The 56,416-nt window shown below is 68.4% G+C and carries 56 protein-coding genes and 3 pseudogenes (1 of these 59 cut by a window edge); 23 read left to right on the top strand and 36 right to left on the bottom strand.

Features of this window, described 5'->3' with window-relative positions; genetic code table 11:
* From ABD951_RS17415 to ABD951_RS17400, 4 genes are all read left to right on the top strand, one after another.
* Positions 1-312, top strand: partial view of a phosphatase PAP2 family protein gene (locus ABD951_RS17415; protein WP_345347556.1) — the 3' end only. The gene continues 600 nt to the left of window position 1, outside the view; only the last 312 of its 912 coding nucleotides appear in the window; its start codon lies beyond the left edge, outside the window; its stop codon occupies positions 310-312.
* Between the two features lie 4 nt (positions 313-316).
* Positions 317-589 carry a hypothetical protein gene (locus tag ABD951_RS17410; protein WP_345347554.1) on the top strand — a complete coding sequence of 91 codons (273 nt, stop codon included), beginning with the start codon at positions 317-319 and terminating at the stop codon, positions 587-589.
* A gap of 342 nt (positions 590-931) precedes the next feature.
* Positions 932-2,380 (top strand): sensor histidine kinase, encoded by a 1,449-nt coding sequence (locus ABD951_RS17405; RefSeq protein ID WP_345347551.1) that lies wholly within the window; start codon positions 932-934, stop codon positions 2,378-2,380.
* A gap of 228 nt (positions 2,381-2,608) precedes the next feature.
* Positions 2,609-3,484 carry a COG4705 family protein gene (locus ABD951_RS17400; RefSeq protein ID WP_345347548.1) on the top strand — a complete coding sequence of 292 codons (876 nt, stop codon included), beginning with the start codon at positions 2,609-2,611 and terminating at the stop codon, positions 3,482-3,484.
* A 664-nt stretch (positions 3,485-4,148) separates the two neighbouring features.
* Here ABD951_RS17400 and ABD951_RS17395 read toward each other — a convergent pair.
* Positions 4,149-4,352 carry a cold-shock protein gene (locus ABD951_RS17395; RefSeq protein ID WP_345347545.1) on the bottom strand — a complete coding sequence of 68 codons (204 nt, stop codon included), beginning with the start codon at positions 4,350-4,352 and terminating at the stop codon, positions 4,149-4,151.
* Positions 4,353-4,759: 407 nt separating this feature from the next.
* Between ABD951_RS17395 and ABD951_RS17390 the strand changes: the two genes are divergently transcribed.
* The gene (locus tag ABD951_RS17390) at positions 4,760-5,575 is read left to right on the top strand and encodes a YwaF family protein (protein ID WP_345347542.1); all 816 of its coding nucleotides are present in this window, start codon (positions 4,760-4,762) and stop codon (positions 5,573-5,575) included.
* Between the two features lie 1,371 nt (positions 5,576-6,946).
* Here ABD951_RS17390 and ABD951_RS17385 read toward each other — a convergent pair.
* Positions 6,947-7,513, bottom strand: coding sequence for a dihydrofolate reductase family protein (locus tag ABD951_RS17385; RefSeq protein WP_345347640.1), 567 nt, complete (start codon positions 7,511-7,513; stop codon positions 6,947-6,949).
* 331 nt (positions 7,514-7,844) lie between these two features.
* Between ABD951_RS17385 and ABD951_RS17380 the strand changes: the two are divergent.
* Positions 7,845-8,791 (top strand): annotated as a pseudogene (locus ABD951_RS17380) (aconitase family protein); the annotation flags it as partial.
* Between the two features lie 447 nt (positions 8,792-9,238).
* Here ABD951_RS17380 and ABD951_RS17375 read toward each other — a convergent pair.
* Positions 9,239-9,505 carry a hypothetical protein gene (locus tag ABD951_RS17375; RefSeq protein WP_345347643.1) on the bottom strand — a complete coding sequence of 89 codons (267 nt, stop codon included), beginning with the start codon at positions 9,503-9,505 and terminating at the stop codon, positions 9,239-9,241.
* A gap of 433 nt (positions 9,506-9,938) precedes the next feature.
* On the opposite strand from ABD951_RS17375, the gene ABD951_RS17370 reads away from it, so the two are divergent.
* Both ABD951_RS17370 and ABD951_RS17365 read left to right on the top strand, forming a co-directional pair.
* A complete protein-coding gene (locus ABD951_RS17370; protein WP_345347539.1) occupies positions 9,939-10,301 on the top strand; it encodes a hypothetical protein in 363 nt (120 codons plus the stop codon).
* 204 nt (positions 10,302-10,505) lie between these two features.
* Entirely contained in the window at positions 10,506-10,958 is a 453-nt protein-coding gene (locus ABD951_RS17365) for an SPW repeat protein (protein WP_345347536.1), read from the top strand.
* A gap of 120 nt (positions 10,959-11,078) precedes the next feature.
* Here ABD951_RS17365 and ABD951_RS17360 read toward each other — a convergent pair whose 3' ends face one another.
* The 4 genes from ABD951_RS17360 to ABD951_RS17345 form a co-directional block, all read right to left on the bottom strand.
* Complete coding sequence (locus ABD951_RS17360) at positions 11,079-11,990, bottom strand: glycosyltransferase family 2 protein (protein WP_345347637.1); 912 nt, start codon at positions 11,988-11,990, stop codon at positions 11,079-11,081.
* A gap of 398 nt (positions 11,991-12,388) precedes the next feature.
* Entirely contained in the window at positions 12,389-12,520 is a 132-nt protein-coding gene (locus ABD951_RS28720) for a uracil-DNA glycosylase family protein (RefSeq protein WP_425569876.1), read from the bottom strand.
* 156 nt (positions 12,521-12,676) lie between these two features.
* The gene (locus ABD951_RS17350) at positions 12,677-13,123 is read right to left on the bottom strand and encodes a hypothetical protein (RefSeq protein ID WP_345347533.1); all 447 of its coding nucleotides are present in this window, start codon (positions 13,121-13,123) and stop codon (positions 12,677-12,679) included.
* An 89-nt stretch (positions 13,124-13,212) separates the two neighbouring features.
* A complete protein-coding gene (locus ABD951_RS17345) occupies positions 13,213-13,650 on the bottom strand; it encodes an STAS domain-containing protein (protein WP_345347530.1) in 438 nt (145 codons plus the stop codon).
* 608 nt (positions 13,651-14,258) lie between these two features.
* On the opposite strand from ABD951_RS17345, the gene ABD951_RS17340 reads away from it, so the two are divergent.
* Positions 14,259-14,651 carry an STAS domain-containing protein gene (locus ABD951_RS17340; protein ID WP_345347527.1) on the top strand — a complete coding sequence of 131 codons (393 nt, stop codon included), beginning with the start codon at positions 14,259-14,261 and terminating at the stop codon, positions 14,649-14,651.
* A gap of 204 nt (positions 14,652-14,855) precedes the next feature.
* On the top strand, positions 14,856-15,911 hold the full coding sequence (locus ABD951_RS17335) for an alpha/beta hydrolase (RefSeq protein ID WP_345347524.1): 1,056 nt from the start codon (positions 14,856-14,858) through the stop codon (positions 15,909-15,911).
* Here ABD951_RS17335 and ABD951_RS17330 read toward each other — a convergent pair.
* Genes ABD951_RS17330 through ABD951_RS17310 form a run of 5 tightly spaced genes read right to left on the bottom strand, consistent with a single transcriptional unit; the run spans position 15,847 to position 20,483 of the window.
* Positions 15,847-18,177, bottom strand: coding sequence for a SpoIIE family protein phosphatase (locus ABD951_RS17330; RefSeq protein WP_345347521.1), 2,331 nt, complete (start codon positions 18,175-18,177; stop codon positions 15,847-15,849). The genes ABD951_RS17335 and ABD951_RS17330 overlap by 65 nt on opposite strands.
* A complete protein-coding gene (locus ABD951_RS17325; RefSeq protein WP_345347518.1) occupies positions 18,174-18,794 on the bottom strand; it encodes a SpoIIE family protein phosphatase in 621 nt (206 codons plus the stop codon). The genes ABD951_RS17330 and ABD951_RS17325 overlap by 4 nt, the downstream gene beginning before the upstream one ends.
* A complete protein-coding gene (locus tag ABD951_RS17320; protein WP_345347515.1) occupies positions 18,787-19,185 on the bottom strand; it encodes an ATP-binding protein in 399 nt (132 codons plus the stop codon). Before ABD951_RS17320 ends, ABD951_RS17325 begins: the two co-directional genes overlap by 8 nt.
* Before the next feature lies 1 nt (position 19,186).
* Positions 19,187-19,576 (bottom strand): STAS domain-containing protein, encoded by a 390-nt coding sequence (locus ABD951_RS17315; RefSeq protein WP_345347509.1) that lies wholly within the window; start codon positions 19,574-19,576, stop codon positions 19,187-19,189.
* Positions 19,577-19,586: 10 nt separating this feature from the next.
* Positions 19,587-20,483, bottom strand: coding sequence for an STAS domain-containing protein (locus ABD951_RS17310; protein WP_345347506.1), 897 nt, complete (start codon positions 20,481-20,483; stop codon positions 19,587-19,589).
* Positions 20,484-20,770: 287 nt separating this feature from the next.
* Here ABD951_RS17310 and ABD951_RS17305 point away from each other — a divergent pair, with 287 nt between their 5' ends.
* Positions 20,771-20,971: a hypothetical protein gene (locus tag ABD951_RS17305; RefSeq protein WP_345347503.1), complete on the top strand. Its 201-nt coding sequence runs from the start codon at positions 20,771-20,773 to the stop codon at positions 20,969-20,971.
* 47 nt (positions 20,972-21,018) lie between these two features.
* Here the strand turns inward: ABD951_RS17305 and ABD951_RS17300 are convergent, their stop codons facing one another.
* The 3 genes from ABD951_RS17300 to ABD951_RS17290 all read right to left on the bottom strand — a co-directional run bounded on the left by ABD951_RS17300 (position 21,019) and on the right by ABD951_RS17290 (position 24,505).
* On the bottom strand, positions 21,019-21,684 hold the full coding sequence (locus ABD951_RS17300) for a PAS and ANTAR domain-containing protein (protein ID WP_425569875.1): 666 nt from the start codon (positions 21,682-21,684) through the stop codon (positions 21,019-21,021).
* A gap of 404 nt (positions 21,685-22,088) precedes the next feature.
* A complete protein-coding gene (locus ABD951_RS17295) occupies positions 22,089-23,201 on the bottom strand; it encodes an MFS transporter (protein WP_345347628.1) in 1,113 nt (370 codons plus the stop codon).
* A gap of 71 nt (positions 23,202-23,272) precedes the next feature.
* Positions 23,273-24,505: a cytochrome P450 gene (locus tag ABD951_RS17290; RefSeq protein ID WP_345347501.1), complete on the bottom strand. Its 1,233-nt coding sequence runs from the start codon at positions 24,503-24,505 to the stop codon at positions 23,273-23,275.
* Positions 24,506-24,925: 420 nt separating this feature from the next.
* On the opposite strand from ABD951_RS17290, the gene ABD951_RS17285 reads away from it, so the two are divergent.
* From ABD951_RS17285 to ABD951_RS17275, 3 genes are all read left to right on the top strand, one after another.
* A complete protein-coding gene (locus tag ABD951_RS17285) occupies positions 24,926-25,468 on the top strand; it encodes a DUF2231 domain-containing protein (RefSeq protein ID WP_345347498.1) in 543 nt (180 codons plus the stop codon).
* A 123-nt stretch (positions 25,469-25,591) separates the two neighbouring features.
* Entirely contained in the window at positions 25,592-26,137 is a 546-nt protein-coding gene (locus tag ABD951_RS17280; RefSeq protein WP_345347496.1) for a DUF6328 family protein, read from the top strand.
* A gap of 109 nt (positions 26,138-26,246) precedes the next feature.
* Entirely contained in the window at positions 26,247-27,461 is a 1,215-nt protein-coding gene (locus tag ABD951_RS17275) for a carboxylate-amine ligase (protein WP_345347494.1), read from the top strand.
* A 128-nt stretch (positions 27,462-27,589) separates the two neighbouring features.
* Here ABD951_RS17275 and ABD951_RS17270 read toward each other — a convergent pair whose 3' ends face one another.
* The 10 genes from ABD951_RS17270 to ABD951_RS17225 form a co-directional block, all read right to left on the bottom strand.
* Positions 27,590-28,312: a SigB/SigF/SigG family RNA polymerase sigma factor gene (locus ABD951_RS17270; RefSeq protein ID WP_345347625.1), complete on the bottom strand. Its 723-nt coding sequence runs from the start codon at positions 28,310-28,312 to the stop codon at positions 27,590-27,592.
* 71 nt (positions 28,313-28,383) lie between these two features.
* A complete protein-coding gene (locus tag ABD951_RS17265; RefSeq protein WP_345347492.1) occupies positions 28,384-28,815 on the bottom strand; it encodes an ATP-binding protein in 432 nt (143 codons plus the stop codon).
* A 121-nt stretch (positions 28,816-28,936) separates the two neighbouring features.
* Positions 28,937-29,479 carry a hypothetical protein gene (locus ABD951_RS17260; RefSeq protein ID WP_345347490.1) on the bottom strand — a complete coding sequence of 181 codons (543 nt, stop codon included), beginning with the start codon at positions 29,477-29,479 and terminating at the stop codon, positions 28,937-28,939.
* Entirely contained in the window at positions 29,476-29,757 is a 282-nt protein-coding gene (locus ABD951_RS17255) for a DUF211 domain-containing protein (protein ID WP_345347488.1), read from the bottom strand. The genes ABD951_RS17260 and ABD951_RS17255 overlap by 4 nt, the downstream gene beginning before the upstream one ends.
* 10 nt (positions 29,758-29,767) lie before the next feature.
* Positions 29,768-29,986: a DUF6131 family protein gene (locus tag ABD951_RS17250; protein ID WP_425569872.1), complete on the bottom strand. Its 219-nt coding sequence runs from the start codon at positions 29,984-29,986 to the stop codon at positions 29,768-29,770.
* 1,044 nt (positions 29,987-31,030) lie between these two features.
* Positions 31,031-31,486: a hypothetical protein gene (locus ABD951_RS17245; protein ID WP_345347486.1), complete on the bottom strand. Its 456-nt coding sequence runs from the start codon at positions 31,484-31,486 to the stop codon at positions 31,031-31,033.
* Complete coding sequence (locus tag ABD951_RS17240; protein ID WP_345347483.1) at positions 31,483-32,421, bottom strand: metallophosphoesterase family protein; 939 nt, start codon at positions 32,419-32,421, stop codon at positions 31,483-31,485. The genes ABD951_RS17245 and ABD951_RS17240 overlap by 4 nt, the downstream gene beginning before the upstream one ends.
* On the bottom strand, positions 32,418-32,897 hold the full coding sequence (locus ABD951_RS28715) for a cupredoxin domain-containing protein (RefSeq protein WP_425569871.1): 480 nt from the start codon (positions 32,895-32,897) through the stop codon (positions 32,418-32,420). Before ABD951_RS28715 ends, ABD951_RS17240 begins: the two co-directional genes overlap by 4 nt.
* Before the next feature lie 85 nt (positions 32,898-32,982).
* Positions 32,983-33,675, bottom strand: a complete 693-nt coding sequence (locus ABD951_RS17230; protein WP_345347480.1) for a QcrA and Rieske domain-containing protein — start codon at positions 33,673-33,675, stop codon at positions 32,983-32,985.
* Positions 33,672-34,178 (bottom strand): RNA polymerase sigma factor, encoded by a 507-nt coding sequence (locus tag ABD951_RS17225; protein WP_345347616.1) that lies wholly within the window; start codon positions 34,176-34,178, stop codon positions 33,672-33,674. The genes ABD951_RS17230 and ABD951_RS17225 overlap by 4 nt, the downstream gene beginning before the upstream one ends.
* A 180-nt stretch (positions 34,179-34,358) precedes the next feature.
* On the opposite strand from ABD951_RS17225, the pseudogene tatA reads away from it, so the two are divergent.
* Both tatA and ABD951_RS17215 read left to right on the top strand, forming a co-directional pair.
* Positions 34,359-34,517 (top strand): annotated as a pseudogene (gene tatA, locus ABD951_RS17220) (Sec-independent protein translocase subunit TatA); the annotation flags it as partial.
* 340 nt (positions 34,518-34,857) lie between these two features.
* Complete coding sequence (locus tag ABD951_RS17215; protein ID WP_345347477.1) at positions 34,858-35,235, top strand: hypothetical protein; 378 nt, start codon at positions 34,858-34,860, stop codon at positions 35,233-35,235.
* 140 nt (positions 35,236-35,375) lie between these two features.
* On the opposite strand, the gene ABD951_RS17210 is transcribed toward ABD951_RS17215, so the two are convergent.
* The 4 genes from ABD951_RS17210 to ABD951_RS17195 all read right to left on the bottom strand — a co-directional run bounded on the left by ABD951_RS17210 (position 35,376) and on the right by ABD951_RS17195 (position 40,943).
* Entirely contained in the window at positions 35,376-36,002 is a 627-nt protein-coding gene (locus ABD951_RS17210; protein WP_425569870.1) for a hypothetical protein, read from the bottom strand.
* A 447-nt stretch (positions 36,003-36,449) separates the two neighbouring features.
* Positions 36,450-38,195, bottom strand: a complete 1,746-nt coding sequence (locus ABD951_RS17205; RefSeq protein WP_345347610.1) for a glycoside hydrolase family 15 protein — start codon at positions 38,193-38,195, stop codon at positions 36,450-36,452.
* Positions 38,196-38,765: 570 nt separating this feature from the next.
* Positions 38,766-39,218 carry a MaoC family dehydratase gene (locus ABD951_RS17200; RefSeq protein ID WP_345347474.1) on the bottom strand — a complete coding sequence of 151 codons (453 nt, stop codon included), beginning with the start codon at positions 39,216-39,218 and terminating at the stop codon, positions 38,766-38,768.
* 33 nt (positions 39,219-39,251) lie between these two features.
* Complete coding sequence (locus tag ABD951_RS17195) at positions 39,252-40,943, bottom strand: PHA/PHB synthase family protein (RefSeq protein WP_345347471.1); 1,692 nt, start codon at positions 40,941-40,943, stop codon at positions 39,252-39,254.
* A 424-nt stretch (positions 40,944-41,367) separates the two neighbouring features.
* On the opposite strand from ABD951_RS17195, the gene ABD951_RS17190 reads away from it, so the two are divergent.
* On the top strand, positions 41,368-42,657 hold the full coding sequence (locus ABD951_RS17190) for an RsbRD N-terminal domain-containing protein (RefSeq protein WP_345347468.1): 1,290 nt from the start codon (positions 41,368-41,370) through the stop codon (positions 42,655-42,657).
* A gap of 204 nt (positions 42,658-42,861) precedes the next feature.
* On the opposite strand, the gene ABD951_RS17185 is transcribed toward ABD951_RS17190, so the two are convergent.
* Entirely contained in the window at positions 42,862-43,332 is a 471-nt protein-coding gene (locus ABD951_RS17185) for a winged helix-turn-helix transcriptional regulator (protein WP_345347465.1), read from the bottom strand.
* 97 nt (positions 43,333-43,429) lie between these two features.
* Between ABD951_RS17185 and ABD951_RS17180 the strand changes: the two genes are divergently transcribed.
* The 3 genes from ABD951_RS17180 to ABD951_RS17170 all read left to right on the top strand — a co-directional run bounded on the left by ABD951_RS17180 (position 43,430) and on the right by ABD951_RS17170 (position 47,400).
* Positions 43,430-44,122, top strand: coding sequence for an SDR family oxidoreductase (locus ABD951_RS17180; RefSeq protein ID WP_345347462.1), 693 nt, complete (start codon positions 43,430-43,432; stop codon positions 44,120-44,122).
* A 14-nt stretch (positions 44,123-44,136) separates the two neighbouring features.
* Positions 44,137-45,303 carry a thiolase family protein gene (locus tag ABD951_RS17175; protein ID WP_345347459.1) on the top strand — a complete coding sequence of 389 codons (1,167 nt, stop codon included), beginning with the start codon at positions 44,137-44,139 and terminating at the stop codon, positions 45,301-45,303.
* 447 nt (positions 45,304-45,750) lie between these two features.
* On the top strand, positions 45,751-47,400 hold the full coding sequence (locus tag ABD951_RS17170; RefSeq protein ID WP_345347456.1) for an alpha-keto acid decarboxylase family protein: 1,650 nt from the start codon (positions 45,751-45,753) through the stop codon (positions 47,398-47,400).
* A 238-nt stretch (positions 47,401-47,638) separates the two neighbouring features.
* Here ABD951_RS17170 and ABD951_RS17165 read toward each other — a convergent pair whose 3' ends face one another.
* From ABD951_RS17165 to ABD951_RS17155, 3 genes are all read right to left on the bottom strand, one after another.
* Positions 47,639-48,274, bottom strand: coding sequence for a cysteine hydrolase family protein (locus ABD951_RS17165; RefSeq protein ID WP_345347453.1), 636 nt, complete (start codon positions 48,272-48,274; stop codon positions 47,639-47,641).
* The gene (locus ABD951_RS17160; protein WP_345347450.1) at positions 48,271-49,323 is read right to left on the bottom strand and encodes a zinc-dependent alcohol dehydrogenase family protein; all 1,053 of its coding nucleotides are present in this window, start codon (positions 49,321-49,323) and stop codon (positions 48,271-48,273) included. The genes ABD951_RS17165 and ABD951_RS17160 overlap by 4 nt, the downstream gene beginning before the upstream one ends.
* A gap of 89 nt (positions 49,324-49,412) precedes the next feature.
* On the bottom strand, positions 49,413-49,892 hold the full coding sequence (locus tag ABD951_RS17155) for a hypothetical protein (protein WP_345347447.1): 480 nt from the start codon (positions 49,890-49,892) through the stop codon (positions 49,413-49,415).
* Between the two features lie 17 nt (positions 49,893-49,909).
* Between ABD951_RS17155 and ABD951_RS17150 the strand changes: the two genes are divergently transcribed.
* Positions 49,910-50,296 carry a hypothetical protein gene (locus tag ABD951_RS17150; RefSeq protein WP_345347444.1) on the top strand — a complete coding sequence of 129 codons (387 nt, stop codon included), beginning with the start codon at positions 49,910-49,912 and terminating at the stop codon, positions 50,294-50,296.
* Positions 50,297-50,324: 28 nt separating this feature from the next.
* Here the strand turns inward: ABD951_RS17150 and ABD951_RS17145 are convergent, their stop codons facing one another.
* The 3 genes from ABD951_RS17145 to ABD951_RS17135 all read right to left on the bottom strand — a co-directional run bounded on the left by ABD951_RS17145 (position 50,325) and on the right by ABD951_RS17135 (position 55,153).
* Positions 50,325-51,590, bottom strand: a complete 1,266-nt coding sequence (locus tag ABD951_RS17145; RefSeq protein ID WP_345347441.1) for a hypothetical protein — start codon at positions 51,588-51,590, stop codon at positions 50,325-50,327.
* A 979-nt stretch (positions 51,591-52,569) separates the two neighbouring features.
* Complete coding sequence (locus tag ABD951_RS17140) at positions 52,570-53,568, bottom strand: alpha/beta fold hydrolase (protein ID WP_345347438.1); 999 nt, start codon at positions 53,566-53,568, stop codon at positions 52,570-52,572.
* A gap of 220 nt (positions 53,569-53,788) precedes the next feature.
* The gene (locus ABD951_RS17135; RefSeq protein WP_345347435.1) at positions 53,789-55,153 is read right to left on the bottom strand and encodes a dihydrolipoyl dehydrogenase family protein; all 1,365 of its coding nucleotides are present in this window, start codon (positions 55,151-55,153) and stop codon (positions 53,789-53,791) included.
* A gap of 553 nt (positions 55,154-55,706) precedes the next feature.
* On the opposite strand from ABD951_RS17135, the pseudogene ABD951_RS28710 reads away from it, so the two are divergent.
* Positions 55,707-55,908, top strand: a pseudogene (locus ABD951_RS28710) (alpha/beta fold hydrolase); the annotation flags it as partial.
* A 22-nt stretch (positions 55,909-55,930) separates the two neighbouring features.
* Positions 55,931-56,416: SDR family NAD(P)-dependent oxidoreductase (locus ABD951_RS17125; RefSeq protein WP_345347429.1), on the top strand; the 486-nt coding region annotated here is incomplete at its 3' end.

The raw sequence follows: 56,416 nt of genomic DNA, 5'->3' as shown, positions 1-56,416 counted from the left end.
CGGACCGCTGCCGGTCGGGCGCTTGCCGGAGCTGCGGCGGTCTTCGCCGTGAGCGTTGTCGCGGCGACCAGGCTCTACCTCGGGGTTCACTGGCTGACCGATGTGATCGGGGGTGCGCTGCTCGCAGGCGCGGTCGTGACCGCCGGATCGTTGGTTGCCGCGGCCCTCGCGGCCCGCCGCCGCACCATCGTCGATCCGGCGCCGCTCCCCCCACCCGAGCAGATCCCGCCCGTTGACCACAGGACCGTCCGAAACTCTGCCCCGCGGCACGACTACGTCGACCCTCCCCGCCCGCCGGTGGAGACCAGGTGATCTCGTGCCCAGCATCGAGGACCAGATCATCGAATGCCGGTTACAGCTTCGCGCGGCGCAGGCTGACGTCACCTGCCCCCCGTGGTGGTCCTCGAACGGCATGTCGCCCACCGCGCGCGACGCCGGCCATGGCGGCGCCGCGGCGATGGTGCGATCGGGTGACCGGCGCGAAAACATCGGCGGCGCCACCAGTTCTTCGGTTCATTTCGGAGGAAGCCATGAGGAGCATCGGCCGCCCCGTCGCGTTGATTGCGGGTCTGCTGATCGTCGCCGCTGAGGCGACAAGTCGCCTGGCGCGCCGGGCGCCGTTGACGGTGTTGCGCGAACTGTGACCGACCCGGCTCTGGTGCCTGCCGAAATGATGGATTCCCAGCCGCTCACAGCGCCCTCACAGGGCCGACTCGGCAGCCTGACATCAGCGGGCAAATCGGCTGGACGTACGGGATGGAACGACACGATGACGCTCAAGAAAGGCTCACGGCCGCAGCGGTCGAACCGGCCGTCGGCCGTTGACAGCGACCGGATTCGGGAAGGAAACCAGCACGGCCCCCGGGGTCCCGGCCGCGCCCGGTGTCGTACAAGCACCCGCCCGCTGGACCACGGGGCGGACGATCCCCACGTGCCTACGGCTCGCCCCGCGATGGTCGAGGATGAGGTGGTGAAGAAGACCTGGCTCCTGCCTCATCCAGCCAGGTGGGGGCTGCGGGTCCGGTCCGCGATCATCGCCGCTGTCGTCGTCGCCGTCGCGGTGGGAGTGGCCGCGCTGGCGATGATGCTGGTGCTGGATCGGTCGATGATCTCGGCCTCCGACGACGCCGCCGCAGCCCGGCTGGACGAGGTCGCGGCCCAGTTGAAGCTCGATGCGCCGGTCGACCTGGACGACACCGTCCTCTCGGTCAACCCTCGGGTGGCATTCGTACAGGTCATCGACGCCCAGGGGCACGTGGTTCGGTCCTCACCCGGCAGCCCTTCCGACCCCGTCACGTCGGTCCATCCACCCGAGGGAACGGTCGTTCGCGCCGCCGAGCCGGCCCCGTACACCGACGGGCTTCGGCTGAGCGTGGCGACGACCACCGGAGTCGGGGGCCGATACACGGTCGTGGTCGCGGCGAGCACGGAAGGCACCGAGAACACCCTCAAACTGGTTCTCCTGCTGGGCGCGTTGGGAACGCCGTTCATCGTAGCCAGCGCGGCCGGCGCCACGTACGCACTGATCGGGCGCTCGCTGCGGTCGGTGGACAGGATCCGAACCCGGGTCGCCACGATATCGAGCTCCGACCTCACCGAACGCGTGCCGGTCCCGGCCCAGCGCGACGAGATCGCCGCACTCGCCAAGACCATGAACGAGATGCTCGCCCGGATCGAATCCGGACAGAACGCACAACGCCGCTTCGTGGCCGACGCCTCCCACGAACTGCGAAGCCCACTGGCGACGGTGACCGCGGCATTGGAGATCGGCCGCGATCGACCGGAACTGCTGGACACCGAACTCGTCGAAGGGACACTGCTGCCCGAAGCCGACAGAATGCACCACCTGATCGACGACCTCCTGCTCCTCGCGCAGGCCGACGAGCACCGGCTGCCGTTGCGGATCACCGACGTCGACGTGGACGACATCGTGGCCGCCGAGATCAGGCGCAAACGTGCCGAGAAGGGTCCGCACTTCTCCTGCACCCTCGACCCGGTACAGGTGAAGGGCGACCTGACCCAGATCTCCCGGGTCGTACGCAACCTCGTGGACAACGCGGCACGCCACGCATCCGGCGCCGTGCGCGTACGGGTCTCCCAGGCTCACGGCGTCGCCACCATCGAGGTGTCCGACGACGGGCCCGGCATCCCGGAATCCGATCGGAGCCGGGTGTTCGAGCGTTTCGTCCGCCTGCAACGAGACCGCGGCCGCCGCACCGGAGGATCCGGGCTGGGCCTGGCCATCGTCGCCGAGATCGTCTCCGCGCACGACGGGACCGTCCGTGTCGGCGACAGTCCGGACGGCGGCGCGACCCTCGTCGTCGAACTTCCGGTGCAAGGACCCAACCACCCCACACCGCCCACCCACCGATCTCAGTGAATGGAAACCCGTCGCAGAACTGGACTTTCAGCGGCTTCTCAGCATCACCGTGGAACCCTCCCGAGGGCACACCCCCGGAACGTCACCAGGATCCGAGCCGTACCCGGACTCCGCCGGGGCGCCAGCTTCGACGCGCACGACGTAGGGAGTGCCACCCAACTCCCGGCCTACCGGGAGTTGGGCGCGGCGGACCGCCGCAGGTACCGACAGAAACGAGATGGGAGAACCATGTCCTCAGTCAGCATCGGCGCGGAAGACGCCAGCCAGGAGGCGAATCCGCCGCGGTATGTCATGCGCAAGCTCCCCCACATCACGGCCCTGTTCTGGGCGCTGAAGATCGTCGCGACCACCCTCGGGGAAACCGGCGGCGACCTGCTCGCCCAGACACTCGAAGTCGGCTACCTCGTCAGCACCGTCATCTTCCTTGCACTGTTCCTGGTCGCCGTGGTGTTCCAACTGCGAGCCCGACAGTTCCGTCCCGCGATCTACTGGACGGTGATCGCCCTGACCAGCACCGCCGGCACCACGTTGTCGGATCTGATGAACCGCACCGGGGGCATCGGCTACGCCGGCGGCGCACTCGTCCTGACCAGCTGCCTGGCGATCGTGTTCTACATCTGGTGGCGCAGCGGTCAGACCCTCGACGTGGAGAACGTCGCGACGTTCAAGGGCGAGTTGCTGTACTGGGTTGCGATCTTGTTCTCCAACAGCCTGGGAACCTCGAGCGGAGACTTTCTCGCGGACAGCCTCGGCATCGGATTCCGGCAGAGCGCACTGATCCTGTCAACGATCATGCTGCTGCTGTTGGCGGCGCACTACTTCACCCGGATCAACGGCATGCTCTTGTTCTGGATCGCGTTCGTGCTCACCCGGCCCCTCGGAGCCACCGCCGGGGATGCGTTGAGCAAGCCACGCGACCACGGCGGCCTGAACTGGGGCACCACCTGGACCACCGCCGCATTGCTCACCATTCTGGTCGTCCTCATCGTCTACCAGAGCGCCCAGATTCGCCGTCACCCGCTCGACCCCGTCCCCGCCCCGGTGAACCGGCGGACCGGTGAACCGGAGCAACCCAACGGCGCGCTCGTCACCGACCCCGTCTGACCCGACCGGGGCGAAAGCCGACCTCGCAACTACTTGATGGTGCCTTCTCCGTTGCTTGACCCGTCCCCGTCTACCCGGCGTTCGTCGACATCACCGGCGAGGACGAACCGAGCCTCGGCTCCGCGATCTCACCGTTGATCGACTCTTCGACGGCGACGGCGACGGCACGCCTTCACCAGGGTTCAATCCGCTCGACGTCCTGACCAGCACGAGACTCCCGGACCGCACCGTTGACGATGCACCGCCGCGAGATCGGGACCCGTACCGGTCGACGCGCTCGAACACCTGGCGCGCAGGCGGAACTGGTGTTGCGGTGGTTCGGCGACGACGCGTCGGTGCGCGAGCCCGCCGCGGAGGCCGGCGTGGCGATCTCCACCGGCGTCCCCGAGCCCACGGTGCGCGCAGGGATGCGGGCTCACCCACGGTTTCGGGCTCCGGCTGCCCGCGTGGGGGTGTGGGGCACCCCTGGCCGCGACATGGACGCGTCGCGACCAGGCAGACCCCGATCCCGGCCGACGGCCACCACGAATCGCCGAGAAGGGCCATCGACCCGACTCCGGAGAAAATGAGTGCGATCACGCACGCCGTCGGGAACCCGTTCCGCGTCAGACCCGAGGTCGGCTCCCGGGGCCTGCCCGTCGCCGAGATGCGACCCGGTGCGGGGTCAGAGCGGGCGCACGTTCTGGGCCTGGGGGCCCTTTTGGCCCTGGCCGATCTCGAACTGCACCCGCTGCCCCTCCTCGAGGGACTTGAAGCCGCCGCCGGCGATCTCCGAGTAGTGCACGAACACGTCCGGTCCGCCACCGTCCTGGGCGATGAACCCGAATCCCTTGTCCGCGTTGAACCATTTCACGCTGCCCTGCGCCATACCGAGAACTCCCCTGCCTCGATGCGCCGGCCCACCATGACGGACCGGCCCACCCTCGATCATGCCACCGCGCGCCCCGACACGACGGTTCACCCCGGGACCCCGGAGTACGACACCGCACCCTCTCCCCGGCGCGGACGCCGGCCCCGGGGGTGGCCGAGAGGCGGCCCCGCAGCGGCGGACACCGGCCACACCCGAGGGAACCCGTCCCCGGACGGTCGGCTCCACACGGCCGGGGCGACGAAGGCGCGCGAGAGCCCCAGCGGCGCCGTGCCGACCCTGATGTGTCAGACCCGCCACGGCCACGCACGTCATCGTTCGCCACGCCCCCGGGAACTTACGGCCACCACCACCGCGATCGGGTCGAAGCACGTCATTCGGGGGATGATGAAGGAGTGAGCACGCCGGTGGCGTATTGGATCGCCGTCGCGATCGGCTCCGTGACCTGTGTGGTTCTGTGCACCGCGGCCCGCAGGCGGCCCGGCCGCTGGACCGGATGGGCCGGCCGCGCGATCGCAATCGTCCTCGTCGCCGATGCGCTCGCCTTCGTCACGGTCCCGCCGGACGGCGGCCGCTGGTCGGTGCAGACGTCGCTGCCGCTGGTGCTGTGCGATGTGGCGGTGGCCGTCGCCGCCCTCGCCTGCTGGCAGCCGAGCTGGTACGTGGCCGTCGAGCTCACCTACTTCTGGGGACTTGCCGGCACCCCGCAGGCGGTGGCCACCCCGGACCTGTCCGCCGGCTTCCCCAGCCTCGAGTTCTTCGAGTTCGTCGTCGGGCACCTCGCGATCGTGGCCGCGGCCCTGTTCCTCGTGATCGGCCTGCGGCTGCGGCCTCGGCCGGGCGCGGTGCCGCGCGTGATCGCGATCACCGCCGCCTACACGGCGTTCGTCGGCGTCGTCGACTGGCTCACCGGCGCCAACTACATGTTCCTCCGGGCGATCCCGAGCCACCACTCGCTGCTGTCGGTGCTCGGCCCCTGGCCCTGGTACATCGCCAGCGCGACCGGCGTCGCCATCGCCCTGTTCGTGATCCTCGACGCGCCGTTCCACCTCCACCGACCCCTCCGGCCCACCCCGGCCAGGGGCCCGCGACCGGGCACGCCCGGGCCCCGGCCGCGGGCGGGCACGGAAGAAGTTGGAACGACGGCAGAACCAGGACCGACGACACCGCCCGGCGAGTACTCCGACGCGGCGTCCCAACCGCGCCGGTCGGGCGAGCACTGACCGGGCCGGCCACATCCCGTTTGACAAGCACACCAGCGACGGCGGACCCGACCGCCGATTCACGCGCGGTCGCCGCCGAAACCCCACGCTCCGAAGAAAGCACCGAGTAACACTCCGGGCGCATCCGGGTCTCGAACCACGGCGGGAATCATCGACGAACACCTCGTCGACCACGGCATCGAGGAGATCGAGGCCCACATCGAGAGCTCCCACGCAGCCGCGACGCGCCCGCGCGGTGACGATCCGGTGCCGGGCGACTGGGGCGCCGGTAACGGGGATTTCGACATTCACCCCGGCAGAGGCGGCAGTTTCGGGCCACCGGATCGCGAGCCACCACGGTCCTGCGGGGCAGCGAACCTCGCCGGGCCCGCTGGTCCCCCCCGGAGCCGGCAGGAGCTACCCGAGGCAATCATCTGGAGGAGGCCCCGCCCCAGATCTTTTGAGGTTCGAGCTGGCGGTTCAGGAGGCGACGGTCGCGTGCGACAAGTCCGGAGCCCGCAAGGTCCCGGTGCTGTATGCCGCCGATGCCGAGCTGATCATTCGCCTGCTGAGAAGTCCACTGCGAACGGTGATACAAGATCCGGCCTCGGGCTGCGTTTGCGCATCACGGGCCCTGGTGCCACCGACGCGACGGGCCACCACCCCACCGGTGACGCCGACGGGTTCGTCGAGAATTCGCCCGCGCCGCGAAGGGTTCGGTGGTGTCAGTACCACCACGGACTGTCGAAGCCACAGGTTGTTCGCAGGAATCTCGCGGTCCGACCGGACCGCTGGGTGCTGGCCCCTGCCCGATGGACCGACCGATCCGGGTACGCGCTCATCGTTGTCGATTGACACATCCGCACGGATCATCGTGACCGACGAGCCGACCTCCCCGGCACACACGCAATGGACAAGAACGGGAACCGGCCATGCCCCGAGACCGCCCCACCGTCATCATCCTGGCCCGCGTGTCCACTCATCCGTTGACCAATCCTGGAGGAGGCGAAGGTGTCGACGGCCAGGCCATGCTCCGGCCGCCCAGCATCCGGGGCGAGGCCGCCGAGCGCGGTGGATCCGCGCGGGGTGCGGTCGTCGAACTCGACGAAGATCGCCCCGGGCCCACAACTCAGGCTCATGTAGCTGCACGAACCTGGCGGGCGCCAGAGATGCGGGGCGCCAGAGATATTTTCACCCTGTGGATGGGCGAGTTTCAGGCGACCCCCAGGGTGGTTCGCGGGTCGATCGATCGTTCTGTGAATCTCCCCGGGTAACAGCTCGTCGAACTGCCGGTGGATGTCGAACAGGCCGCCGTGCAGCAGCAGAACTGCGCGCCGCTCGAGACGTGTACCGCGTAGTGCATCCGCAGATCGCCTGGCTGCGCATGTCCGATCAGTCGTGTTTCGCCTCGTAGCGCAGGAGGACCGTGCCACCCGGGAAGGTGCGGTTCTCCAACAGTCGCAGCGAGATCCATGACGGCAGTGACGGGAAGAACGGGGTGCCGCCGCCCACGGCGGTGGGCGCGACCACGATCCGGTATTCGTCCACCAGTCCGGCCTGCACGATCGGTGCGGCCAGTGTCGCGCCGGCCACCTCCAGCCTGCCGTCGGTTTCGGCTTTCAGCTTCGTCACCACCCCGACCGGATCGCCGCGTTCCAGGCGGGAATTCCAGTCGACGGACTCCAGGGTGTGCGAGAACACGACCTTGGGCATGTCGCGCCAGATGCGGGCGAAGTCGACCATCAGAGGGGTGGCGCCCGGGGCCTTGTCGGCAGTCGGCCAGTACTCGGACATCAGTTCGTAGAGCCGCCGCCCATAGAACGACAGGGCGGTCTCCCGCTCGAAGTCGTTCCAGTACTGATGCAGTTCTTCGCTCGGATCGGTCCAGTCGATGTTGCCTTGTGCATCGGCGATGTACCCGTCCACCGACACGTTGAAGCCATAGACGAGTTTGCCCATGCAGATCAGCCTGCGCCGGAGGGCAAAACTCATCGCGACGCAACACGAGTTATTGTCAAATCGTTGTGGTGGGCGAGTGTCCGGCGACTTCTTGGGTGGTCTACGAATCGACCGGTCGTTCCATGGGTTCCCCTTCTCGAACGCGGCTCCGGCCGGAACGAGGGCGACCACAAGAGGCGAATGCCCTTGCTGTGCTTCCGAAGTCGGCACATCCGGGCGCGCAGGCGGCGGCGCGCTGGTCATTTCACCGTGCGCGGCTGGTGGTAGGCATTGCGGACCTCGAGTCGACGACCGTCCTCGTCGATCTGGCCGGCGAACTGCTCCACATGCGCTCGCCTTGGCGATCGCGGGGCAGCCGCTGCGCCTGCGCATGCCCGAGATCTGGGGGGGTCGAGGTGACCGGCCGGCTTCCGCGCTGGTGTTCGGCCAAGGACGTCATCCTCGAAATGCTCCACCGCCACGGCGTCGCGGGCGCGGTGAACCGGATCATCGAATACCACGGACCCGGTCTGGCGACGTTGACCGCGATGGACCGCCACGTGATCGCGAACATGGGCGCCGAACTCCGTGCCACCACGTCGGTGGCTCCCGCCGAGGAGACGGTCCGTGACTTCCTGCGCAGCCAGGGCCGGGAGGGCGATTTCACGGCACTCGCCGCAGACTCGCCGAGTTCGACGTGCACGAGGCGATAGACCTGTCCACGATCGAACCGCTGATCGCGCAGCCGTCGTCCCCGGGCAACGTGGTACGGTCCGCGAGGTGGCCGGGGAACCGGTCGGTCAGGTGGTCATCGGCTCGTCCGCCAACCCGGTACTGCGCGACTTCGCGATCGCCGCCGCGATGGTGGCCGGCCGGCAGACCGCCCCGAGCGTGAGCTTCGACATCAACCCCAGCTCGCGGGAGATCTTCTCCGACCTGACCCGGACGGGCGGCACCCTGGACCTGATCACCGCGGACGCCCGGATCCACCAATCCGGGTGCACGGGCTGCATCGGCATGGGACGGGCGCCGGCAACCGGCCGCAACCCGTTGCGCACCATGCCGCGCAACTTTCCCGGCCGGTCCGGCACCCGGGAGGACTCCGTCTGGCTGTGCTCGCCGGAGACCGCGGCCGCATCCACGCTGACCGGGGCGATCACCGATCCGCGAGACTGGGCCGAGGAGATGGGGATGGGCTGTCCGCAACTCCGGTTGCCGGCCGCGGCCGCGGTGAACACGGCGATGACGGTCGCACCGCTTCCCGGGTCTCGCCCGCCCGAACTCGAAGCGAGCCGTGGGCACCGGGCTCAAGCCTCGCGAATGGGAGACGCGCCCTGGGTCGATCGTGCGAGGTCAATCGTGCTGGCGCATCAGGTGTGCGCCGAGTCGGACGGGCCGATGCCGCGGGCGGTGGCGGTCGTGGCGTCGCAGCGCCGCCGCACCCCCGATGCCCCCAGCAAGTAGCAACAGCAACTGTGCGAGATTGGCGTTCACGCCGAAGTGCCTCCTCGGGATTCACGGTGGGTGGGTGCCGGACGGTCGGCGAACATCGCCTCGATCCGGGACTTGATCTCGGCGGTGCTCAGCGCCCCGTGGGGTGCGGAGCGGAGGTGCGGGTTATGGGTGCTCGGTACGGTCACGCGGTCGAACTTCCTGTCCTGTCGTGTCCGGTTTGTGGCCGGGTCGGATGGGTCGGTCAGATCATCGGTGCGGCGACGGTGACGGCGACGACGACGAACACCGCGATCAGCGCGGCGAGAACCAGCGATCCGGCACCCCCATCGCGGGGGCGGCGGCCGGCACCGTGGCGCCGAACGCGATCTCGTCGTCGGTGTTGGCGCACGTGATGGTCACCGCCCTGCCCGTTGACCGGGATCGACAGCGGGCAGAGAGCACTGACACGCACGTCCAGAGCCTGCGCCCCTCCTGCGGCTCGAGCAGGACCAGTCCGCCGACGTGCATGGGGTGCTCGCGGGACTCGCCCAGCCGGAACATCGAATCGGTCGGCGACATGGGCAGCAGCATCGGTGCCTTTCGGTTCGCGCACGGACCCCGTGGTGGCCCGGCCCCTGAAAGAACTTCGGTAGAGCAACATTTCGATGCGATCCACAAACCGCCCGGAGTGCATGTGTTTCAGATCACGACCGGATGACGTTATGGAATCCATGTCTACGCCACCGATGGGGCCGCACGCAACCTGAGCAGCCGCCCCGCCTGAAAGGTTGAACGTCCAGTAGAAGCGCTGGGGGCCGGGGACTTTCGCGACCATACCGACATTCGAGGCAGGCCACTTGACCTACACCACTTTTCGGGGCCACTGCACCGCGATCGAGAACATCACGAAGCCGCAGTTGGATTCACGTTGCGACTCAATCGAGTAGGTCGAGCGAGAGCCCACAACCGCTTTCCGGTAGCCACGCCACCGCGCCCCGGATACGATCGGCTGGTGCTCGGGATCCCCCTGGCGGTAGCCCGATTCAACTACCGGCTAGCCCGCCTACCCTTCCAGCTCCTCGAGGATCTCGGCATGTCTCAGCTCCGTGAGGGGTCGGCGCTGCGGCTCGCCTACGAGCGGGCCCTCATCGGCTGCGATCTCGCCGCCGCCCGCCTACTGCACGACGGGTCCGCGGCCTCGCGGGCCCGCGCACTGCGGGAACGAAACGCCCCGGCGAGAATCACGGTGGCCCGCCGGCTGGTCGTAGCCGAACAGCAACGGCAGGAGGAAGATGCGGCCGCCGCCGAACGCATGCACCACCAGCGGGAACGATTCCTCGAGCGCCACCGGGCCCACACACACGGCACCCGCTGAGGATGCGGGCGCGGGACCACGTGACGATGACGACGTGATGTGCCGACCGGCGCGCGACCACACAGGGCACCACCCGCAGGTGTCTGCCGACGCGGGTCCGCACGGGATGGCCGAAGCGAGAGAACCATCTGGTCACGCGCGTTTCGGCGCTCCGTCATCGGGGTAACCCTTCGTAGGAACTGTTCCCTCTCGAGGAGGTGGGTGATGACAACACCAGGTATGTCGATTGAAAGACATCCCGATATCGCCGAAATGCGGGCTCGCTACGACCGCGTCTCCGAACAGCCGATGACACGGGTGATCGACGGCGTGTTGTTCCTGGCAGGCCTGTTCATGGCGGGGTCGCCCTGGATCATCGGGTTCTACGGCCAGACGGGTTTGGCGACGTGCAACCTGCTGACGGGTCTCGCGGTCGCACTGCTCGCGGTCGGGTTCACCTCGGCCTACTCCCGGACGCACGACATGGCGTTCGTGGTGGCGCTGCTCGGCGTGTGGATGATCGTCAGCCCCTGGCTCGTGGCCGGAGTGACAACCACGGCGGGCATGCTCTGGTCGAACGTGGCCTGTGGCATCGTTGTGTGCGTGCTCGGGCTCGGCCTCACCGCAATGGGAATGATGCGAGGGAACGCGGGCAGGCTTGGCAGGATGGGACGATAGGTTCCGAGCACGAACGTGCTGAAGCGCTCACCGGTGAGGTGGGCGCTTCGTTGTCCATTCCACCGCGATGCGCGGTGATCAGGTCGTAGATCTCCGATCGAGAAGCGAGGTCGCCACGGATCAACTCGGGTGCCGATTCCGTGCCGGACCGCGTTCGACGTCGAGCAGCCGAACGGTCGCCTCGAGGTCCGGCGTGACCGGCGCCCGCTGCCAGAGGGCCGCCGGCGCGTGACAGAGCAGTGACGCCCATACGGTGAGATTGCGAGGATCGCGGAGGGTGTCGACCGCCAGGTGACCGACCAGTTCGGAGCATCTCCCTGCGGACCGGCGCATCAACGCCGTCAGGATCCGGTTGCGGACCTCGCGCCGGCGACGCGCAGCGCCGACCCGGGACTGCAGGTGGAATGCCACCAGGTCGGGCACGTAGCACAGGTCCCAGCCGTGCCGGTACAGGTCCAGGGCGAGCATCTCCTCCTCGCCGGGGAACCGGAGCACATCATTGAACCCGCCGGCCGCGAGGAACGCAGTGCGTCGCACAAGTACCGAGCTCACCAGGAACCCCAGCACCGACGGACCTGGCAGGCCGGGTTGCCGCCCCAGTGGGCTGTTGCTCATCCGTTCGCACACGGGGTCGGTGCCGCCGCCCGGGAACATCACTGTCCGAGCAGCGAGCACGCCGACGGATGGGTGGAGGTCGAAGAGATGCTCACCGTGCGCCAGCGAATCCGCCTGCCACCACGTGTTGTCGTCGCAGAAGGCGACGAAGGGTGTCGACGCACACTCGACGCCGAGGTTGCGGGCGACTGCTCCACGGTTGTGCTCCAGGCCTGTCCACTCGATCACCGGGCCGCCGGAACCGAAATCGTTGACTGCGCGCACCACCTGCGCCGTGGCATCACTCGATGCCATGTCGACGACGATGATCGGCGGTGACGGGCGCAACCGGCGCATCTCGCGCAACGTGTGCAGCAGTACCGCCGGCCGATTCCGGGTCGAGACGACAACTGTCGTCCTCCCGTGCAGGGCGGTCACTCTGGCGGACACACGCCGCGACTACCCACGGCGCCGGGGCCTCAAACGGGCGTGTGGTCTGCTCGGACACAGACGGAACGGTCTGCATGCGGGACTCTCCCGCATGACTGTCCGATGCCGCCGCCCACTCTGCCCGGACCGACCGACCGTGCACGCCCCAGTCGGAGGCGCCTGGTGCACGTGTCGCCGAGCAACTGTCGAAATGACGGCCGGCGATCAGGCCGACGACGCTGCCGTCCGCAGATCCGCGACGAGACCCGCGAACATCGCGTGCCGGTCCGCCGTCGGCGCCCCAGCACTGCCGAGGGATGAACGGTCACGTAGATGACGGGTGCCGACCGTACCGGGAGATCGTCGCCGGGCCTCAGCGCCTGGCCACGGTGCGCGCCGATGCGAAACTACGCACCCGACAACGACCGGGCGGCGGTGGCGCCAAGACCGAGCACGACGTCCGGCTGGATTGCGTCGATTTCCGCGAGCAACCAAGGTCCGCAGGCGACGATCTCGGTGCGGCCTGGCCGTTGATGGATCCGGCGTGCCGTGTCCCCTGCGGACGAACGTGAAGTGTTTGCCCGCGTTGGTCATTCTTGCGCAGTGCGAACCCCACCGCGGTGTCTGCACGGAGGGGTTCGCACGGGCACGATTCCGATCGGCGCACCGCGCCTCGTCGGATCAGGACTGTCGGATCAGGACTCTCGGTGAACGGCTTCCTGCGGGGGCGGAGGCCCGTCCTGTCGCCGCCCACCGGGTTGCCGCCCGGCGTCCTTGTCCTCATCGGCATTGTGATCAGGATCGATCCGGTCCGCCTGCTCGAGTTGCTCGTCCAGCTCGGCACGCGACGTGGCCGCCTCCGTGCTGCGCTCGCCCGCCCGTTGTTGCAGGCGCTGGGCGTGCGCGGCCTTGGCCTCGGCCTCCGCCGCGGCCGCCCTGGCGTTCGCAGCGGTCTCCTCGGCCAGAGCCTCGCGCTGACCGACCTTGAACGACTCCTGCTGCGCCTCGGCACGAATCTGCGTTGCCCGGGCCCGCCGGCGTTCGGTGCGTCGGCGGAGCAGCACCCAGACGGCTGCGGTCACGATGACGATCACGACGACTGCGAGAACGACCCACATGACGACGGTGTTGGTGGTACTCATTCCGGCTCCTCGACCCGACGATGTGTTCGTCTCAGGTACTACCCAGCCGAGGGCCCGGACAAACCGCGCTCACGATCCGCGAGCGGCAATCACTCGCCTGGCCCACGTAGTGCGGCGCCGAGGCTGCTGTGGACCTCCAGATGGGCACCGAGCCCCGTGAGTCGGATCGGCCGGAGTGTGGCCGGACCGTCGGCCACGACCCGGAGGGGGCCCACGCCGTCCGCCGAGAGGGCGTGCGAACACGCCACCAGTAGTCGCAGACCCGCGGAGGCCAGGAAGCCCACCCGGGTCAGGTCGATCACCAGCGTGTCGAACGGGCTGCACCTGACGACGTCGAGCACGGACTGCACCTCGTCAGCCGTGACGACGTCGATCTCACCGGCAACGGACACGATCACGGTACGGCCCCGGGACTCGACGTCGACGGTGACCTGTTGTTCACGGGGACCGGAACGCGCTCGCTCGGTCCGTCTCGGAGCCGGCGGCGGATGCGGCGGGCGCTCCCCGACCGCCGCGGATTCCCCCATCCCACGATCGGTGCACGTTTCGGGTGGGCCGTCGGATTGCAGATCCATAGCGGCATCACGTTCCAGCCTTCGTGGGGAGCCCACGGGCTCCAGCACCAGGGGCACGCACCGCCATGAACCCTTGTCGCCGTCTCCATCGTCGGCCTCCAGGTGGGTGTTGCGCAACCCTCGGCGGTTCTCGACGCGGTCGACAGCGCGCCTGCACGCCACGGATCCCGCCGGCCCGGCCTGCGTGGCATCGTTCGAACGGAGCCCGGTCGCCCGGAGCCCGACCACCGCTGCGCCCCCTGTCGGATCGCGGCCTCGACCTCGTCATTCGCCATCGATCCGACGTCCCGCCCGCCCGCGGCCCGATACCCCCCGTCGAGGATCGTGTCCATGTCGAAGTCCGCGACATTCCCGCCCCGTGCTCGATCGCGGCGGTGACGGCAACGACCGTGTCGTCCTTGCTCACCCTCGCTGCACACCGTTCCCGCGCCATCACCCGGACCCGACTGTCCGGACCCGGCACCGGATGAACGGATACCCACAGCAGCGTCGGCACATTCCTGCCGGTGGGTGGCGCGGACTCGACGGCGCCCGGGGCGTCGATGGTCCACAATCAGGGGGTGGTCCCATCGAATCCCGACGAGCCGCGGGACAGCGCGCCGACACCGCCCTCCCAGGGCGCTGTTGTCCGGATCGACCGTGTCGCCTCGGCGGTGGTCCTCCGTGTCTCGGGCGAGATCGACATCGTGACCGCACCCCGGGTGCAGGGCGCGGCGGAGCACGCCATGGCGGACCGGCCGGCGACCCTGGTGATGGATCTGTCGGGTGTCAGTTTCCTGGCTTCCGCCGGGTTGGCGATGCTCGTCGCCTGTCAGCACATGTCCGACGAGCAGACCCGGTTCCTGGTCATTGCCGATTCCCCTGCGACGGCCCGTCCGATCGAACTCACGGGACTCGCCGGCGAGATCGAGGTCCATCGCTCGCTCGACGCCGCACTCGCCGACCAGCAGTGACGCGGCCCGGGGCGTGTCCGGCGGACCCGAAGCCCCGGGCCATGTTTGACCACTGATCCACCCGGGAATCCAGAAGTCAACCAACGCACACGAATTCGCACACCGAACCGACCTTTCGGACATCGGAACAGTGCGCTCCAAGCCGGTGACACGGCAAATCCGCACCGACACCGGGGACACGTGTGCTTCGTGCAGAAGGAGGAGATGGTCGTGCGTACGCCGGCAGTGCGCGAGCACCCGGACCAACTACCCGCCGGCAGGCCGACTCCACACATCCACCGCGGAGTGAGCCTCCGATCACGGGCGCTCGTCCTCGGCGCGCGGCTCGGTATGGGCCCGGTTGTGCGGGTGTGGATGGCGGCGCCCGAATTCGGCTGGCCCCTCGACTGGCTGGACGCGGCCGCAGGCCTCTTGCCTCGGCCACGCCACACGCAGGTCCGACCCGTCGCGCTGCCGAACTGCTCCGCCGAACGGGTGAGCACCCCATCCTCTGTGGCCGGTCGGGCAATCCTCTACCTGCACGGCGGCGCCTTCCTGGCGGGTGGCCTCAACACCCACCGTGCACTGGTGTCGTGCCTGTCCACGTCGGCCGGGGCACCGGTGCTCCACGTCGGATACCGCATGCTGCCGCGGCACACGATCGGCAGCGCGGTCTCCGATGCCGTGGACGGGTATCGCTGGTTGCTCCAGCGCGGCTACCGCGGCAGTGAGATCGTCGTCTCCGGCGACTCCGCCGGCGGCTACCTCGCCTTCATGGCCGCCCTGTCGATGCCGCGACTCGGACTGCCCAAACCTGCTGGGGTGGTGGCCATCTCCCCGATCACGGACCTCCGACCGCGCACCGAGGCCATTGCGGACACGCCGACCTGGCCGGTCTTTCCACCCTCGACGCTGCATGTGTTCTCCCGCTATCTCACACGGGCCCAGTCGCGGATCACCGTGAAAGGCGAAGCGGAACTGCTGATCTCGCCGATCGCCGAAGACCTGCGCGACCTGCCGCCGGTGATGATCCACGCCGGGGCGAACGAGATCCTGCGCATGGACGCGGAACGGATGACGGATCGTCTGCTGAGATCCGGCGTGCCGTGCGACCTCCACGTCTGGGAGGGGCAGATGCACGCATTTCCTGTGGTCGCCAACGCAACCCGGGAAAGCCGAGGCGCAATCAGGTCGATCGGCCGTTTCGTACGCGACGTCACCTCGGCTCCGGATCGGCCGCTCCCGAACCGGCATCGCGAGCGCCTCGCGCTCCATCGCTGATTCGGACCGGTCCGGTCCCGGCGGCCGGCCCGGACGAACTCGGGATCGACGTGGTCATGTGCACACGCGTGCCCACGTCGTGCCGGTCGATGTCGACGGCGTCGACGAACGCGCCGATCAGGGCGAGACCACGTCCACGGTCCGGCGACGTCGCCGGGGGTGTCCGCCATCTCCCGGTGTCGACCACAGAGACCCGAACACGCCGGTGCGGCACCTCGACCTCCGCCGTCACCTCGACCATCTCCGGGGTTCGGCCGCGGTAGGCGTGCTCGATGCTGTTCGTGCACGCCTCGTTGGTCGCGGACACGATGTCCGCAGCAGTCGCCTCGGGCACGGCCGCGACGGCGAGCCAGTTCCGCAGCTCACGCCGGATCACAGCCAGTTGGGCGGGTTCCGCAGGCGTCGTGATGCGCAGCCGCGACGGGGGTTGCCGATACACCAGCACCGCCACATCGTCCTCGTATCCGTCCCGGGGGCGCAACACGGACAACAGGAGGTCGGCCACCGCGGCGGGCACACTGCGTGCGCCCTCGACCAGGATCGCGTCGACGCGACCGAGTGCGTCGTCGATGCCGCGGTCGCGGCGTTCGACGAGACCGTCGGTGTAGAAGAGCACCGTCGATCCGGGCGGTAGGTCGACGGTCGCCTCGGGCCTGGGCGAGCATGCGAACGTGGCAAGCGGCACCGCATGCGCGCCGTCGAGTTGCCGCGGGGCGGCACCGAGACCGGCAAGGACCGGGGGCAGATGACCGGCGCTGCTGTACCGCAACGTCCCCCGCCCCGGGTCGATGACCGCGGCACACACGGTGGTGCACGCGGCGCCCGGTGTGTGCGCGGCGACGGCATCGAGATCGTCGAGCAGGGCGCCCGGACCACTGCCGTGCAGGAGCAGTGCACGCGCCGAACTCCGGAGTTGTCCCATCACCGCGGCCGCGGCGAGTCCACGACCGACACAGTCTCCGACGACGACGCCGACACTGCCGTCCTGCAGTGTGACCGCGTCATACCAGTCGCCGCCGATCTCCAGCGGCGGGACCGCGGGCTCGTACCGGGCCGCGAAACCCGGCGGGATGTCGACCGCGCCCAGCATCGCGTGCTGCAGCGTCAGCGACGCGGTGCGGGCCTGGTCGTACGAACGAGCTCGCTGCAGTGCCAGGGTCAGGTGACTGCACAGCAGTGTCACCAATGCGCGATCGGCCGTGGTGAGCGGGCCCGGCACCGCCGATTCGATCCACAACGCCACATCGGCGGTCGCGCTCAGGGAGATCGCGACCCCCCGGGCGGAGTCGACGGCCGGATTCGCCTCCACCGTCAGCGGTGGCCGACCCCGGACCCGGTCGAGCGCGGCGCGAACACCCGGGTCGAGGCTCGACCACGCGACGGCATCGCCGCCCGACGAGTGCATGACGGGCGCGCCCCGCTCCGTGGGCCACACCGCGGCCAGGACGCGCCGAGCCCCGATCGCGGTCCGGCACTCGGTCAGCCCGATCGTGAGCACCTCGGTCACACCGGTGGCGGCCGCGATCGCACCGGCGAGGCGGGCGGTGGCCTTCTCGTGTTCCGCGGCCAGGCGATCCGCCGTGACGTCCCGGATCGTGCCGACGAACATCGGTTCGTGTCCGGCAGCAGTCACCGAACCGACGTTGACCGCCAACCACATTCGCTTCCCGCCGCGGTGACGGACCGGAATCGACACCCGCCCGCCGCCGTCGCGGACGCACCGGGTCAACGCGGACACGGCGTCTGCTCGATCGGGGTCGGCGATCGGAAGCCACGGGTGGGGCCAGCGGTACGGAAGCGTCGCCGGGCCGTAACCGGTCAGCTCACCGAAGGCGGGGTTGACCTCGACGACCGTGCCCGTGGCGTCGGCCACGAAGAAGCCGTCCTGCATCGACTCGAGGAGGGTCCGGCGAAAGGCGTGCTGCTCGGACAGGTGCTCGGCACGTTCCCGTTGCCGGGTGTAACCGTGGGCCCGGTCGAGGAATCCCCGCGACGCGACGTCGAGGACGGTCAGCGTCTGCAACAGGAACTGCAGCGCGGCCTCTCCCCGTTCCCGCTGGTCCGGTTCGGGATCGCTCGTGACGACACCGAGTTCGGCCAGCAACCGGAAGTGCGTTTCGACCACCTCGAGCACGCTCACGTCGCCGGTGAGGGCGCGCCGCCCGAGGTCCAGTCCCGCCGCGAGCGTCGCCTCGCCGCGAGCGGCCAGATGGTGCTCCAGCGCGTCTCGATACGCGACTCGGAAGGATTCGACCGACGCCGTCATCGCGGTGTTCCTCGGTGTCGAGCCACCAGCACCAGGGCGTCGTCCGTGTCCGTTCCGTGGCCGGCGAGGATCGCGTCGGCGATCTCCGTTGCCGGTCGCGCCAGCTCGACCGCGTCCACGAACGGTTCGCCGACCCCGTCGGTGGCCATCACCAGGAGGTCTCCGGGTCGCATCGACGACGTCCTGGGCTCGAGCCGAGACGCCATCCGGTACCCCACGATTCCACCGGACTGCAGGATGCGGGCGCGGACGCTCGGACCCCCGGGCGCGGCGCCGACCACGGCGGCCGCCACATTGCCCACCCCGATCCAGGCCAGCCCACCGTCGAAGCCCAGGCACGCCAACGAGATCGCGGCACCATGGGTGTCGACGAGCGCCCGGTGTGAGGCCCGCATCAGTTCGACGAGCGGTCCGGTGTGCCGCGCGGCGAGGACCTCGACGGCGCGGGCGGCGGCGGTCGCGGCCGGCGCGCCGTGCCCGAGGCCGTCGACCACCGCGATCAATGCGGCGCGCTCGGCGCCTGTCACGAGTACCCGGTCGCCGCAGACGGACTCCCCCGCCCGCGGGCGCCACGCCGCGGCCCACTCGATCGGCCCGACCCGGCCCTCTTCACGCACCCGTGGGCACCCACTTCCACATCGTCACCAGGGTTCCCCGACCGAGCCGGGAACTAACCTCCAGGTGGTCCATCAGCCGCCGCGCGCCGGGCAGGCCGAGGCCCAGCCCTCCGCCGGTGCTGTATCCGTCCTCGAGCGCGAGTGCGACATCGGCGATCCCCGGACCGTGGTCCTCGGCTTCGACGACCAGGGCCTTGCGGCCGTGACGGTCACCGGTGTACAGCCGGATTTCGCCGTCACCCGCGTAGCTGGTGATGTTGCGGGCCACCTCCGAGATCGCGGTCGCGATCATCGTCACGTCGGTCAGCGAGAATCCGAGGTCGCTCGCCAGCCCGTGTCCGGCCTGCCTGGCGGTGACGATGTCGTCGAGCGTGCACACCGCGATGACCATGTCAGCGAACGCCTCCGCGCCGGCCTGGAGTTCGCCGCGCGGTCCGCAGGCGATCGAGCAGTGTCAGCCCCTCGTCGAGGTCCAGGCACGTGTACATGTCGTCGAAGGTGAGGCCGAGCTGCACCATCGCGAAGGCGATCTCCGGCTGCAATCCCACGATCACGGTGTCGGCGCCGCGCAGGCGCGTCATCCGCGCGATGGTACGCAGGGACCGGGCTGCGAACGAGTCGAGGACGTCGATCGATCCGACGTCCAGGATGATCCCCTCCGAGCGGAATCGACTCACGTGATCCATCAGGTCCTGCTGGAGCCGCACGGCATCGCTGTCGGTGAGCGCTGACTGCACCGTCGCGATCAGCGAGCTGCCCTGCCGCAGGATCTGTACCGGCATGGCGTCGCCGCTACCGGAGCTCGCCGGACGGCTCCCCGGTCCGGCTGACCTCGTATCCGAGCAGGCGTTCGGCTTCCTCGATGCCGCCCTGCAGGTCTCCGACCGCGTTCATCTTCGACAGGTCCAGTCCGATTGTCACCAGGGTCAACGCGATCTCGGACGACAGCCCGGTGATGATCACACTCGCCCCCATCAACCCCGATGCCTCGACGGTCTGCACGAGGTGGTTCGCCACGGTGGAGTCGATCGCGGGCACGCCGGTGATGTCGATGACCACCACTTTCGCGCGGTTGGCGCGGATCGCCCGGAGCAGCTGCTCGGTGAGTTGCCGGGCCCGTTGGCCGTCGAGAACGCCGATGATCGGCAGGATCAGCAGCTGTTCACGCACCTGCAGGACCGGGGTCGAGAGTTCACGAATCGCCTCCTGCTGTTGCCGGATGATCCGCTCACGCTCCTGTACGAAACTGACGCCGACCGTGTTCGCGATGCGGTTGGCCGCGGGCTCGTAGGCGTCGAGCACCCGATTGAGCAACTCGAAGTCGGACTGGTACTTCTCGAACAGGGACCGGGCGAGCACATCGCGGAGCAGCAACACGATTCCGAGGACCTCGTCGGTCTCCACGCCCCGCGGGATGATGCGTTCGGACAGGTCGCGGGCGTACGCCTGGAGCGCTTCGACGCTGCCCGTCTCGAGCACCTCGACGTAGTTGTCGTACACCGAGGTGGCCTCGGAGAACAGCTCGTCGGGTGTCATCGTGGTGAGCAACTCGGCCTCGGTGATCCGCCGCGCCCACTCCTCGCGCAACGCAGTCCGGTTCTGCCGTAGATGCTCGACCAGCTGCGGCAGGAGTGACTCGCTCGACACCCGCGCGATCGACCTGTCGGGCTCGGCGAACTTCTCGGACATCACACACCTCCGTGGGCCCGGCCGGGGCGACCGCGGCCGCGGGAAACTCGCCTCCAGCCGTGCCGTCCTTTCGCGTCTTCGAGACTATCCGCCCGGTGCCGAGTGGGCAGGTCGATCGGAATTTCCGGACCGCCGTGGATCGGCTTCGCACCACCTCACGGCCGACCCGTCCACGACCTGCGGTGCGCGTGGCGATGCGGCCGATCGTGACCGATTCCGTGGCCCCCTCGGTGTGTTTGCGGCACGCCGCGGCCGGGTACCTGGGAATCGCCCGAGGAAGGTGCGTCATGAGAATCATCGTGGTCGTCGTGGTGATCTGGCTGGTCATCGGAGCGGTGGCCGCCGGTCAGCGCGGGTACTTCCGCAACCAGCCGGAGAATTGTGCCGGCGCCGGAACCATCGCGGTGACGGTGATCGCCGGACCGTTGAACTATCTCGGCGTCAACCCGAAGATCACCGACTGCTCGCTACCGCAGCCGAGTCCGTGACCACGCGAGAACACGGCTCGGCTCACCGCGGGCGAGGTGCCTGTTCGTCATTGCGCCGGGCCCTCCGCCACCGGGTCGTCCTCGATCCGCTCGTGGACGGTCAGCAGCAGGTGGTCGAACACCGTGCGCAGGCCGGTCGGCGCATTCGCCGCCTCGGACAGTTCGGCGACCAATCGCTGAGCGAGGCGCCGCAGCTTCGTGTTGGTCTCCTGAGAGCGCCAGACGAGCACGTCGAATGCCTTCTCGGCCGAGATGCCGTACACCAGCATCAACGCGCCCTTTGCCTGCTCGATGGCGGCCCGGGATTCGTACAGGTCGGCGAGCGCGCCGTCGCGGGTCTCCGGCCGACCACCGCCAGCCGTCTCGGTCACGTCGATGTAGAAGCCCGCGGTGCCGAGCAGGTCACCCGACTCGCCGACCAACCGGTCCCCCACCACGATCACCCGGTGCGTCTCGCCTCTCGTGTCGATGATGCGGTGGCGGCTGCAGAACGGCTCTCCATGCTGGACGGTGCCGGACAGGGTGGTGGCGACCCGGGCCCGGTCGTCGGGGTGCTTGTGGGCGAGAAGCAGTTCCGTGGTGGGTACCACGGTGCCCGGCTCGTAGCCGTGCATCACCGCGACCTCGTCGGACCATTCCCAGCGCCGGTCGGCCAGGTAGTACCGGAAGCTCCCGACCCGCTGCGGCTCACCGAACCGGATCGCCCCGCCTATCTCGTCCTCGCGCTCGACGCTCCATTCGGGACCCGGCCCGACGGGCGATTCGTCGGCCGGCCGTTGGGATCTCGTATCTCGTTGCACCGCAGTCCTGTCCGGTCACCGCCGGGCTCGCGACCGCGACACCCCCTGCGAGGGCGAGTGGTTCGGCTCGCACCACCCACCGACAGGAATGCGGCTGGCACACCGTGCACCGGCCCCGAAGAAGGACGCGCAAAATCCCGGCTGTCGTTCTCAACCACTCCCGGTGTACCACAGTCCGACAGGCGAGTACAGGCCGCGCCCGGGCACCCGAGCCGTCGATCCGATCGCTGCCCGAGGATCGATCTTTCCGACAACCGATGGTGTGCCGCTGCACCTGGCAGGGTCCGGTCAGGGGTTGGCTGCTGCTGGATGCCGCGTCAGACCGCACTCCGCACGGGCAGAGTCCGTGCAGGCGCCGCAACCTGCGCGACACCGACTGCCGAGACGGCCGCACTCACTGTGGCCGCGAGCCCGGCGGTCACCGCGGGGCCGAGTGGCGCCTGTAGCGCGCCGGCGATCATGAAGCCGACCGGCATGCAGACATTGGCGAGTGTCGCGCCCAATGCGGCGACGCGTCCGAGCATCGCTTCGGGCACTCGCGTCGCCACGAGGACATCCGCCCAGACGCTGCCCAGTCGAATCGACGCGCCGATGAGCAGCGCCACCACGGCCATGACGAAGAACGGCGGACAGAGGCTCAACGCGACGAGGCCGACGCAGATCGACCCCTGCGCCAGTAACGCCGACTGTGCTGCGCGAGAAGGAATCCGCTTTCCCAGCAGGCTCGTGCCGACGATGCCGCCGAGCGCAAACAGGGCCATGAGGTAACCCTGAGCGCCCGCGAACCATCGTTCGCCCGCCCCCGCGTTGACGATCAGGAGCCAGGCCGGGACCGGCAGCGCGGTTTGTGCGGCAGACACCAGGATCACCGTCCGCAGCCAACGGCTGTCCCTGATGTATCGGAAACCCTCACGCGTGTCCTCGACGAGCCCCGTGGGTGATTCGGGTCGCGTCGGACTCGGAGAAACCGCGCGTGCGCACGTGGCACACACGGCAACGGCCGCGACGAGCAGAAGTGCCGACATCGTCGGTCCGGTGGCCGAGATCAGCAGGGCCGCTGCCGCCGGCGACACCACTTGCACGGTGAGGCTGAGCGAATGCCAGATCGCCAGCTGGTTGGCCCGATCGTCGCGCGGAACAGAAAGATACACCGCGGTTGCCGCGGCCGGCTGCGACAGCCCGCTACACATACCCAATGCCATCATGACGGGAAGAATGTGAAGCCCACCTGCAAGCGCAGGCAGTACGGCAATCAGCACACCTCGACCGGCATAGGTCGAGAGAATGATCGCCCGTTTGTCGAGCCGATCCACCAACGCGCCGGCAATGAGCCCCGCCCCGAGAATTCCGAAACATCGAGCACCGAAGGCGAGCGACAGGAGCGTTGCATTCCCCTCGGCCGAAACAACCAACCCGGCCGTGATCACCACAACAGCGGAATCCGAGACGGGGCCGGCGAGCAGGAAGGCGAACCCCAGCCTGACCCGGATCCCTCCGCGTATCACGTGCCCACCGGGACGTAGAACCTCATGGAGAAACCCTCGGGCGTGAGAGTTCTGCGCTCGTTCACTTTCGGTTCGGCCCCCGACAGCTGAATACGCATCGTGGAATGTCGAACGATCTCGCCCAGGACGGTCGCCAGCTCCCGTTCCGCGAACTTCGCGCCCACACACCATCGCGGCCCACCGCCGAACGGAATGAACTCGCCACGCTTCGGCGCCGCGTCGATCCACCGCTCAGGCATGAAGTCGCCACCGGTCGGCGCGAAGGTGGGCGACACCCGGTGGGTCACCCAGCTGGACACCATCACCACGCTGCCCTTTTTCATCTCCCAGTCCCCGAAACGGATGTCCTCGGCCGCGTCACGGCCCAGCATCCACGACGGGGGCCAGAGACGAAGCGTCTCCGACACGACTCGCGTGAGGGCGCCTGCACCGCCGTCACCTCGCAGCTGCTCTTGGAGAGCGCTGCGTCCACCGAGCTCGACCATCCCCCACAGGATGGCTGACGCGGGAACCCCATGCGCCGCGAGGAGTGTCGAAATGATCATCTGTACAACGTCTTTGGGCGGAAGGTCGGCCCGACGCAGGTCGTCACACAATCCGTCCGAGCCCGGCGCCCACGCCAGCGTCGCCACCGCCGATTCGAGGGTGCGTAGCGCCCGGCGAACCCGCAGATCGGAAGGCCGCCATCGCAGCCACCGGGGGACGACGAAGGGGCTCGCGGTGATCGGGAAGAGTGCATCGAGTAGTTCTTGTGCCAGATCGGGGATCTCGTCGAAGTTCCGCGTTCCGAAACAGTATCGGCTGATGGACGCGGAGGTGAGAACCTGCAAGGTGTCGATCAGCTCTCGATCGCCCACCGTCCTCCCCACCCAGCCCCGAACGATCGCGTTCGTGTCATGGGCGAGTTCGACCTGGTGAGCGTCGAGTCGATCGCGCGATGCCAGTGCTGCGGATGCGGCCTTCCGTGACGTCATCCAGCGCTGCACCGATTCGGATCCGAGGTCGCCCGACACCTTGCTTCTGAGGAAGTTCTGCGTCGACAGGAATTTTCGATTCGACCCGACAAGTACGTCGTGCACCTCGCGGTGACCCGACACGAGGAACGTTCCCGGCCAGAGTTCGACTATCGGCCCGCGTTCTGCGGCGTCGAGCAGAAAGGACAGGCGTCCACGATCGTACGTTTCCGCCAATTCCGCCCGCGATGACCCGAGGATCGGTGGCCGTGTCATTTACATCTCCTAATGAAAGTGCGGGCGGCCAAAACAAATCGACCGCCCGCACTGTTGAACACTGTCAGGACCATTCGTACATGCCCGGCGCTTTTCGCGGCACGAAGCCAACGAGAGCGGCGACGGTGAACTTGATTCGACGCATTTCCTGTCCCTCCTTTCTGTTCTCGATGTGACATGAACAGATTGCGCCAGTGGCGTGTGGACCAGAAGTCACCCCAGGTGTCGGATCAACTCACCCACCGATGTCTTCTCACCGATTCGGTGTTCGAGATGCGGTAGGACAACGACGAAGGCGCTGACGTCACCGGTTCTTCGAGGGTGCCGTGTCGGTCGAGCCACCTGTGCCGAGAAGGTCCGAACCGTGCGGGGTGGTCCGGTCCCGGTTTCTCGCCCGCCCGGCGTGGGTACCACCCACCCATGGACATTCGTGAACTTCTGCAGATTCCCGAGTCCGTCGAGTCGCTCGACCAGGTCGACCGACCGCTGCACGAGCGGGTTCAGCGGGTGCTCGACGACAATCCGTCCGTCGCCCGGATACTGCGCGGCGACTGGCTGGGGCACCCGGTACATCCGCTGGCGGTGACGACCCCCGTCGGTGCGTGGACGGCGGCGGTCGCCCTCGAGGTGTTCCTGCGTGACCACCGGGCGGCTCGGCGACTGATTCGGCTCGGCCTCGCGTGCGTGCCGTTCGCCGTCGTCACCGGGTGGACGGACTGGGCCGGACGGGACGAGACGGAGCGTCGGGCCGGACTCGTGCACGCGGCCGGGAACACCGCCGCCAGCCTGGCGATGCTGGCCTCGCTGCACCAACGGAAACGGGACCACCAGCTGCGCGGCAAGGCCTGGAGCCTGGTCGGGCTGACTGCCGCGGCCGCCAGCGGCGCGCTGGGCGGCCACATCGCGTACGGCCGGACCGACACCGGGTCGCCGCAGAATGCGGTGCTCGTCGCATCGCATTGACGCATCACCCTGACGGCGCGGCAGCGCCTTCGTGCATGCCGCCGCGTCGCCATCGGCGAGAACCGTTGCCAACCGGAGACCTCCCGCCGGTTTGCCGTGCGAGTGCGTGGGAACCCTCGGGTCATGCCGCGCGGTCGCACGAAACTCATCCAACCTCGGTACGACGGCCGGGTGCCGGTCGATCATCCGGAGCGAGACGCCGAGTGGGACCACCGCGCCCGGCGGGAGACCGCCACCGAGCGACTCGACCGCAACTGGGCCAGTCTCCTGCAGGAGCTGCGGGTCACGGAGACCGGGGTGCAGCTCCTGACCGGTTTCCTGCTGATCCTCCCGTTCCAACCCCGATTCGCCACCCTGACCGCACTCGAACGAGTCGTCTATCTCGGTGCGGTCCTGTTCGCCGTCACCGCGACCGTTCTGCTCGTCGCGCCGGTGAGCATGCACCGGATCCTGTTCCGGCAGCGCCGGGTCCGGACCGTGGTCACCACCGCCCACCGCTGCGCACTCGCCGGCGTGGTGCTGCTCGGGTTGGCGACGACGTGCGTGGTCACCCTCACCGTCAGCGTGGTCGTCGGTCAAGGGACCGGGCTGCCGGCCGGAGCCGTGGCCGCGGCCGTCTTCGGGTTCTTCTGGTTCGCGTGGCCGATGATTCTCCGCCGACGAGAGTGACCCGGAAGGGCGCGGAGTCACCGGTCGGATGCGGGCACGTCGGCGTTGTGGCCGTCGACGCCGCGATGATCGGAGTTTCCGGGCACCACTCGGCGGGCACCCGTCCGCCATGAACGCGGAGAGCATCGCCGAGCACAACGGATCCGAATGGCGGGGCCGGTCGGCCCCGACGGTCGGAGTCGAGGAGGAGTTTCTCCTCGTGGACGCGGAAACGGGGCAACCGCGGCTGTGCAATGCCGAGGTTGCCGCCGCCGCTGGGGAATTCGGGGTGGAGCTACAGCTGGAACTGTCCCGCTGTCAGGTGGAGACCAACACGCCGGCCTGTCACGACAGTCGCGAGCTCCGTGCCAGCCTGCTGGGGATGAGATCGGCCGTCGGAGCGGCCGCGATCCAGGACGGATGTCACCTGGTCGCGGTCGGCACTCCGATCCTGGCTCCGTGGCGGCTGCCGATCTCCGCGTCGGACCGCTATCGCCGGATGGAAAGGCAGTTCGGCGTCCTCGCGATCGAGCAGGCAGTGTGCGGCTGTCACGTTCACGTCGAGGTTCCCGACCGTGAGACGGCGGTCCAGGTGTCCAACCACATCAGGCCCTGGCTGCCAACGCTGCTCTCGCTCAGCGCGAACAGTGCACTGCACCGCGGACTCGACAGCGGCTATGCGAGCTGGAGGTCGATCCTGTGGTCTCGCTGGCCGGCGTCGGGGCCGCCGCCCCTGTTCCGGTCCGCCGACCACTACGACAGCGTGGTCGACACTCTCGTCGACTCGGGGCTGCTCATGGACGAACGGATGGTGTACTGGGACGTTCGACCGTCGTGTCACCTCCCGACCGTCGAGATCCGGGTCGCCGACGTCCAGCCGACCGTCGACGAGACGGTGTTGGTCGCCGCCCTGACGCGAGCGCTCGTGATGACCGCGACCCGCGGGGTCGAACGCGGGGACGCGCCACCGGACGTCGACCTGGAGATCCTTCGGGCCGCCGCCTGGATCGCCGCCCGGGAGGGGATCGCCGGCCGCGCCATCGACCCCCGAACCGGCCGACCGGTCGGCGCACGCGGGATGCTCGATGCGCTCGTCGAGCACGTCCACGAGTCCCTCGACGAGCTGCGGGAGTTCCGGCTGGTGAGGAATCTGCTGCGACGCGAGTTCGAAACCGGGAACGGCTCGCAGTGGCAGCGCCGCGCGCTCCGCGAGTACCGGGACCCGGTGACGGTGATCGGTCTCGCGGCCCGACGGACACTGCAGGACAGCGTCCCCATCGCACCCGGCGGTGAATCCTCCGCGCCGGACGACGATGCCGCATCGGCGGACGCCCTCCTCGAGTGATTCCCTGCCCCGCCGGAAGGACATGAACACCACTACGGTCGTTCGGATCGTGGGAGTCACGCTCGCCGCGGCCGTCCCCCTCGTGGCGGCCCGCCAGGACGATCGCCGGCGGGGAGGTCAGGGTGTGGTCAGTCGTCCGGGTACCGGGTCCGCAGATCTGCCAGCGTCTTCGACAGCAGCCGTGACACGTGCATCTGGGAGATGCCCAGCCGTTCGGCGATCTGGGTCTGGGTCAAGCCTCCGAAGAATCGCAAGAGCAGGACGGTGCGCTCGCGCGCGGGCAGAGCGGCGAGCGCCGGTTGGAGCGCAACGAAACTCTCCACCTTCTCGAAGGCCGGATCGTCCGCGCCGAGGACGTCCACGAGCGGAGCATCGTCCTCCCGGTCGCCGGTGCGGGCGTCCACCGACACCGTCTGGTAGGCACTGCCGGCGAGCAGCCCGTCGGTGACATCGGCGACGTCGAGTCCAAGTTCGTCCGCGATCTCCCGCGCGGACGGCGCTCGGCCGAATCTCTGCGACAGGACACCGACGGCTTTCGTGATCTCGAGGTGCAGATCCTTCAACTTGCGAGGCACCCGCATCGCCCAGCCGGCGTCACGGAAGTGATGGCGAACCTCGCCCATGATCGTCGGTACCGCGAAGGAGACGAAGTCCGAACCGCGGCCGACGTCGAACCGGTCGACGGCGTTGACCAACCCGAGCCGGGCCACCTGCAGCAGGTCGTCGTAGGCCTCTCCGCGCCCTCGGAAGCGGCGCGCGATGTGCTCGGCCAACGGCAGTGCCCGGGTGATGATCTCCGCCCGGACCGCGGACGCGGCTGCGGCACGAGAATCGGCCCGGCAGCGCGACATCCGTTCGAACAGGTGGGTGAGATCGTCGTACGAGTTGGCTGTCTCGGGTCCGTTTCCAGCTCCGGCCTCCACTACCCGTCGCCGCCCCTCACCCGGGTGAAGGCGATCGTCGTCCGGACGGTACCGCGGTCAGTCGGTTCGTGGTTGACGGTGAGGGAATCGGTCAGGGTGCGCAACACGTGCCAGCCGAAACCCTGCTTGTCGGGCACGTGCACGCTCACCGTGTCCGTCCAGGCGTGCACGTGCAGAGCGTCGTCGACGAGCTGGAACCGGCAGATCAGGTCGGTCCCGCCGGCGGCGTCCCGGATCAGCTGGGAGCACACCTCATCGACGGCGAGTTTCACGTCCGACACCGCGTCCAGGTCGAAGTCGGCGAGCACGGCGATGGCCTCGGCCATCGTTCGCAGCACCGGCAACTGACCGTACTGCGCACGGACCCGCAACTCCACCGGCGTGGTGGAGGCTGTCTCGCCAGGCTCTGCCGACTTGATTCCCTCCGACATGCGACGCACTCCAGGCTCGTCGTCCGAACCGCCCGAGGACGGTCCCTCCCGCGTGAGGGTACCCGCTCGAGCCCGTCCCCAATCAGGAAGAAGTCCGTCGCGACGCGCCGGTACCGCACGGTCACGTGATGCGGAGTTCGACTCCGATCGCCGACACCGCGATCCCGCTGAGCCCGAGCACCACGGCCCACCGGAAGACGTTGCCCTCGACGAGGACCCCGAGCCATGCTCCCAGGGCCGTCATCGCACCGACGGCGAGGGCGAACACCACCCAGGCGGATCCCGGGATGACGGCCCCCAGCACCAACGGCAACGCCGATGCGGCCAGACTCGCGGTCGATGCCACCGCCATCGCCGCGAGGGACTGCCGTCTCGCCTGGCGGCCGAGGTCGGTGTCCGCGAGTCGTGGCCGGCGCCGGGCGTGCAGGTGTGCACTGACGTGCACGAGCCGCTGACGCCGTTCGGCATAGTCCGCGACGAACACCGAGAACGCCGCCGTCACGAACGCCACGGCACCGACTCGCAGTGCCAGCTCGAACGTCACCGTGCTGCCTTGCCCCATGATCGCCGCGCCGGCCAGGATGAGGGAGTTCGCGAGGCCGTCGGTCATTCCGAGGACCAGCGGAAGCATCGGCACCCGACGGCTCGGGCGCCACCGGGTCATCGGTTCGTCACCCGGCCGACCGCGCGGTTCCCGGCGCACACCTCGTTGATGTTGTGCAGGACCGCGCCCGATTTCTCGATCGCCCCGAACACCAGATCCACGTCGATGTCGGGCCCTTCGATGGCCACGTTCAGACCGACGGTCTCGATGTCGATCTCCCGCACGGTCAGGGTGACACCCTCAACGCCCTGCACGGTCTCGAGTCGGTGTGCGAGGTCGACCATGGCCGGGCCGTCGACCGTGGTGTCGACGTCCAACTCCAGCCTGCGGATCGGCATGACGACCCGCTCAGTAGTAGTGGCGGCGCCCACCCACGGCGTGTCCGGCGGATCCGAGGACCCACAGGACGACCCCGACGAGGATCAGGATGATGCCGATGGTCCACAGGATGGGTGCAGTGATGACGTAACCGATGACGGCCAGGACGATGCCGATGATGATCATGACCGGAACCTCCGTTCGATACCGGCCGAAGCCACTGACCTCGTTCTTCCCCACGATGGTCATTCGCAAACCTGCGGCGGCCCGCCCCGCGAGAGTCCGCGGCATCGACCCCGATCGCAGGCGACACGCGAAACGTCCGGGGCGTCACCGGCCTCGCGGGGCCTGCCCGTCGCGTGATCGCGACCGACGTTTCGCGTGACGGCCACCCGGGTATCCAGGCCCGACGGACGACGTGGAGGCCGGCACATGAGTGAACCGGGCAGCGGGCACACGGTGCGCCCGGAGACGACGGGGACACCGGCGGCCACGCAATACACGGCCCGCCATGTCGCGACATACGACAGCCCGGCGTTCGACGAATCTCCCGGCACCAATGCATTTCACGATCCGGCGGTCGCCGACCCCGGATCCGATCCGGCGCACCGTAACCTCGTAGGAGCGCGGACATGATCCGCGTGCCGTCGGAGTTTCCTCGGTACATCGTGACGCACCTGCGGCGGGCGTTGGCCGAGGATCCCCGTACCCGCGGGCTGGCGATCGGGGTGACCTTGCACGGCCCGTGTGTCCATCTCAGCGGGCGGGTGACCAGCCAGGAATGCAGGCACGCACTGAACATCGTTCTGCGTGAACATCTTCCATCCGCTGTCGTCCGGAACGACGTCCGGGTCGAGAGGTAGGGACGCGCTGCCCGACGTTTCGGACGCCGGGCCGTGGGAACACGGTGATCATGACCGCCGGCAATCCGGGTCGCGCCGTGGGAGGCCCGGTCCCCGAACCGATTCCGCAGCCGCCCATTCCGACACCACCGGTCCCGACCCCGCCGCCGTTTCCGGACCCCGAACCGAGTCCGAACCCGCCCGGCCCCGCGCCTCCGAGCCCGACGCCGGTACCCGGTCCCGAGCCGGATCCGACACCACCGGCCCCGCCACCCGCTCCCGGCCCGCCGATCCGGGAATGAGCGACCGGGCGGTCCGGGACGCGTACCGGAGAGTGGTCCGCGGGCCTCCTCCAGCGGGTGCTGCCCGGTTGCCCCGATCACGCGCAACCGCAGCGGCGGCGCGTGTCGAACCGGTGGCGCCGACAACGCGGGGCGCCGTCGCCGGTGGCTCACCGTGACCGTCCTCGACCGGCCCCACGCGACCGGGTGACGAGCAGCAGCGAGACCACGCACAGGACGACGGTGGTGAGCTCGGCGGCGACGCTGACCGCCGCCTGCGGCGCGGGTTGCCAACCGATCTCGGTGAATCCGTAGAGCCCCACAGTCCGCGAGAGCACGAACGCCGTCAGCGCGCCGCCGGCGAGGAGGCCTGCGGCGATGCGGAGTGCGATCGGCCCGCCGACAAGCAGGAGTACCACGATCGCACCGGACGCGGCGGCCTGGACGAGGAATGCCGGACCGATCACCGCGACGTGTCGGTAGCCACCCCGGTACAGGTCGAAGTGGAGGTATCCGCTGATCGCGACCGACGCGCAGATCCCCACGCGCAGTGCGAGATCCGGCCACCCACGCCGCGGCGACCGCCGCCGGACCGTGCCGGACTCGGAGGTCCTCGTCGGGTTCATGCCAGCGCCCGGTCCTTGACGGCGAGGGCCTGGCGGCCCTCGAGGTAGGTGACCTCCCGGATGCCCAGGACGTCGTGCAGCTTGCCCGCAGGCAGGGTCACCGGCTTCGGGGCGGGGCCGTCACCCGGACGCGGCAACGGGTACGCGGTCGTGGTGCCGCTGTGGAACGTGATGTTTCCGTCGGTCTTCGTGAAAAGTTGGTGCACATGCCCGTTCAGACACGTGACCGACGCGAACCGGCGCAGGTAGCCGAGCGCGACCGCGGCGTCGTCGGTGCCCCACCCCCAGTCCGGGTACATCGCGAACAGCGGGATGTGGCTGAACACGACGATCGGGGTGTCGTCCGACAGTCCGGCGACGTCCCGCCGGACGAAGTCGAGCTGGTCCTGCCCGAGGTGGCCGAGCAGTTTCAGGTTGAGCGTGTTGACCAGGGCGATGACGTGGACGCCCGCGATGTCGAAGCTGTACCAGCCGTCACCCCTCGTGCCCGCGCCGAACACGGCCCGGTACTTCTGGCCGGCGTCGTCGACGGAGTCGTGCTCGCCGGGCACGACGAACACGTGCGGCGTGCGCAGCGCGGTCATCATCTGCTTGACCCGATCGAACTGCTCGGGCGTGGCGAGGTGGGTCAGGTCGCCGGTGTGGACGACGAAGTCGGGCGTGTACCCGAGCGCGTTGACCTGCCCGATCGCCTCGGCGAATGTGCCGGTGACGTCGCCGTTGGCGGTCCCCTGGAAGCCGATGTGGCTGTCGCTGATCTGCGCGAACCGCAACGTCGGTCGAGAGGTGGCCGCAGCGGACCCGCCCGCCGGTCCGGCGACGTGGCTGAGGACCTCGCCACCGACGACGGTGAGCCCGACCGCTGCGCCGAACCAGGCGGAGTGCCGCAGCAGTTGCCGCCGGGTCATGGTGTGCGGGTCGCCCGGCCGGGTCATGGTGTCACCGTCACGGTGCCGTGCATGAACGGGTGGATGGTGCAGATGTAGTCGAACGTCCCCGGCTCCCTGAACGTGAACGCGTAGGTCGCGCCGGTGCCCATACCGGGCGAGCGGAACGCCCCGTCCGCCGCGGTCACGGTGTGCGGCTCCTCGTCGCTGTTCGTCCAGGTGACGGTCGTCCCGACCGGGATCGTGATGCTCGCAGGCGCGAACGCGAAACCGGTGATCTGCACGGTGTTCGTCGCCGACGGCGCCGCTGCCGGAGTGGGTGCAGGCGCGGCCATGTTCGCCCCGTCGGGCATCGCCGGCATCGCCGACATGCCGTCCATCCCGGGTGTGGGTCCGTCGGCGGCGCCGAAGTCGACTGTCGGTGCGGTGGCGGGGGCCGGGGGCGTGCCGCACCCGGCGACGAGCGTCAGGCCGACCGCGCCGAGTGCGAGCAGGGAACGCCGCGACGGTGCTGGGATTTTCATGGTGGGGTCGCCTCCAGACTGGCGGGAATCCGCAGCGCACGGATTCCTCACCCAACTGATAGGACGACGGGTTACACCGCCCGGTTCAGGCGGGTTCGGTCGGCACGAACACCTCGATGGTGCCCTCGTTGTCGCGGACCTGGATGCGCGGCAGCGGTGGAGGCGTCACGGGCAGTTGATGGGTCAGCACCGCCCCGGTCACCGCGAACGCGGTCGCGTGGCACGGGCAGCGCAGCCGATCGGTCGGGGCGTCGAACCACAGTCGGCATCCCTGGTGGGTGCAGATGCCCGACACCGCAAGCAACTGCCCGTTCACGCGGTGCACGAACCCGGTCACGGCACCCAGATCGAACTGATGCACCGCCCCCTCGGGCACCTGGTCGGCGGCCACCAGGGCCCGCCACGACCCGTTCGTCGGCACCAATGTCGCCTCCGGCTCGGGCGTCGGGGCTCCGGCGCGCAAGATCGTGCGGTCGACGACGGCGCCGATCGCGGCCGCCGCAGCGGCGATCGAGCCACCCACCACGACCTGCCTGCGGGTACCGGGCAGGAACGACTTCACGTCGGCGCCCGGTTCCTCGGTGCGCATCTGCGCGGCCAGGCGCCGGTGCAGGTCGACGCTGAACTCGTCGCGGAGCTCCCCGCTTCCCGGGCGGGCGGCGCGCAGCTCGATCGCCGCCCGCATCTCGGCCGCCTCGGCGTCGTCGGGACGGAATCCCTTCGAGGGCCGACCACGCAGCAGGTCATCGACGAACCGCCGCACCTCGCGCCCACTCATCGCGCCTCCTCCTCGCTCAATTGTGCCGCCATCCGCAACGCCCGATGCTGCAGAACCTTCGCGTTCGCGACGGTGACGCCCAACTCGGCCGCGGCCTCCCGGAGAGTGAGGTCCTGCAGGAACCGCAACTCCAGGATTCGGCGGTACCGGTCCGGGAGCCGGGTCAGGGCCGCCGATGCCCGCGCCGGTGCGTCGGACGCCGTCGCCTCGGGCTCCGTCCGATCCGCGAAATCCTCGGCGATCGTGGTGATCTCCCGGCCCATGACCCGATGCCAGTGCGCCGCCAGCACCGTGCGGGCGGTGGCCCGCAGATACGCCCGCACCTCGCCGACACTGGCCGAGACGCGCAGGGGCCGCAACGCCGTCACGAACACCTCGGCGGTGAGATCCTCCGCATCGGCCCGATTGCCGACCTTGCCGAACATCAGCCGGTGGATCCAGGCGACGTTGTCCTGGTAGATCGCCTCCCAGTCGGGGTACGCGTCATCCGAGGACACCCGCAGCCTCCCCAGCAGCGTTCATCGCCCGAGTCTTGCACAGCGACCGCAGCGCCGAAGCCGTTCGGCCGACCCGCCGCCGCGTGAACCGAAGGACCCCGCACGCCGTGACAGGAGATCAGGCGTCCGACGGGCTCGATCCCGACAGCCTTGATCCGGGCGCCCTCGAGGTGGAGGGTTCTTCTCATGGGTGAACTCAGTCCGATGCACTGGCTGATCGTCCTCGTCGTCCTCGTCGTGCTGTTCGGCTCGAAGCGGCTGCCCGACGTTGCCCGGGGACTCGGGCGATCCCTGCGCATTCTGAAGAGCGAGATGAAGCAGCTGAACCAACCCGACCCGGACCCGCCCGACGAGAAGACGCAGTGAACGGACCGAACCGGCGTCCACAGTGACCGATCCAACCTGGCGGTGGCACTCGTCGACGGGGGTGCAGCGTGCCGTCCGGTGCGGCGTCTGATCGACTGCGGCACGTGCACGGCCGCCGGGTCGGTGACGTGCGGCTCCCGGCAGCGCGGCGTCGCCCTTCGTGTCGCCGAGCCCACCACTACCTACACCTCCCGGACCGCGACCGTGCACCCGGCTCCGCACCCCCGGCAGGTGGGGTAGCGCGCTACTCGTGACTCCTCCCCCTGTCGTGAATAGTTTCGATTCCGTTGACACACCGGCAATCACGGAGGCGATCAGGATGTCATGGTCCGACGTCCACGCACGCACTGCAATCATCGACACGGTTCTGGAGCGGGCGACGGCCGACGCGCAGTCGCCGCTGTTGTTCGCCAACCTGCCAGACGCCGCACGCCTCTTCGGTGGTATCGACGGCCTCTTCCTGGCCCTGCAGCAACGCTGGACCAATCACTTGGCCGCGAAGCTGGACCAGGCGATCGAGAACGGAATTCCACCGAGCATGGCGTGGGACGAACTGGCTGCCGAACAACCGGCCCTGCGGGCCTTGCTCGACGCGCACGCCCGATACTCGCCGGAGCGTGGCTCGGACCCCGCCGAAGAGGCCGAGCCGGCGTCCGCCCCGACCGAGGTGTGCTCGAGCACGGTCCGATCGCGCTGATCGAGGAGGGCCTCCCACCCCGAACGTGCCCCGCCGGGCGGTTCCGCATTTCGACGAACCCGGCGGCGCGGGCCTCTCGGCAACGCGACGTTCTGGGACGTCCTACCCGGTCAGGGCGACTCCTGCGGCTGCGAGGAGGGTCAATGTTGCGCCGGTGTCCCGGTCTCTGCGGGCGCCGAGAGCGCCCCGGCGGGTGCCCGCCGGGCGGCGCGTTCGGCGTCCCGGTGGCTGTGCACCGACAGTCTGCCGAGCGAGGCGGCGGCGACGAACACGATGACGATGCCGAGACCCTCGAAGTACGCCAGTTGCTGCAGTGCTGCCGACCAGGCACCGGTTGCTGTCGGGGTCCCGGGATCGCCGGTGTGCAGCGGCGCGGCCAATTCGGGACCGACAACGAACCAGGCCCCGCCGAGAGCGGCCAGCCAGGCACCGAATCCGGCGACCGCACGGTGCCGGCTGACCAGCAGCAACACACCGCCCACCGCGGTCACGACCCCCGGAAGGACTTCGAGCCACCCTCTCCCCGAGGTCCACGTCCACGCCCGGTCCGGTGTGAACCCGAACGCGAAATACGGCCCGATCAACGGAATCAGCGCTCCCCACGCCCCCAGCAGTACGAGGAGGAGACCGCTGAGCGCCCCACGGCTGCGCGGGACCCACATCCGGCCCGCGGGCCGGGGACCCGGGCCGCTCCATTCCTTCCTCGGGTCACCCGGCATCGGGGCGTCGTGCGATGCCGGTCGATCGGTGGTCTCGTGCGGAATCATGATGGTGTACCTCCTCGTCCGCCGATGCCGTGCGCAGCGCATCGGCGTTCACGACACCTCCGGGCAGCACGAGGGCGCCGGGCGCCGTCGGAGCGAATCCCTTCGGGTGGGCCACTGCGGGCCGGGTGGATCCCGGTCAAGGGTCGTTTACCCGGAACCGGCCCTGGGCAACCGGCCGAGACGATGCCGGCGCTGGAAGTCCGGGGTTCGGCAGCAGCCGGCCGAGGTGCTCGACGGACACTCATCGCCTGATCCACCTCCTGCTGATCTGCGGCCTCGTGGTCGACCAGCAGACGACGCGAGCTTCATCCCGATCAAACACGGGCCGACAACTGGCTGCACTCGGCCTCGGCGTGGCGATGGTGGTGCTCGGTTCCGCACGCGGCCGGGTCGGGTCGACAGGCACGGGTTGAAACACGGTCCGTCGAGGAGCCGCGGGCAGGTCGTTCATCGCCAATGCCGCACCGCGGTCCAGGGCTGCGCGAGGCGCGCGGAGGCCTCGAGCAGCAGTGCGTGGACGAAGGCCTGCGGCAGATTTCCGCGGAGCTGACGCTGGTCGACGTCGTACTCCTCGGTGAACAGCCCCGGCGGTCCGCAGGCCGCGCGATTGCGCTCGAACCACCGCACGGCCTCGACGTCGTGTCCCTGCTGTTGGGCCGCCAGTGCCATCAGGAAGCCGCACAGCAGGAACGCGCCCTCCGCCGACGCCAGGCGGCGTTCGTCCTGCCGGAAGCGATACACGTAGCCGTCCCGTCCGAGCTCCGTGCGGACCGCATCGTAGGTCGCGACGGTACGCGGGTCGTCCTCCGGCACCGCACCCCGGATCGCGGCCGCCAGCAGGGCGCAGTCGACCCGGGAATCGTCGCTCGCACGTTGCCATCGACCCGACGGATGCGTGCAGGTCGCCGCGGTGTCGGCGACGATCGCGTCGGCGAGCGCGCTCCAACGCGCCGCGTCGGTCCTCGACGCGATCCCCACCACACCGCGCAGCCCCGCCGCGCAGGTCAACCGCGAGTGCGCCCAGTGCGCGTCGGCGAGTTCCCAGATGCCCGCATCGGGCCGGGTCCACCGACTCTCGATACAGGCGACCGCCTGCTCGACCGCCCTCCAGTGTCGGGTGTCGAGACGCTCGAGGCTGCCCGCGGTACCGAACAGGAGCAGCGCCTCGCCGACGGTGTCGAGCTGGAACTGGTCGTTGACCCAGTTCCCAATGCGGGCACCCCCGCCGGGGTACCCGGGCAGGTCCAGCTCGGACTCGTCCGGAACCTTGCCCCCGCTGACCGTGTAGGCCGGCCGCAGCGCGGGTCCGTCCTCCAGCAGTCGATCGCAGACGAACGACACGGCGTCGTCGAGGAGCGTGTCGCCGCCGCTGACCGCGATCGCCTGACCGGCGAAGCACTGGTCGCGGATCCACACGTACCGGTAGTCGTAGTTGCGACCCTGTTCGGCCCGCTCCGGTAGCGACATCGTCGCCGCCGCAACCATTCCCCCGGTCGCGCTCGTGAGTCCACGCAGAACGGTGTGGGCGTGCCGCGCATCCCGAGGGGCGATGGACGGTCCGATCTCCGGAACCATCGTGGACCACGTGTGTTCGGTTCGCTCCCACAACTCGTCGGCGGACACTCCCTCCCCCAACACCTGATCCGACAACTCCAGGACCAAGTCGTGACACCGCCCCTCCGGCACCGTGATCGTGGCCACCAGCGGCCCGCGACCGTCGCGCGTCACCGATGTCGCACCCGACCACCGCACGTACACGGCGCCGGAGCGGGCGCGCCACACGCCGTCCCGGCACTCGACGCGGACCATTCGATGCCGCCCGAAGTCCGCTCGCACGTCCAGCACGACGCGAACACGCGCTTCGCCCTGCACCGCGATGATCCGCCGGATGAGCACGGCCTTGTGGAGATCGCCCGGATACGCCAGCGCTTCGCGGCATTCGACGATGCCGTCGTCGGTCACCCAGCGACTGCGCCAGATCATCGAATCGGGTTCGTAGTAGCCGCCCCACACCGACCGGGTGACCGGGGTGATCGCATAACCACCCGCTCCCCCGATCAACGACGCGAACACGGCACCGGAGTCCCACCGCGGAACACACATCCACGCGCACTCACCCTGTGACCCGACCAGAACGCCCCTCTCGCCGTCGGCCAGCAGGGCGCATTCGCGCAGAACCTGCGGAGCGAACATCGCACGCCCGAGATCGACGGTGCCCGCACCGTGTCCGCGCAACGCGTGCCGCTGTCGAGTCAACGTTCTTCTCCCGTCGACAACCCTGGACTCCCGTCGACGCCCCCGGGCCGTGCACCGTTGGACGGATTCCCCCGCCATGAGTTTCGAAACACACCCGGCGCCACCGCGCGAGATCGCCGACCGGTCATCGTCCGCCGTCACTCGGACCCGAACGGTCGCGCGGCGTGCCCCACCCCGGTCCGGGCCGGTCGTGAACCGGTGAACACGGACGCGGGCCGCGCCCCCAAGTGCCGATAAGCTGCCTTATGACATTATCCGACGTCGAGGCTGGTCGAGCGCACGAGCAGGGTCCACCGTCGCCGACTTCGGCGACGGCATTCGGCGACCCTTCCGCGATCAGGCGACACAGGTACCCGCACCGATCCGGTGACGCGCCGGCGGGTACCGATCTCGGCGATGCCGATGCCGCCGCCGCGCTCCCCCGTGGGGTGCGTCGGCGATCGCGACCGGGTGATCCGGATCGGTGCATCCACCGGGAACTCCCGCGGCCCCTCGGGTCGGGCGCAATCACCGGTAGATCACGACGCAGTCGGCGACACAGGCCGGACGGGGCGACCCGGCCACCTCGAAAGTCACGGCCAGCACCGCCTCGACTCCGGACTCGCGCGCTCGCGCCGAGGCCACCCGCGCGCTCGCCCGGACCTTCGACCCGACCGGGACCGGCGCGGGAAAGCGCACCTTGTTGACGCCGTAGTTGACCGCGGCCTGCAGGTGCTCGATCCGCAGCAACTCCCCGATCGCACGAGAGGCGAGCGACAACGTCAGGTATCCGTGCGCGATCGTGCCCCCGAAAGGGCCGCGGGTGGCACGCCGCGGGTCGGTGTGGATCCACTGGTGATCGCCGGTCGCGTCGGCGAACTCGCTCACCCGGGCCTGGGTGATCGGGTACCAGTCGGTCACGCCGAGTTCGGTGCCGACGAGGTCGATCAGGTCGGCGGGTTGTCCGATGGCGATGGCCATGGTGTCTCGTCCTTCGAGAGTCGTTGTGGGGGTTCAGTGTTCGCGGACGTAGGAGCCCGGGGCGGGCATCAGCGGCGGCAGGTCCGCCGCGCCGAGGGCCGCGGGCGCGCCCTTCTCGGGCCCGCTGCGGTCGGCCAGCCAGTCGACGTAGTGCGGCCACCAGGAGTCCGGATGGCGCTCGGCTGCGGCCGGCCACGCGTCCGCTGCCTCGGCGTCCGGCGGGCCGACCCGGTAGGAGGCACGCGGGTTGCCGGGCGGGTTGACCAGCGCGGCGAGATGGCCGCTGGTGGACAGCACGAAGGTCGTGTCGCCGCCGAGCAGTCGTGCGCTGCGGTAGCACGCCTGCCACGGGCTGATGTGGTCGGCGACGCCGGCGATCACGTAGGCGTCCGCGGTGACTTTCGACAGGTCGACGGCGGTGCCGAGCATGGTGGCGGCACCGGGGGTGGCCAGGGCGTTCGTCAGGCCGACCTCGACCATGTCCCGGTGCAGCGCGGCGGTCATCCGAGTGGTGTCCGCGTTCCAGAACAGCACGTCGAACGGCGTCGGCGTGCGGCCCTGGATGTAGTTGTTCACCCAGTACCGCCACACCAGGTCGTTGGGCCGCAACCAGGCGAACACCTCGGCCAACGACCGGCCGTCGAGGAATCCACGGGCGGCCGAGACCCGAACGGCCTCACGCGCGGTGAACTCGTCCAGTGCCGCCGCGGCGAGACCGGCGCGGCTCTGGTCGAGGACCGTCACCGCCAACGCCAGGCTCGCCACCCGGTCGCCCTCCCCGATGTCGGCCAGATGTGCGGCGACCATCGCCGCCAGCATCCCACCCGAACAGGTGGCGAACAGGTGCGTCCGATCGCTCCCGGTGATCCGCTCCACGGCGCCGATCGCATCGACGATCGCCTGCCCGTAGGTGTCGAATCCCCATGTGCGGTGGCGTGTCCGAGGATTCCGCCAGGAGATCGCGAACACCTGCTGCCCCTGGTCGAGGAAGTGCTCGACCATGCTCCGGCCCGGCGCCATGTCGACCGCGTAGAACTTGTTGATCACCGGCGGCACCATAAGAACCGGGGCGGTGCGTACCCTCTCCGTCCTGGGCGTGTACTGAATCAGCTCGAGCACCCTCGACTGGTAGATCACCGAGCCGGGGGTCGCGGCCACCGTCCCGCCCACGGTGAACGAGTCGGATTCGACCATCGCCGGCACGCGCGGCGCGGTCGCGAGATCACGGAGCAGGTGTCCGACCCCGCGCAGCACACTGGCGCCGCCCGTGTCGATGACCGCCTTGTATCCGAGCGGGTTGAGCAGCGGATTGTTGCTCGGCGCCGCCGCGTCGACGATGTTGTCGACGACGAACTGGAGGCGTTCGCGGTCGCGCCAGTCCAGGTCGGCATCGCCGAGCAGCTGGTTCGCGGTGTCCGCGGTGGCGAGGTAGGCCTGCATGGTCCGCCGCAGGATCGGGTTGCCCTCCCATGCCGGGTCGGCGAAGCGCTTGTCGGATTTCGCAGGTATCCGGGTCGAGGTGCCTCGCGCCACCCTGGTGAGCTCGACGGCCAGTCCACGGCCGCGTCCGATCAGGCGGTGCGGAGATCTGGCCAGACCGGCCGACAGGCGCAGCCACGATCGATTCGGCAACATCCGCCGGCCCAGGCCGAGCGCCGACTGGGCGAGCAGCAGATCGAGCGGGGCGGTGAGCTCGTCGGCGGGCGCGTCAGGCGCGATGGTCATGCGAGGATTCCTTCGATGGGTTGGGGTGGAATGGTGTCAGATGACAACGGAGGCAACGACAATGGCGGCGGCGAGAGCCACCGCGATCGCGGTACCGAGAAGCAGGGATCCGGTGACGACAATCGCTGGTGTGGCGGCCGAGACCCCCGCGCCGAGCGCGATCGTGTGCACCGAGGTCGGGCGGGGCGGCGGACGACGACTGGGCTCGTGGTGGTGCATGACGGTCCTTCGTGACGAGACTTTCCGATGGCGCGGAGCCAACGTTAGGAGCCACCGGTACGGCAGTTCTTGGCCTCGGGGCACGAAGTTCCGTCCGGGTTCATGCCTCGCGAACCGCGTAGGTGGGCGGATTGTCTTGCCAGAACGACGACCGCGACTCAGAGTTGGTCTCAGGAACCAAGCACGGCACGACCAGGAGGCACCGATGGCTTCCGAAACCGATGACGAGATCGCCGGCCGCGCCGCCGACCTCGTCGTGCAGATCGCGACCACACTCGCCGCCCGCGCACCGGAACTCACCGTCGCACTGACCGCCGCGCTGTCCGATGCCATCGCCGACGTCCGCGACGGGCCGATGATCCTCGACCTGATGCGGGCCAGCGTCGAAGCCAACCTGGAGATGCTCGCCGACACCCTGCGCTACGACATCCCGATCGACGAGATCTCCACCCCGGCCGTGGCCGACGAGTACGCCCGGCGGCTCGCGCAGCGCGGGATCTCGTCGAACGCGTTGGTGCGTGCCTACCGGCTCGGCCAGCAACACGTCGTCGACTGGGCATTCGCCGAGATCGCGCGCCGTGAGCCGGACACCCGGGTGGCGTTCACCGCCGGTCAGCGCGTCATCACAGTCACGTTCAAGTACGTCGACAAGATCTCCGAGGCGGTCGTCGACCAGTACGAGTCGGAGCTCGAACGCTGGATGGCAGCCCGGAACACGGTTCGGACGGTCACCCTCGACAACCTGCTCGCCGGCAAACGAACAGACGTGCCCACCACCGAAGCCGGCCTCGGCTATCGGCTGCGTCGGCATCACCTGGGCGTCGTACTGTGGAGCGCCGGGACCGGACCGTCCGGCGCCGACCTCAGACAGCTCGAACGCGTCCTCGTGGCGATGAGCGAGGCGGCGGGCGGCACCGGGAAACCCCTGTTCTTCGCCAAGGATCAACTGACCGCCTGGGGATGGATCGGGTTGGGACGTGACGGCGCCCCACCGCGCATCGGGGACCTCACGACCGTGCTCGAGCGTGCACCGAGCGGGACCTTCGCCGCGACCGGGACGACCGCGGCCGGCCCGGAGGGCTTCCGAATCACCCACCTGGAGGCCGCGCACGCGCAGCAGGTCGCGCTCGTGGCGCAGGACCGCGCCCGCACACTGACCGCCTTCGCCGATCCCGAGGTGCGCGTCGCCGCGCTGCTAGCAGGCGATGTCGAGGCTGCTCGGCGCATGGTGCGCAGAGCCCTCGGACAACTCGCCGCCGACACCGAGCACGCCCACAAACTTCGCGACACCCTGCTGACGTTCCTCGCGGCGAACCGGAGCTACACCGCGACGTCCGAGCGCATCCACCTGCACAAGAACACCGTCAAGTACCGCGTCGACAAGGCCCTCGACGAACGCGGGCGACCACTCGACGACGAGCGCCTCGATCTCGAACTCGCCCTCATCGCCTGCCGGTGGCTCGGGCGGGCGGTACTCGACTCCCCCGAACAATGAGCTCGCCGATGCAGCCGGCGGGTTCGGGTCGACGTGGAGCCGGTAGCTGCGGACCTCATCCGTCACCCGTGACCCGTTCCGCACCCGACCGCCTCGTCCGGGCCGGAATCCCCCTGGCACCAGATCTCGCAGGTGCCGATGACGCAGCCACGGGCGCCGGCATCGCGTCAGGTCGTTCCGCGGAGGACCGTTCGCATGGTGGCGTCATCGCTCCGTGGCGAGTCGCACCTCGACCTCGTCGGCACCGAGATCATGGCCGGCGGCGCATACCACGCGGAGTGCTACGGGTTCACCGCAGCCGGCGTGTGCGTACTCGAGTCGGTCACTGCCGTCCGTGTGCTTGGCGCCCCACTCGAACAAGCCGATGACGACCGGCATCAGGTCGATGCCCGCCTCCGTCAGTACGTACTCGTCCCGGGTGCGGACCCCCTCTTCCCGGTAGGGCTGTCGCGCGATCAGGCCGGCGTCGGTCAGGGCGCGCAGATGGGTGGCGGCGGTGCCCGGCGCCAGCCCGACCCGGGCGACGAAGTCGTCGAAGCGCCGGGTGCCGTAGTGCGCCTCGCGCATGATCAGCATCGCCGGCCGGGAGCCGACCACGCCCATCGCCTTCTCGATCGGGCACTGTCCGACCGGCGACCAGGTCGACCGGTCGTCCAACGGCATGCGGAGTCGCATGTGGCTCACCTCACCGAACTCTGACTTCAATTGTCTGCAGTCAGAGTGTAGCGTGACGTTACTGACTTCAAATATCCGATCCAGAGGGAGCGGCGAGATGCAGATCGAGGGAAGCGTCGTGATGGTCACCGGCGCCAACGGCGGCCTGGGGCGCGAGTTCGTGCGGCAGTTCCTCGAGCGCGGGGCGACGAAGGTGTACGCCGCGGCCCGCAGAGACCTGGACTGGGCCGATGCGCGGGTGGTGCCACTTCGCCTGGACGTGACCGACGCGGACTCGATCGAGGCGGCGGCCGCCCAGGCTGCGGACGTGACCGTGCTCGTCAACAATGCCGGCGTGGTCGGCGCCCGGTCGCTGCTGTCCTCGCCCATCGCGGAGATCCGGGACACCTTCGAGGCGAACCTGTTCGGCCCGCTGCAGGTGACGCGCGCGTTCGCGCCGGCACTGGCCGCCGCAGGAGGTGGCGCGATCGTCAACGTGCACTCGGTGCTCAGCTGGCTCGCCACCCCGGGCGCGTACAGCCCGTCCAAGGCTGCGGTGTGGGGTTTGACCAACACGTTGCGGCTCGAGCTCGCCGGCCAGGGCACCCAGGTCCTCGGTGCCCACCTCGGCTACACCGACACGCCGATGACCGCGGGCCTCGACGTGCCGAAGTCGGACCCGGCGGTCATCGTCGCCCGCATTCTCGACGCCCTGGCCGAGGGCGCCGACGAGGCGCACGCCGACGACGTCACCCGAAGGGTGCGGTCGAACCTGTCCACCCTCACCACCGGCGCGATCAGCGCCAACTGAAAGGGAGAACCGTCATGAACTCAGCAGTCATCGTGGACGCGGTCCGCACCCCGCTCGCCAAGGGCAAGCCCGGTGGCGCGTACGCCGAGATCCATCCGGTGGATCTGCATGCGGCCTCGCTCCGTGCGATCGTCGAGCGCACCGGCATCGACGCCGCCCACATCGACGACGTGATCAGCGGCGCCGTGGGCCAGGTCGGCGAGCAGTCGGGCAACACCGCCCGCTGGGCGCTGCTGGCCGCCGGCTACCCGGAGACGGTGCCCGGTGTGACAGTGGACCGGCAGTGCGGAAGCAGCCAGCAGGCGCTGCACTTCGCGGCCCAGGGCGTGATCGCGGGGGCGTACGACGTCGCCGTCGCGTCGGGTGTCGAGTCGATGAGCCGGATCCCGATCGGCAGCCAGACCCTCGGTCTGGACTTCCGCGGACCCCTGGTGGCGGCGCGCTACGACAACGGTCTGGTGCCGCAGGGCATCAGTGCCGAACTGATCGCGCAGAAGTGGAACCTCTCCCGTGCCCAACTCGACGAGTACTCGGCGATGTCGCACGAGCGTGCGGCGCGCGCCTGGAAGGACGGCCTGTTCGACAGCCAGATCACGCTCGTGAACGGCCTGCGAACCGACGAGACGATCCGGCCCGGCACGACGACCGACGTGCTCGCCGGGCTGCGGCCCGCCTTCCGCAGCGAGGGGTGGGCGGCGCGCTTCCCGGACGTGGACTGGAAGGTGACCGCGGGCAACAGTTCTCCGGTCAACGACGGCTCCGCGGCGGTGCTCGTCACCGGCGAGGACGCGGCCGCCCGGCTGGGGCTGCGGCCGCGGGCCCGGGTGCACTCGTTCGCCGTGGCCGGGGACGACCCGATCCTGATGCTGACCGGCATCATCCCGGCAACCCGCAAGGTGCTCGCCCGCGCGGGCCTCACCCTCGCCGACATCGACGCCTTCGAGGTGAACGAGGCGTTCGCCTCCGTGGTGCTCGCCTGGCAGGCCGAGACCGGCGCCGACCTGAACAAGGTCAACGTCAACGGCGGCGCGATCGCGATCGGCCACCCGCTCGGGGCCTCCGGTGCCCGGCTGGCCACCAGCCTCGTCAACGTGCTCGACCAGATCGACGGCCGGTACGGCCTGCAAGTGATGTGCGAGGCAGGAGGATTGGCGAACGCAACGATCATCGAACGGCTGTGACCCGGCTGCCGGAATGGCAGGTGAAGGCCACGACGCGGGCGACGGCAATTGGATCAACGGGCTGCGTATCGCTCCGCGTTGCCGGCCCCCGACACGCTGCAGCGCAGCAGCCGGAACAACACCACCTGGCATCAGGAATCCGCGGGTGGAGATGGAAGGTCTCAAAGTGACGCACTGTGACTGGCCGTACTGCCCAGGCAGGTTGGTTGAGGGACCACCACGACACCCGGTGACAGGTCGTTGAACAGCGAAGGTCTCCCGTCATGGAGTGGAACCTCCGGCAGACACTTCGCAAGAAACGGGAGACCTTCGTGGTGCGCGCCGACGGGCGCGTGACCATCGCTCATCCAGGTCGATGCCGAGGCGCGGGACGACGGGACGCACGTGCGTGTCGTCCTTTCGGGCTCGACGCTTGTGCGTCGTCGGAGAGTCGATCGACAATGACTCATGGCCGGAACCGTCATTCAGCATGTCTTGGGGCGACTCGAAGAGGTTGGTGTCGGCGACGTCTTCGGCGTGGCCGGGGATTACGCGTTCCCCGTCAATGACGCGATCGTCGGGCACCCGGCGATCAATTGGATCGGGTGCTGCAACGAGCTCAACGCCGCCTACGCCGCTGATGGGTACGCCCGGACGCGCGGTGTCGGCGCGGTGTGCACCACCTATGGGGTGGGCGAACTGGCCGCCATGAGCGGTGTCGCGGGTTCGTACGCCGAACATCTTGCGATCTTCCATCTGGTCGGCACCCCCAACCTGGCGACACAGGAAGGGCGGGCGCTCGTTCACCACACGCTGGGCAACGGGGAATTCGACCTGTTCCACAAGATGGCGGAGCCCATCGTGTGCGCGAGCACGATCATGACGCCGCACAACGCCGCTGCGGAAACCGAGCGGCTGATCGCCGCAGCGCTCTACCACCGGCGGCCGGTCTACATGGGATTCCCCGGCGACGTCGCGGACATGCCCGTGCTGGGAACCGCACAGGTGCCCGGCTTGCCGACCAGCGATCCCGAGCGGTTGGCCGCTGCCACCGACGCCGTGACCACTGCACTGAACAACGCAGGGCAGGCATGCGTGCTGCCGGGGGTGCTGCTGAGGCGGCTGGGTCTGCAGCATGCGGCCGCGGCGTTCGTTGACGCCGCGGGCCTCCCCTTCGCGACGATGTTCGGCGACAAGTCGGTGCTCGGCGAGGACCACCCCAACTACATCGGCATGTACGTCGGCCGGCTGATGGCCGAACCGGTGCGCGCCTTCGTCGAATCGTGTGACGTCGTGGTGATGATCGGCGCGATGCTCACAGACGGAAACACCGCAGGACACACCGTCCGCCTGGACCCGGGAAAGACGATCACCATCGACCACCACCGCACCACGGTGGGCTCGGTGGTGTACCGAAACGTGGAGATGGCCGACATTCTCGCGCAGCTTTCCGGCCGCATCACGAACAGTCCTCGGCGACCGGACATCGCACCGGGGACGCTTGAACCGATCAGCGGTGACGGTGACGACGCGATCACCACCGAGGCCCTCTATCCGCGCCTGGCTGGTTTCTTTCGCCCTGACGACGTGATCATGACCGACACCGGGACCTCCTCGCTGGGTTTGACTTTCGCACAATTGCCCCAGGGCGCGGAGTTTCACAACCAAACCCTGTGGGCTTCGATTGGCTGGGCGACTCCGGCGGCTTTCGGTGCCGCGGTCGGCGCTCCGGGTCGCCGTCTCATCCTGATCACCGGCGAAGGTTCCCATCAGATGACCGTTCAGGAGATCAGCCAGTTCGGTCGGCACGGGTTGCACCCGATTGTCTTCGTACTCAACAACTCCGGCTACCTCAGCGAACGACTCCTGTGCAGGGACGAGACCATCGCCTACAACGACGTTGCCGCCTGGAACTATGCTGAAATCCCTCACGCCATGGGCTGCCCAGAGTGGTTCACCGCCCGCGCCGGCACCTGCGGCGAACTCGACGAGGCACTCAGGACCGCCGAGCGGGCCACCACCGCCGTCTACGTCGAAGTCGTCACCGACACCTACGAGGCGCCTCCGATGTACAAGAAGCTGCACGAGAACGTCGAATCGTTCTACAGCGTCCCGTAGGCCGATCCTCACTCGAGTTCGCATTCCGATCCAGTTCGGGGGCTTCGACGCGGCGACGCCGGTCGCGGCCGGCGGGTCGCGCGGCGGCATGTCGGCGGGGACGCTGAGTCGTGTCCGTGGTTGGGCCGGATGCCACCACGGCGACCTGGTGGCGGAACCGGTGCCGCCGGCGAACCGCGGTGAGGAGTATGCCGAGGTCTGTTCGGCCTGTATGGAATCTCGAGGTCAGTGCTACCGCTCATGGAGGCGTCGGTGCGTTCGCGAGCAGTTCGAGCACCTGGTTTGTGGCGAGGATTGCGTGGGCGTAGGTGGGGCCGTTGAGCTCGTGTGCGGCTCGCATCAGTTCCGGGGTGAAGGCGGCCGTGCCGTCGCTCACGAGGGTGACGTGGTAGCCGAGTTCCATCGCGTACCGGGCGGTTGATTCGATACACGTGTTGGCCAGCAGGCCGACGATGATGACGTGGGTGATTCCGCGTTGTCGCAGCTGCTGGTCGAGGTCGGTGTTGGCGAATCCACTCTGACCCCAATGCTCCTTGGCGACGACGTCGCCTGGCTGCGGTGCGAAATCGGGGTGCCAATCTCCACCCCACTGACCGCGAGCAAAGGAATGACGTTCCATGATCTCGACCTGGGTCGGATTGGGGTGGGTCCAGTCCTCGTAGTCGCCCGGTTCCCAGCGGCGATGGGGTGCGATGAACACGCGGACACCCGTGGCTCGTGCTGCCGTGGTGATCGCGAGCAGATTGTCCAGCAGCCTGTTGTCCTCGGCGACCGCCTTGACCTGCGGCCAGACCTTGCCGCCCTCGGACAGGAAGTCGTTGTAGGGGTCGACGAACAGCACCGCGGTGCTGTGGGTGGTGTAGGTCGGGTTCACGATGATTCGTCAACTCCACCGGCACTGCGTCCTCGATCGAATATCAGCAGTGGTTTGCTCCCGTGTGCGGGTGCCTCGGCCAAATCGACGGCTTCGCCGAACCTTTCGACGGGAATCGGCCGGCCCTCCGGCACCCGCAACGCGCCGCTGTCGACGAGCCGGAGTGTCCGGTCGATCGTTGCGGTCATCCGATCCCTCCGGGTCTCGGTGAACCAGCGGAGCAGCCAGAACCCCCGGACGATCTTGGTTTCGTATATCAGTGAGCGCGCGAAGATCGGGATGGCGAGTTTGTCGGGATCGGTTTGGCGGTGCGTGGACAGCGCACCGTAGACGATCAGCTCACCGTGCGGTGCCAACGCACGCGACACGTCCGCGCCGACCTGACCGCCGACGCAGTCGATCGCCTTGGACACGCCGTCGTGGCCTGCGATGCCGGCCACGCGTTCGCGCAGGTCCTCATCCTCCGTGCAGATCACCGCGGTGCCGCCCAACGCGAGAATGTCCTCGACAGCGGATCGACGGCGGACCACGTTGAGGGTCTTGAAGCCGGCGTGCACGCCGAGCTGGATGACCGACCGACCCACGATCGACCCGGCCGCCGTCTGCAGGAGCCACTCACCCGGTCGAACGTCGAGTTCGTCGCTCGTCAGGATCACGGCGGTGAGCGGATTGCTGAGAACCTGGGCGGCCGTGGAATCGCTCATGCCGACGGGAACGGGCAGGACCCGCTCGACATCGGCAACGACATACTCCTGCCACGTACCCCTGACTCCGACCGTGATGACACGTTGCCCGACCGTCAGACCGTCTGTGCCGCTACCGAGTTCGTCGATCACACCGACCGATTCGATTCCGGGCACGGTGGGGAACTCCGGGGTGAATCCATATCTGCCGCGGATGGTGTGCAGATCGCTGGCATGGACGGGCACCGCTCCCACGCGGATGCGGACCTGGCCGGGACCGGGCTCCGGAACGGGGCGGGCCTCGAGGTGCAGAACCTCGGACGGTTCGCCCACCGTGTCGGCGACGACCGACCGCATGGTGCTCATCTTCCTGACGCTCCTTCGGTCGGATTCAGATCCCACGACAGCTCGACCTGCGTGACGTCGGCCTTGCCAGCCTCCGACCGCTGGTCAGGTCACCCTTCTCCCGTCCCGGTGTTCTTTCCGCCTGCGCCGCCGTTTCGAGCTTCGATGGCCTCGACGGACTTCGTGAACTGCTTTCCCAGAACGCGGGTACCGAAGAGCCCGAGCACGACCGCGAGCAGCCGTCCCTTGATGTTCTTGCCGTCCCGGACGACGACGGCGTCCACGTCGGTGCCACCCGAGGGCAGCGGCGTGAGCGTGTAGGTGTGGCCCGAGGCGCCACCCCACAGGTTGGAGTCGGTTGTCGTCATCACCACGTGATGGGGGTCGGTCCAGTCGTAGTGCAGGCGTTCCCAGATGCCGCTCGAGCCCTCCGTGACATCGGCGTCGTGGGGGCCTTCGTGATGCACCTTGAGATAACTGTCGGCGCTGTTGCCGAACAGTTCCTCCCGACCCGGCCCGAAGTCGGTGAGACCGGCCAAGAACTGCTCGGGCGTGGCGGTTGTCGTCTTGTGGAGATGGATCGTGGTCATGGCGCCTTCCTTGACACGTGGATGATCCGCTCCGGTCCCGAAGACCGGGAGTCGGTGGCGTACATCCAGAACACCACTCGCGGGAGCGTCACGGAAGAGGACTGCTCGACCTGGTCCTGCTGCTCGGCATCGGAATCGGCACACTCGCCGCCATTTCCCGACGCGCACGAACGTCTCGTCGGGACCCCCACCCCGACGCCGTCCTGACCGACGGGCAGACCCTGCAGCTGTACCGCCTCGAGTACGCCGGCTACGCCAACATGTGGGGCTTCGCGATCTACCGCGCCAGCCACGACGACTACCAAAACTCCTACCCGCCCACCGGCCACAGCGCCGGCACCGCCGAGGACGCCCTGGACACCGCTTGCGGCCTCTGTCTCGCCGACCCCACCGCGTGGACCTGAAGCCCCGACGAACCAACGCCGACCACCACTAGTTGGTGAATCTGAGCGTGTCTCCCCAGTTTCCGATTTCCCAGCTCCCGTTGTAGCCCGAGAACCCGCGGTCCGTCTTGGTGGCTGTTCCGCTCTTCTGATCGGGATTGTCTGCCGTACCCGTGATCTCTGCGATCTGGATCCCGAATTGGGTGATCGAGCCCCACTGCTGTATTTGACTCTGCATCTGCTGGATGTCCCGTCCGGCACCATTGCCGGAGTCGGGCTGGATTGCCGCCTTGTATGCACGCGCTGACGTTTTAATTCCATTGAAATAGTCGAGGTAGCTTTGCTTGATGGGCCCGTTCAGTTGATCGCACATCTTTTCGCACTGCGTGACCACGTTCTCAATGTCCAGGATTTCAAACACAACGTCCGCTACCGACATGACGACTGCGACAACTGTGATGAACTTGCCGACAGCATCCATGGCACCAAAAGCAGTGGCGTCTACTTCCTCCACAGGGAGGCCGGCAGCTTCTGCCTGTTCCTTAATGGTGGCGTTCGCAATTTTCAATTTATAGAACATAATCGCTATGCACGCATTTTGGACAATGGATACCTCAATCTTACCGGGGAAATCAAAACCCGCCAGGAAGTCCATGAATTTCTTGACGTCGGCATCGGTCTTTTTACTGAGATTCAGCGTGTCCAAGGCATCGTAGACCGCGTTTATCTCGTCGCTGTTGTATAGGCGCCGCGCGGACTCAGCGTACTGCCTGAAAGTCCCAACATCCAACGTCGTGTTTCTCTGCACCTCCGCCAAGAATTGCAGTAGAAGGCCGCGACATGTTCGCGTGTCGAGGCCCACCGGAGCCTTGCTCGCAATCAGATCGTTGTTTTGCTTGTATTTAGCGACGTAATCACTCACCTGCGGGCCGATTTGAGCGGAGATGTCAGCGTCGGCCGATGTCAGCTTATTGTTGAGGTCGGTTGACTTCGATGAAATGACCTTTTGCTGAATTATCTCGGCAGCTTGGAGAGCGGCGAACGCTGCCATCCCAAGTCCGAAAGACCAGATTGCAGCCACCGCGGCTCCGTCGGCGGCAATCTGGGTAGCGTCCGCCGCAACGGTCAGGTCACGCACCTCGCACGACAAGTTGTACAGCGTCGTGAATTCGGCGTTGACGGCCGCGTCTGAATCGAATTCTCCAAGATTTACGAAGAGCGCCTGCTCAGAAATAATGCGGTCGATGTTTTCGTCTGATTCGGTCTCCCAGGTAGACATGTAGTTCAGGTAGGTGATGAGGTCCGTGCTGCCCATGAGAGGTTGCCTTTCGAATTGACTCTTCAACCGACGTACACGCCGGCCGTCGTGAAGCTGTGGTCTTGCTGACGTAGTGCGGTGGGGCCGCGGATTCCGGCGGGTAGATGGCGCGGAAATCCGCGCCATCACCTCTCACCGTGACCGGTCACGGTGTCTCGTACCGTGTGGGCGAGGAGTCAGAGGTGAAGAATCGGCGCGCCCGGTGTTCCGACGTTGCCCTCTCCGAGGTCAAGTCGGTAAAGCGCCAGCGATTGTGCGCTTTTCGATCTATCGGCCGCTGTCATGCTTTGCCCCCCCTGTTTCCGCTTGCCTGGACATTGGGATGTGGGCCCGCGAGCGCAGGTCCCTGGACAGCCCCCGCCGGAACGCGTGGGGCGGCATCGAGCCTCGACGGCACGAACGTGCAATCTCAGACCCAGCTGACGATGCGTCTAACATATCGACGCCCCGTCAGACTATCGCAGTCGTGGCATCGGCGTGTTGGGTTTGTCCAGCATTCCCGCTTCATTCACGGACAACGTTCAAGGGACTCGATCTGGTTGACACATCAACGACAACAGCCTGTTTCGACCAATCTGGTTGAGGTGCGCAGGCCGGAGCACGGCAGGCAGAGCGTGACCTCATCCCCCGCAGTCGGGCGCGCGATGGTTCGTCCGGGGTTGTAGTCAGCTTGGCCGACAGCGACATTGGTGCATCTTCCGGTGCACGCGTCGTGGTTGAACCAGGTGGAGATCTACCTCTCGGTCCTGCAACGCAAGGCGATCGCCCCGGCGGACTTCGCCGATCTGGACGCCCTCGCCACCCGGATTCTGTCGTTCGAGACCGCTACAACGCCACCGCCCGCCCGTTCGACTGGCGGTCCACCCGGACCGATCTCAACGATCACCTTGCACGGCGGCGTCGCCACGACCCGGATGCGCCCGGTCCGGAACCCGAGTCGGCCGCCTGACCCCCGACGAACGAACGCCGGTGCCCACTAGTAGCCGTCGACTTCGACGACGGCGTTGGCGAAATCCTGGGGGGCTTCCTGCGGCACGTTGTGCCCGATGCCGGGAAGGAATCGGTGGGCGTACTTCCCGGCGAATTTGCTGCGATACGACGTCCCGTCGGCGGCCGGGCCGTCGAAGTCACTGGCAATGGTGATGGCGGGCACGGTGATGACGGGCATGGCGGAGAGTTGCTGTTCGATCGGGTCGTATTGCGGCTCGCCGTTGGCCAGGCTCAATCGCCATCGGTAGTTGTGGATGACGATGGCCACATGGTCGGGATTGGTGAAGGATGCGGCGGTGCGGTCGTAGGTCGCGTCGTCGAAGTTCCACTTCGGCGAGGCCGTCTTCCATATGAGCTTGTTGAAGTCGCGTGTGTATCGGCGGTATCCCTCGACGCCTCGGTCGGTGGCGAAGTAGTACTGGTACCACCACCCGTATTCGGCCTGCGGCGCCAGTGGTTGCAGGTTGGCCGTTCGGTCGGTGATCAGGTAACCGCTCACGGCGACAAGCGCTTTGCAGCGTTCCGGCCACAGCGCGGCCACGATGGCCGCCGTGCGAGAGCCCCAGTCGAAGCCGCCGAGTACGGCTTTCGGAATCTGGAGAGCGTCCATCAACGCGATCACGTCGAGCGCGACCGCCGATTGTTGGCCGTTGCGGAACGTGTCCGATGACAGGAAGGCTGTGGTGCCGTAGCCGCGCAGATACGGAACGATCACCCGGTAGCCGTTGGCTGCAAGCAACGGCGCGACATCGGCATAGCTATGTATGTCGTACGGCCATCCGTGCAGGAGGACGACCGGTGGACCGCCGGCGGGACCGTCCTCGGCATAGCCCACGTTCAGCAGGCCGGCCTTCACCTGTTTCAGGGCGACGAACGATTCATGCGATCCCGCTGTGGAGGTTCGCAACGCCTGCGTGGACGCACACCCGGAGAGCGAGACCGCCGCGACCACAGCCAACTGCGAGAATTCTCTTCTGCTGATCAATGCGAGTCCTTTCGCGAGCGGACATGTGCGGATACCCGTGCCGGTCGCATCTGCTCGTCTGTCCTGTGCCGTTGAACCCGTCCGATCATGGAGCACGGCAGAGGGGTTCCAAACCTGGTGCCGGGGCTCCCCTTCGTTCGAACGAAACCATTGGCCGCGGATCGCATCGCGCTCGCCGCGGCACATCCCTCCGATGGTCGACGGTGGGGCGTGATCGCCTTCAGGATGCGTCCGCCGGGACCGGCCGACCGACCTCCGCGATCGTCGTACGCAATGCCTTCAGAGCGTTGACGTAGACCTCCGAGAATGTCGGGAACGGTTGGATGACATCGCTCATCACGTCGAGGGGAACACGGGCGCGGATGGCCAGGGTGGCCTGTTGTAGCCACTCCCCCGCCTCCGGACCCAACCCGTACGCACCGGTCAACCGATCTCCATCGCTCACGAGCGTCAGGAACCCGGTGGACTCGGCGTAGGCGTGAGTGTAGGTCGCAGTCTTTGCAACCTCGGACAACCGTGCGGTCACGCTGAAGAGGCCCTCGATTGCGCCGACCGAGGCGGCCTGGGGGTCCGTGAAGACGACGTCGGGGACGGCCGCATAGTCGGCTTCTCTGGGATGACCGAGGATGTTTGAGGCGACGACCTCGCCTTGGTACTTCCCGACGTGGGTCAGCAGCCGCACGCCGGTGACGTCGCCGATGGCCCACAAACGCTCGCCCGCACGCAACCGTGCATCGACCCGGATACCGCTGCCATCGACAGTCGCGCCGACGGTTTCGAGACCGAGGTCGGTCACCCGGGGCCGGCGTCCGGTGGCGACCAACAGTCGGTCACCACGCAACTCCCGGCCCGTGTCGAGGACCAGGACGAAGTCCTCACCGTCTCGTCGTGCCGCCGCCGCGCGCATTCCGAGCACAAGTTCGACCCCGTCGCGACGCAGAACGTCGCCGACGGCCTCACCCAGCGAGGCGGCTCCGCGCGCCAGAACGTGCGGCGCGCCCTCGATGAGGGTCACCTGTCCACCGAGGCGGCACACTGCCTGGGCCATCTCGACGCCGACCGGACCGCCGCCGAGAACCAGCAGGTGCCGGGGAACGGCCTTCATGCCCGTTACCTCACGGTTGGTCCAGACTCCGGGCAACTCCGCCAGTCCAGGCACGGGCGGCATGATCGGGTCGGACCCTGTCGCGAGGACCACGTGCGCGGCAGTGAACCGCTCACCGTCGACCTCAACGACTCCGGGTGCCTCGAGCCGCCCCGTGCCGCGGATCAGGTCGATGCCCTTGCCCTCGAGCCATGTCTGCTGCCCGGCGTCGGAGTAGTCGGAGACCATGAAGTCGCGGTACGCCAAGGTGGCAGCGACATCGATCTGCGCGCTGGCGGCTACCTCGTGTGCTTGATGTACCGCCTCGCCCGGGCGCAACAATGTCTTGGACGGGATACATGCCCAGTATGAGCATTCGCCCCCGGCGAGCTCTCGCTCCACGACCGCCACTCGCAGGCCACCGTCGGCCAACTCGCCGGCGCAGTGCTCGCCCGGCGATCCTGCGCCGACGACGATGACGTCGTAGTCGAATTCTCCCATCACGCCTGCCGTCCGTTCCGCTCGTCGACCGTGTGTCGGGCGTACCACTTCGGCCGGTTCGAGTCCCTGGTCGACTTCGCGTGGTCGCAGTGTGCGGCCGCCTCGCGTCGCATCGCTGCGGCCAGATCGCCAGGCCTCATGTCCACGGCCTCGGCTCCTCTCGACAGTTTCCGGTCGCGTGCCTGCTGAAGATGTGGGCCGGATTCACACTGACACCGCCCAACACCCATGTCCAGTGGCGGTGTATCGGTGAGGGCATCCTTCGACAGGCTATGGGTCGTGGACTTTCGACGTTTCGTGGTGCGAACGTAGAGGTCGGGCCCGCCCACACGGCGGTACCAATGGCGACCAAAGCCGGCAGGATCCGAGGTCGCGTTCAGGGATTTCCAGATTGTGCCGGCCCGGAACGACGTGAGCGTGCCACGAACGTCCGCGAGGTCGAACCAGTCGTGCGGGGCAAGACCGGATTGATGCATGCAGGGCCACGTCGCGACCGGGAAGGACCACACCCTTGAGTGCCATCATTCGAGTGACTCGCGCAGCCGTCGCCGCGATGACGTTCGTCGCAGCTGTCACCGCGGCATTCGTGACTCCTGCGGGCGCCGACCCTCCCGACGGTCGTGTTCGTGCACGGCGCGTTCGTCGACCCCACCAGCTGGGACGGCGTGGTCGCCGACCTGCGTGGGCGCGGCTACACCGTCGTCATCCCCGACAACCCGCTGCGCGGTCCCGCCTACGACGCCGCCGCGGCCGACAGCTGAACCAGGAGGTCGAACCATGGACCTCCAACTCGACGGCACGACCGCCGTCGTCACCGGCGCCAGCAAGGGAATCGGCCTCGCGATCACCGAAGCGCTCGCCGCCGAGGGCGCACACGTCATCGCAGGTGCGCGCAGCCGCACCGACGAGATCTCCACCCTCGAATCCGCCGGCAACGTCACCTTCGTCCCGGTCGACCTGTCCACACCCGACGGGCCGCCCGCCCTCGTCGACGCGGCCGACAACCGCAACGGCATCGACATCCTGATCAACAACGCCGGCGCGGTCACACCCCGACCGGGCGGGTTCACCAGCGTCACCGACGACGACTGGACGGCGACGCTGACGCTGACGTTCCTGTCCGCGGTCCGCACCACCCGTGCCGCGCTGCCCCGAATCACCCGGCGGGGCGGCGGAGCCGTCGTGACCGTCAGTTCGGTCAACGCCTTCCTCCCCGACCCCACGATCATCGACTACTGCGCCGCCAAGGCCGCGCTCACCAAC

The sequence above is a fragment of the Rhodococcus olei genome (genome assembly GCF_039540555.1).
GTDB lineage: Bacteria > Actinomycetota > Actinomycetes > Mycobacteriales > Mycobacteriaceae > Rhodococcus_G > Rhodococcus_G olei.
The sequence above is the reverse complement of the archived record's forward strand: the minus strand, read 5'-3'. Positions and strand labels throughout refer to the sequence as shown.

Excerpts from the sequence above, each read along its gene's own strand:
- ABD951_RS17400 (WP_345347548.1), top strand. The coding sequence starts at position 2,609 with ATGTCCTCAGTCAGCATCGGCGCGGAAGACGCCAGCCAGGAGGCGAAT.
- ABD951_RS17395 (WP_345347545.1), bottom strand. The coding sequence starts at position 4,352 with ATGGCGCAGGGCAGCGTGAAATGGTTCAACGCGGACAAGGGATTCGGG.
- ABD951_RS17385 (WP_345347640.1), bottom strand. The coding sequence starts at position 7,513 with ATGGGCAAACTCGTCTATGGCTTCAACGTGTCGGTGGACGGGTACATC.
- ABD951_RS17375 (WP_345347643.1), bottom strand. The coding sequence starts at position 9,505 with ATGTCGCCGACCGATTCGATGTTCCGGCTGGGCGAGTCCCGCGAGCAC.
- ABD951_RS17365 (WP_345347536.1), top strand. The coding sequence starts at position 10,506 with ATGACAACACCAGGTATGTCGATTGAAAGACATCCCGATATCGCCGAA.
- ABD951_RS17350 (WP_345347533.1), bottom strand. The coding sequence starts at position 13,123 with ATGAGTACCACCAACACCGTCGTCATGTGGGTCGTTCTCGCAGTCGTC.
- ABD951_RS17345 (WP_345347530.1), bottom strand. The coding sequence starts at position 13,650 with ATGGGGGAATCCGCGGCGGTCGGGGAGCGCCCGCCGCATCCGCCGCCG.
- ABD951_RS17335 (WP_345347524.1), top strand. The coding sequence starts at position 14,856 with ATGGTCGTGCGTACGCCGGCAGTGCGCGAGCACCCGGACCAACTACCC.
- ABD951_RS17330 (WP_345347521.1), bottom strand. The coding sequence starts at position 18,177 with ATGACGGCGTCGGTCGAATCCTTCCGAGTCGCGTATCGAGACGCGCTG.
- ABD951_RS17320 (WP_345347515.1), bottom strand. The coding sequence starts at position 19,185 with ATGGTCATCGCGGTGTGCACGCTCGACGACATCGTCACCGCCAGGCAG.
- ABD951_RS17315 (WP_345347509.1), bottom strand. The coding sequence starts at position 19,576 with ATGCCGGTACAGATCCTGCGGCAGGGCAGCTCGCTGATCGCGACGGTG.
- ABD951_RS17310 (WP_345347506.1), bottom strand. The coding sequence starts at position 20,483 with ATGTCCGAGAAGTTCGCCGAGCCCGACAGGTCGATCGCGCGGGTGTCG.
- ABD951_RS17305 (WP_345347503.1), top strand. The coding sequence starts at position 20,771 with ATGAGAATCATCGTGGTCGTCGTGGTGATCTGGCTGGTCATCGGAGCG.
- ABD951_RS17290 (WP_345347501.1), bottom strand. The coding sequence starts at position 24,505 with ATGACACGGCCACCGATCCTCGGGTCATCGCGGGCGGAATTGGCGGAA.
- ABD951_RS17285 (WP_345347498.1), top strand. The coding sequence starts at position 24,926 with ATGGACATTCGTGAACTTCTGCAGATTCCCGAGTCCGTCGAGTCGCTC.
- ABD951_RS17280 (WP_345347496.1), top strand. The coding sequence starts at position 25,592 with ATGCCGCGCGGTCGCACGAAACTCATCCAACCTCGGTACGACGGCCGG.
- ABD951_RS17275 (WP_345347494.1), top strand. The coding sequence starts at position 26,247 with ATGAACGCGGAGAGCATCGCCGAGCACAACGGATCCGAATGGCGGGGC.
- ABD951_RS17270 (WP_345347625.1), bottom strand. The coding sequence starts at position 28,312 with ATGTCGCGCTGCCGGGCCGATTCTCGTGCCGCAGCCGCGTCCGCGGTC.
- ABD951_RS17265 (WP_345347492.1), bottom strand. The coding sequence starts at position 28,815 with ATGTCGGAGGGAATCAAGTCGGCAGAGCCTGGCGAGACAGCCTCCACC.
- ABD951_RS17260 (WP_345347490.1), bottom strand. The coding sequence starts at position 29,479 with ATGACCCGGTGGCGCCCGAGCCGTCGGGTGCCGATGCTTCCGCTGGTC.
- ABD951_RS17255 (WP_345347488.1), bottom strand. The coding sequence starts at position 29,757 with ATGCCGATCCGCAGGCTGGAGTTGGACGTCGACACCACGGTCGACGGC.
- ABD951_RS17250 (WP_425569872.1), bottom strand. The coding sequence starts at position 29,986 with ATGACCATCGTGGGGAAGAACGAGGTCAGTGGCTTCGGCCGGTATCGA.
- ABD951_RS17245 (WP_345347486.1), bottom strand. The coding sequence starts at position 31,486 with ATGAACCCGACGAGGACCTCCGAGTCCGGCACGGTCCGGCGGCGGTCG.
- ABD951_RS17240 (WP_345347483.1), bottom strand. The coding sequence starts at position 32,421 with ATGACCCGGCCGGGCGACCCGCACACCATGACCCGGCGGCAACTGCTG.
- ABD951_RS28715 (WP_425569871.1), bottom strand. The coding sequence starts at position 32,897 with ATGAAAATCCCAGCACCGTCGCGGCGTTCCCTGCTCGCACTCGGCGCG.
- ABD951_RS17230 (WP_345347480.1), bottom strand. The coding sequence starts at position 33,675 with ATGAGTGGGCGCGAGGTGCGGCGGTTCGTCGATGACCTGCTGCGTGGT.
- ABD951_RS17215 (WP_345347477.1), top strand. The coding sequence starts at position 34,858 with ATGTCATGGTCCGACGTCCACGCACGCACTGCAATCATCGACACGGTT.
- ABD951_RS17210 (WP_425569870.1), bottom strand. The coding sequence starts at position 36,002 with ATGATTCCGCACGAGACCACCGATCGACCGGCATCGCACGACGCCCCG.
- ABD951_RS17205 (WP_345347610.1), bottom strand. The coding sequence starts at position 38,195 with ATGTTCGCTCCGCAGGTTCTGCGCGAATGCGCCCTGCTGGCCGACGGC.
- ABD951_RS17200 (WP_345347474.1), bottom strand. The coding sequence starts at position 39,218 with ATGGCCATCGCCATCGGACAACCCGCCGACCTGATCGACCTCGTCGGC.
- ABD951_RS17195 (WP_345347471.1), bottom strand. The coding sequence starts at position 40,943 with ATGACCATCGCGCCTGACGCGCCCGCCGACGAGCTCACCGCCCCGCTC.
- ABD951_RS17190 (WP_345347468.1), top strand. The coding sequence starts at position 41,368 with ATGGCTTCCGAAACCGATGACGAGATCGCCGGCCGCGCCGCCGACCTC.
- ABD951_RS17185 (WP_345347465.1), bottom strand. The coding sequence starts at position 43,332 with ATGCGACTCCGCATGCCGTTGGACGACCGGTCGACCTGGTCGCCGGTC.
- ABD951_RS17180 (WP_345347462.1), top strand. The coding sequence starts at position 43,430 with ATGCAGATCGAGGGAAGCGTCGTGATGGTCACCGGCGCCAACGGCGGC.
- ABD951_RS17175 (WP_345347459.1), top strand. The coding sequence starts at position 44,137 with ATGAACTCAGCAGTCATCGTGGACGCGGTCCGCACCCCGCTCGCCAAG.
- ABD951_RS17170 (WP_345347456.1), top strand. The coding sequence starts at position 45,751 with ATGGCCGGAACCGTCATTCAGCATGTCTTGGGGCGACTCGAAGAGGTT.
- ABD951_RS17160 (WP_345347450.1), bottom strand. The coding sequence starts at position 49,323 with ATGAGCACCATGCGGTCGGTCGTCGCCGACACGGTGGGCGAACCGTCC.
- ABD951_RS17155 (WP_345347447.1), bottom strand. The coding sequence starts at position 49,892 with ATGACCACGATCCATCTCCACAAGACGACAACCGCCACGCCCGAGCAG.
- ABD951_RS17145 (WP_345347441.1), bottom strand. The coding sequence starts at position 51,590 with ATGGGCAGCACGGACCTCATCACCTACCTGAACTACATGTCTACCTGG.
- ABD951_RS17135 (WP_345347435.1), bottom strand. The coding sequence starts at position 55,153 with ATGGGAGAATTCGACTACGACGTCATCGTCGTCGGCGCAGGATCGCCG.